The organism is Paenibacillus silvae (genome assembly GCF_014639235.1).
Taxonomy (GTDB): domain Bacteria; phylum Bacillota; class Bacilli; order Paenibacillales; family Paenibacillaceae; genus Paenibacillus; species Paenibacillus silvae.
On sequence record NZ_BMFU01000002.1, the window covers coordinates 1,037,732 to 1,095,402 of the forward strand.

Here is a 57,671-nt window from a genome sequence, read left to right on the forward strand (position 1 = left end):
AACCGAGGAGGGGGAATGAAATGCTCAAGATTGGAACCCTTCCAGTCATGGCCGCCAGAGAGTATAGCATCTGTAGTGCAAGCGTTATCGTTACAGAGACTGCAATAATTGCTCCAAATGTATCTTTTATACGCGGCAGCATTTTTGTCATTGTACGAATTAACCATACAACACCTACAATGAGCAGCACACATGCCGACCATCCAAACATATCAACCAGCATAACCCCGGGGAAACTGAGGTAAAAATATTTAAAAAGCGAATCCATTGGGGTACCTAACCCATTCCCCCACCACCCTGCTGTTTTGACGATATCGATGATAGAATTATAGGTAAAACCATTGCCTTGAGGGTCCTTATCCAAATGAAACACAATCGATAATCTTTCCCATCGACTATACTTATCTGTTACCAGCAATAACAGGACTACCGCAACGCCACATGAGAAGCCGGTAATCACTGTATACCACCATTTTTTTGTCATCCATCCGAATAGCAGCACGGCTACACATGCAAATAATGATAATCTAACCCAATCCGAAATCTGATATAACAGCACCATGGGTAAAACGACTAATGCAGCATAAATACATATGGATTGTAGACTCAAGCCCACACGAAGTCTGTCAGACATGATGCCGCCGATGGCAAGTGGAAGTATCGATATTGCCAATGTAGTTACATCGAGGGCAATTCCAAAGGGTAAATGCAGAAATCTATTCATGCTGCCATATGACTCTGATAACATCGGGTTAATATATAAAAGGACATTGATCGATATATATATCCACCATGCAAACCTGATCCATTTACGATAGTCAAAAAAAGTACAGAACAACATTGCCATTACACCAAGTCCTGTATAGATTAAATGGGAAGCTGAATATTGTTTTGAGGCGTCTGGCGAGGTAATGGTGTAAATGAACGTTAATATTACTCCCACCATAGCCAGTCCAATGATTCCAACCAGCAATCCCCAGTGCATACGATGACGGTGAAGTTTGTGCATGCTTTTGCCTAACTCGGTTGGATCACCCATCTGTTCGATGGCATACGCAGCCGCTTGTTCCGGACTATAACCTTCCTGTTCCTTATCACATATGATCTCATGTAAATGATTTCCCAGCTCTTCACGCAGATCGTTATGTACTTCACGCGCTTTGACTTGTCCACAGATTTGATCCAGATAGATGTCAACCTTCTCATGCGTCACTTTCTGTTCTTGAGCTTCTTTGTGTTCCTTCTGTTCTCGATGTTCTTTCTGTCTCTTCAATTCAATCTCTTCTTTCTCAGCTTTCCGTTTCATCAGGTCAAACCTCCCTCCCCAAGTACACGATCTACAGCACCACGAAATAAAGACCATTCTGCTTTTTTGTGCTGCAATGCGTGTATTCCTTGCTCCCGAATAGAGTAATATTTCCGCTTTCGACCATCTACTTCAGCCCAATAAGCCTCCACCCATCCTTCTATCTCCATCGCATGGAGTATCGGATACAATGTACCTTCCTTAAGACTGAACACGCCCTCTGACTGGCGATGCAGTTCTTTAATCAATTCATAACCATACATGGGCTGGGTATGAAGCAGCGTTAATATTAACGTTTCTGTGCTTCCTTTAATCATCTGTTTATTGATCTGCAAACGTAGGCCTCCTTCATATGTTCATACATCGGAAATCTATGCATTGTTAAACTAGGTGTTATTTTACCTTTTTATTCCTTTTATGTCCAGTCCTTGTTTGAGCTATTTATGATAGAATACTACTCATATCTTGTTTTCATTTGATTAGCAACATTGGCAACAGAATTGATTGATTGATTGATTCATATCAGTAATGAAGGAGACACGCGCTCATGAGCAAAAGTAAACTGATTTTCTTCCTCGGCGGTGCGGGAAGCGGCAAAACTACTCTTGCCAAAGCGCTTTCCCGCAAATATAAAGCCGCCTTTCTGGATATGGATATTCTGCTTCGCCCTGCCGCTGAAGCCATTATGACATTACAGGGGCTTGACCCGTCAGACCGCGACTCACCTGAGTACAAACAGTTATGCCGCGACCTCGGATATCGAATTACGATGGACGCAGCTTTGGATAACGTGCAGCTTGGCGTGGATACACTTGTCATTGGCCCCTTCACCAAAGAGATTGAAAATCCCGATTGGATCGGGCAGGAACTGGCACTTATCGGGCGCTCTCTGGATGATACCGACGTTCGGGTTGCTTACATCTATTTACGGGACGAATCGCTCTATCATCAGCGTATTGCCGGAAGACAATCTCCACTAGATGCATGGAAGCTGGCAAATTGGGAAGCGTTCCGCGCATCTCTTGCTCGGAAAAACGTAGACTGGCCGCTTCCCGCCGAAGCTGTGGCGTATATCGACAATTCCAGCGACGATGCTGCCATCGCCTTTGCTGAACTGGAACAGCGGATGTATAAGTAAAGTACAGGGTTACTTTTTAAGACAGAGATGCATATTAGAAGGGGTACGCTGGTATAAATCGGATGTTGGAGGAAGCTCCATGTGTTGTTTTACGAGTATGCAGGGGGAAGTAAGTATACAGCGGTTAGTACGTTGGTTTGTACGTTGGTGGGTTAGTAGCGAAGTTAGATGGGAGATTTGTCCTTGTAACGTCGTTTTGCGAGGTAGCAGTGAATCTGTGACGGTGAGTCGTGTGAGATACGCCCCACTACGGGAAATGCTGGCGAGATGCGTGGGTCGTATTTGGGGATGCGGGCGCTGTCTCAAGCTCTAACGATTCGTAGAAACCTTATTCAAGCCTTTTGGGCACATTTAAAATTCTAACGAATTCAAATGACGCTATTCCTCAAAAACAGGCCAAAATACGCTCAAAAAGTTACTGTGACAATGAAATAAGGTCTCTGAGAATCGTTAGGTTTTCATTTTCGTGAATATGCTGTAAATAAGCCTTCTGGGGATCGTTAGAATTTTGAGGCGAGTTCTGTGGCTTGCAAATTATTCGAGCGGCTCTAATTCAAGTCGTTGTTGGCGAAATTGCCTTCGAAGCGCCAATAAAGTCAGTGGAAAGCTGCGAAAGAAAGGGACCCGTTACATCCAACCTGCAAGGTTCGACGATACCGATCCCGTTCTACCCAGCTTATCACTCACACGGGCGTATAGCTATGCTATCACTCTCTATCTCTTGCTCTCTACCTCTTACTCTTTATCTGTTACTCTCTATCTTTTGCTCTCCATTTACTTTTCTTTCACCTGTTTACTTTTCTTTTCTTACTCTCATTTACTTTCCTTTTTCTACCCCTTATCCAGCCTTTCATCCTCATTCCGCTTTCTGCCTCTCCCTCTGACGTTCAGAAATGCGAGTTACAATGAGGTTGTGACTTTCATCAATCTCCTCAGGTGTGCAGGCAGCTTTCAGCTCATACACCTTCACAGGAGATCGGTCGATAATATCCAGAAATGAATCAAAGAAGTTCATATCTTTGCTATGAATATACGGACACCAGTGATCGGACAAACCAACTGTTTCATGAATGTGCACACCTACAACGTGATCGATCAGCGCATTGGCCTCGCGTACGTTGTCATAGAGCCCCATTCGGTCCATCATCATGCCATGGCCGATATCGTACCACAGTCCAAGGGGAGCCCCCTTCAACTGACCAATAATCGTACCTGCTTCCTGCAGCGTAGGCATCTGATAACAGCGCGAACGGGTTTCGATGCCAAAGCTCACACCGTATCCGCGCTGCTCCGACACATTACAGACCTCTTCCAGACTCTCTTGAATCCGCTTGAGATAGTGTTGACTTCCCGCCTCACGCTTCTCCAGCATCTCCTGCCACAATGCCTGATAGGCCGGTGAATCTTTGCCCTCGTCGTGATAGATTTTCTTCAAGGATTCATCAATGTTGTACGTGAAGGGCACCTCGCCCGGATGAACAACAACCGCCTTCGCACCATAGCGATGAGCATATTCGGCAGAACGCAGCAGCAGTTCAATCGCCCGCTTGCGCCGCGTCTCATCGTCGAATCCAAGCAGTACCGAGTCTGTGCCATAATCCGGGTCAGCTACATGCGGAAATGTATTATGCACACTCGATATGCCGACTTGCCCGCGTTCAATCATCGGTTCAATCGTCTGTAATAGCTCTTCAGTTACATTGTAGTTTAACTCCACATGTTTGAATCCGATGGACAAAATTTCTTCGATCATGCCCTGTCCAGTCGTATGCCGCTTGATATTCCAGCAAGTCGAGAATGAGTATTCCTTTTTATCTGTATAATGCACTCTTCCTGCCTCCTTCCGTTCCGCTTCCCTGTCATAGTCTCTCAATCTCTGTAGCTTTCTTGCAGAAAGCTTTTAGCTCCGCTTTTTCAGTTTTTTCTGTTCTCTCCGTTAATGTGTAAAACATAGTTCAGCTTATATATCTCATGCCATACAATCTCTTTATTCACCAATTCCGAGTTCAAATCTCATCCGATTCTCGCTCACACCTGGAACATAACGATATATAATCTCCGCATAATCGGTATACATCAGAACTGTAGGCTCAGGTGCTTCGGCCTTTACCGAGCAGGTTAGTCCGGGAAGATTCCAGCGCTCTGGCTGGAACTGCTGAAGGCGAAGGGCCGGCCCCTTGATCTCAAAATAAACCTCAATCTCATCCGCAGTATCCAGCTGCACATCAATAGACAACGATTCCGGGGTCACCTCAGCTTCAAAGGTAATGCCCCGCAGATGGCTGTTCCAGTCCCCGCCTGTCTCGCGGCGCACCAGACGCAGATAATACCGTTCTCCCGCATCTGTCTGCCAATGAATGGTTGCGGGGTGCATCTGGCCGTTGGTATTGCGGCTGCCCGACATTGCACCCATCATTCGTTTCTCACCGATCCAGGCTGAAGCCGTGCACAGATTACGATTCGCTTTGGGATCATTACGCTCGCACAGCTCCAGGAACTGTTTCTGCACCAAACGATCACCCTGATGTGCTTTGAAATAAGGTACAGCCTCAGCTGGCACATCAATGCCGAGCAGTGCAATCATCGGGTCATGTCCGGACTCACAGTTTATACCCGTTAAATACTCGTAGCCCTCTCCAAGCAAAAGATAAAGAAACACCCCGATGGAGCTGTGCTCCCGCATCTCCATATCGTATGCCCGCGCGAACGGGCCTGACAGATTCTCCAGATTTGCATTGTAATACAGGGCAATATTGTTCCAAAGTCCATGCTCAATCCGATGAGCAAATTGTTTCATCTGTCCCGTGAGCGCATACCGTCTGAACATTCCCAGTACCGCGAGATCAACACCGTAATAGGTGGTTGTATTAAACTCCGCAAACGTACCGTCATATTGATCAAATTCCTTTAGCAGCCCTTCGGCCTGCTCCTCCGCATGCCGAATCCAGTCGGCCCGCTTGAACCGATGACCATAATAATGCGTAATAAAAATATGCATCAGCTCAATGTTGGTGTTCATCGGAATCACATCGGACAGCCGACGTTCCACGGAGCCCAGAACAGCTCGTTCCATGGCCTCATCCATTCGCCGGACAAGAAGATCTGGCAGCAGCTCCTGAAACTCCGCTGTGGCAATGGCACAGACACATGCGATAAACTCCCGCCAGTTTGGATCATAACTGATCCAGACGGGTGGCAATATAGCGTTAACCGCTTCGTGGAACAGCTGCTTTAACCGCTTCGCATCCGCACCTTCCTTTAATACATCATGCTCTTGCTGCAGATTATGAATAAACTGCGCAGACACCTTCTCAAAAGTGCGTTCCAGGAAATATGCCGTGCCTGGCGCAAATGATTTCCATGCATAATGACCCGCGGGTGGATGCACATCATTCGACTGGGTCATGAAGGTTCCATGATAGATTTCTTCCGGCGCATCATATTGATAATTCAGCACCTTATCCAGCACCCGAGCCGCCCGCTCCACGTCACCAGGCTCCTGCCGAATAAGCAAGCCGAGTGCATAATGTGCACTGCCTCGTGTCTCGTGCTCCGCTGCATTCTCTTCAGCGCTGCGGAGCAAGCCAAGCTCTTCATCATACAAACGATCCATCATCACCATAGATTGGTGTACAAGATACTGCTGTTCATTTGACATTTGTTTTACCATGGGTTGTGTCATGCCACAAGACCTCCTGAGACGTTAACCTTTAACAGCACCTACCATTACACCGCTGATGAAGTACCGCTGCAGCCAAGGGTATACAAGCAGGATCGGCAACGTCGAGAATATAACACTAGCTGCTTTCAAGCTTTCAGGCAACACATGTACTGCACCAATGCCTTCATTTTGCATCAGCTCTGTGATCTGATTCTGCTGTATCATCTGATATAACTTCAATTGTAACGGATACAACTCCGGTTTGGTAATATACATTAACGCATCCTGGAAGCCATTCCAGCGGCCGACAGCGTAGAACAGGCTGAGCGTTGCCATCACCGGAAGTGACAGCGGCAAAATAATGCGAATTAACGTGCCAATCTGTGTACTGCCGTCAATATCCGCAGCTTCCTCCAGACTTTCGGGAATTCCGCGGAAAAAGGTGATCAGAATAATCATATAAAACGGGCTGATCAGTCCGGGCAAAATCAATCCCCATGTGCTGTCAAGCAGATGCAAGTTTTTGATCAAAATATACTCCGGGATAATACCTCCGCTGAAAAACATCGTAACCACGATCACCATCATAAACCATTTGCGCCCTCTGAGACTGCTTTTGGCAAGAGGATATGCTGCCGCAATGGTCATGACCATACTCAGCACTGTGCTAAGAACGGTCAGCCAGATGGTATAGAACAGGGATCGAATCATGGAACCATCACCAAATACTTTGCCGTACGCCTCCCAGGTAATCTCTTTCGGGAAAAAGGAGACCTCTCCCGAACCGATCGCCCGGTTCGAGCTTAGCGAGATGGAAATGATATGGATAAACGGTGCAAGGCACAGCACCATTGCAACTACAATCAGAATGACATTTACCGTGTTGAATATTCGATTCGCCGTGTTTTCCGACATCTTACTCACTCCTTACAGATCATAGATGAACTCCGTGTTGATCAAGCATTCCGTCCGTTACATTCCGTTACATAATGCTCTCGTCTGTTAATTTTTTCGATGCATAGTTCGCACCAAGGATGAAGATCAGTCCAACAACAGCCTGGAATAACCCAACTGCGGTTGCCAGCGTCACTTGACCGGATTGCAAACCCATACGGTATACAAAGGTACTGAGAACATCCGAATATTCACGTACGGCTACGTTGCCGATAATGAACGGACGGTCGAAGCTAATGGAGATCATATTGCCGACATTGATGATCAGCAGAGTAACAATCGTTGTTTTGATGCCTGGCAGAGAGATGTGCCAGATTCTGCGCAAGCGGCTTGCTCCATCCACCTCGGCAGCTTCATACAGCTCGCGGTTGATACCCGTTAGAGACGCCAGATAGAGAATGGTGCCCCAGCCTGCACTTTGCCACACACCTACAGCAAGATATGTGAAGAGCCAATAGTTTTTATCCGTGAGGAATGGAAGCGGATCAAGCCCGATGCTCATTAACATGTTGTTAATGAAGCCAGACTGTGTGCCGAACACCTGTAATACGATCCCGCCAATGATGACCCATGAGATAAAATGCGGAATGTACAGCAGCGTCTGTGCCATCTTTTTAAACCAGGCCACTCGTAATTCAAAAAGCAGGATTGCCAGAATCAGTGGTGCCGGAAACGATACAAGCAAATCCAGGAAATTCAGAACGATGGTATTGCGCAGTGCCGTGTAGAACCCTTGATTTTCGAACACTTCTTTGAAGGCATCGAACCCGATCCACTTGCTGCCGGAGATACCCTGGAAGAAGTTAAAATCCTTAAACGCAATCTGTACACCATACATCGGACCATACTTGAAAATGATAAAATAGATCATTGGCAGCACGAGCAAAGCATACATTTGCCAGTTTCTGCGGAAATAGGTGCTCGTCTTCATAAATGTTCCCCCCAAGTCATGCAGGATGTACCATGGAGGACGATCCAACCATCGCCCCCATGAAATCCTGTTCTATGCTGTACCCATGCAGCGGCTTTCAGTTCGGCTTACTTCATTGCTTTGTAAGCTTCTGTACGCTCATCGAGGATGGCTTGACCTCCGCTGGCCATATAATCCTTCATCATGCTGTCATAGACTGCTTCAAAATCAGACGGCTTGGAGATCGTTGTTTTCACAATGAACTCCATGAATTTGTCCTGCAAACCATTGCCATAACGTGCCTCAGCTTCAATAGGTTTGGAGAAACGCACAGGCTGAATTGTATCTGTATTTGAGATCGCAACCGATTTACGCATATCGTCACGATATTTCGATTCAACCTGAACGACATATGCCTCTTCATTTTTCTTGTCATCACCAACGTATTTACCGTTCACGATAATAGCGATGTCACCAGAGTTGTAGATCCGTCCGGCAATTTCAGGAGAAGCATCCTCTTTGATCTGAGGCACACCGTCCACCAATTCATAGTTTTCGTCTTTTACGCCGAATTGCAGGTCAAACAGATTGTTTCCAGATGCCATCCAGTCCAGATATTTCATCGCTGCTTCCGCGTTTTTGCTGGTCTTCGGAATCATGACATACATGGCATTTGGAGCATAAGCCGGTTTGGCGAATTTGCCTTCGGAGTTTTTGAACGCATCCATCGGTGTCATGACAGCGCCCGGCTTGTTCGTTTGCAAGTTTTTATACGTACCGGAAATATAAATCTCACCTGCATCTTCCGTATAGAAACCGACTTTGCCGTTAGATACATCTTCCCACAGCTTTTTCTTGTCTTTATCCAGTCCAAAGTCCTTACTCATTAATCCCTCGTTATACAACGTGTTCATGTATTTCAGAGCATCCTTGAACCCAGGCAAGAGTGTCGGATAGTCATTGGAACCAAGCTGCTGTGTCAGTGTGTATTTTTGTTCTTCCGTCAGCGGCTGAATGAAGGACCAGATCAACGGCTCATATTGTGCAGGAGCAATGGACATGCCCATTGGAATGAGCGCCGACCCCACCTTGCCAGGGTCTTTTTCTTTGAAGGCTTTCAAAGTCGTGTGCAACTCTTCAGCTGTTTGTGGTACCGGCAAGCCAAGAGCATCAAGCCAGTCCTGCCGTACATATGAAGCATATTTCCCCAGCACCAGACGTTTTCCCGGAATGGCGAGCTGCTGTCCGTCATACTGACCGTATGCCAGCGTTTGATCACCCAGCAGCTTTTTCAGGTTAGTGCCGTCTTTATTAATGAGGTCAGTCAGTTCGGTCAGACCTCCTTGTTCAGCGTAGCGGTTGAATGTACCGGAATCGTAGGTAAAGACGATATCAGGCACCTCTGAGCCACTTGCCATCAGTACATTAAGCTTCTGCACTTCTTCCGAGCGTGGCACCGGTACAAATTGAACATCAATGTTGTTGGGATCACCAAACTTCTTCTGAATGAAGCGAGTCAGATAGCTGTCCGAGATGGTATAGCCTGCCGGTGTATTACCCCGGTCAAAAATTTCTACTTTCAAAGTTGTTCTGTTCCCCGAACCCGCTCCACCGGATGATGAAGCTGCTGAATCACTCCCGGATGAACACGCGGATAATAATAGAGTGAACGCTGTTACCACTGCGAGAACCGAACTTGCCTTGCCTGTCTTGCGTCTTTGAAATAATCTCATTTGACCTTTCCCCTTTCGTACACCTTCTGAATGATTCACATGATCGCCACTCCGTTATGGTTGCCCATGTTGCCGCACCTGTGAATGTCACTAATTATTACATTGTTTTCTGAAAACCGACAATAAACTATTTTCAAAACAAATAAAATGCTGTTTTTATGTCAAAAAAACGAACTTATAAACCATTTTCCCGTTGGTAAACTGTTTTCAACCGACTCATGTCATATAAACTAACATATATTTTGGTTGTTTTCACTGTTTTTCAATGGTAATCCGTCCTCAGATCGACAAACAACGACAGTGCTAATCCATTTTCCCGATGATCCTCTCCCCATAAAAATAAAAAAAGACCACGCTATTGGTGGTCGATTCCGTTTGTAATGATCATTATTACGGATTGGTCACAGCAGTTTAGTCCCTCGGTAAAATATTAAAGCGCACTTCGCCAAATAGCAGATCTGACAAGGCTCCAACGAACCCCAGATTTGTTGCCCAACGATATTCCTAAATACATTTCGCTCTCTTCATGACAAAAAACCTCCTATGTTAAGCATCAGGAATACACCTAATGCTTTCATAGGAGACTTCAGTTCCAGTTTCAACTCACAAATGTTCATGCTCAACGTTTATTTCTCTTCCGGTCTGCCAAATTGCTTCCGATAATCTCCCGGTGTCACATTCATGACACGTTTAAACACTCTGCCAAAAGAGATTGCATTCGCATACCCGACCTGCTGGGCAATATCCTGAATTGCTGTATCGGATGTGGCCAGCATTCGGCAGGCCTTTTCTACTCTCAGCTTCACCAGAAAGTCAACAAACTTCATATCAAACTCTTCCTTGAACAGATAACTTGCGTATTTTCCCGATATCTGGAATCGATCACTCAGATGTTTCAGCGAAAGATCCGGATCATCGAAGTGTTCTTCGATATATACGCGAAGTTCATTGATCATCGCACGATGACTCTTGGTTTCGTTCACCGCTACGTAATTGCGATAAACCTCCTTCAGCCACTCCAGCAAAATCTCACGGATGCGCTCGAGTGTGTCAGCTTCCTGAATTTGTGCACGAAGCCTTGCCAGAGTGTATTCATCGAACTGATGCTGCAATCGTTCAGAGAGCTCGCCAAATTCACGTGCTAACATCTGAATAAGCGACTGAACAAGCATACGAATATCCTTGTCATTCATCTGATCCTCGCTGAACGCAATAAACATCTGATCCAGCTGCGTTCGCCATTCATCTCCGGTCAATCTGAATTCACGAACGATGTCTGCAAGCATCTGAAGATATTTGTAGGAATGCAGCTCGGTCTGATCAGGCAATTGCTCACTAAGTACAATCGCATCCTGACCCAGTGTCAGCCGGTGCTGCAATCCCGCATCAGCACTCGCATAAGATCGGGTAATATCTTCCCATCCACTGACCGTTTGTCCAATGCCAAACGTAAACCGAATGCGGAAATGCTCAGCGATCCACATATGCATCTGTTTGGCCAAATCGATCAGCAGTTCGCGGCTGAGTCCTTCCTTTTCATCCGAAGCCACCACAATGATGAGACGTCGATGACCAAACCATTCTGCCCATGCTCCAAGTCCGTTCTCCCTCTGCACCAGCTCCTTGAATACATTCATCAACGCCATTTTCAAAATATTCTGATTGCCAGGCAGGTCTGTCCCATTCATCTCCGCCACCAGCACCGCTGCGCTTTTCGGCTCCAGAAACCGCTCCTCCAGCGGAAGCAAATGACGAAGGCGCTGACGGAATGAATCCATTCGCTCCCCTTCCATCAGATCCACCAGCAGCTGCCTGCGATGAATGAGCAGATTCTCATGATGCTGCTTCTCATAGTCCACCGTTTGAGCAATGAGATGTTCAAGTGCCCGGTCAATCAAGGCCAGCTCATCTTTGACAGACGGTGCCGCCTCCTCCTCTTGTACGCGAGGCTGTAGCTCCTGAATGCGATTCATCATGAGCTGAATTGGCCGCACATTTCGTCGTGTAATATAGATCAGACCCGCGACGGCCCCAGCAATCGTCAGAATACCAATACCAATCCATACATACGAAACAAGCGACACCCATGAATATAAATGTCCCGTCTGAATGCCGCTTTCGAAGGTAAGTCCCAGCTTCTCGGACTGTACACGATTCAGCATATTTCCATCGCCTGAGGCAATCTGATGAGCCGAATAGACAAGCTGGTTATGACTGTCCTTCACCTGTAAAAAGGAAAGATTGGCATCCGTCATATTGTCGATCTGTCTCTCCAACGCATACACCCGGATGGAGATGACAAGCAGGCCCTCCCCGCCCCAAGGGAGGGGCAGCCATTTGTTCATGCTGATGACCTGTGAAGGCACATCAAAGGAACGCTCTTTATAGGATCTGGGCTGATTCCAGCCCAGATTTTGTCTGTTTTTCAAAGCCTGCTCAATATAAGCCCGGTCTTCAAATTCATCCAGATTCACCATACCTCTGGGCGTTAGAATACGGGAGTCTGCGAGCCGATACAGATAAATGGACTGCACCGTGCCCTGCTGATCCAGCATTCGTCCCAAACCACTCGCTGCATCATAGAGAAACGCACTGGATAGCTGTCCTTCCTGGGCTTCCAGAAATCGACTGTACATTTTGTTGGTGCCGATATCATCGAGCAGTCTCATCTCAATATCACCCAATGAACGCTCCAGTGTACTTACAATATAACGTGTGGAGATCATATCCGCTTTCTTGGTTTCATTCCGTGACAGTTCGTTCACAATCAGGAAGGAGAGAAAAATGAGAATGGAGATCGTAAGCAGAAAGAGGGGAAAATACGAATAAATCAACTTGGTGTGCCAGCTCCGCTTCAGATTCACCTTCATAGGCCTCAGCTCCTTCCTATCAAATTTACATATTTTGACCTAAAGATTTTTTTTACAAATTCCACTCCGATGACAGATTAACTCCTTCAATAAGGCTATTCCAATGAGTAAGCCCTTCTCTGCTCCCTGGCTTGTCTGCTGACGATATATAAAATAACCGCGCCCAATGCGGCGCTGATTGTACAGGACAAATACATCACGGAGGGGCCGCCCGTATCCAGCAGGTACCCGTTCAGCAAGTTGCCCACAATGCCGCCAAGTCCGGCAAACACCATGTTAAACAAGCTCTGGCCTGTCGCCTGCATCTCACGCCCAGTAACGGAAGCTACGTATTCCACGGCAGCAATATAGAAAAATCCAAAGGATAATCCATGTAACACCTGAACACCGAGCATTACTTCCGGGGTAGGCCACAGCCACTGAATTCCCCAGCGCAGCATGTACGCCCCTGCCGCAAGCAGCATGGTACGCTCGTGCCCCCACTTGCGAAGCACATAAGCAGCTGCCAGCATGGATGGAACGTTTGTGATCGATGCAAGCAAAAGCGCTGTACCTGTCAGAGCGACAGAGCCGCCAGCCATCTGAAACGAAATAACGAAAAAGGAGTTAAACGCCGTCAGCGTTTGATTCACCAGAAAACAACCGGTGAGAAAGAGAAGGAACGTACGATTTCGAAGCAATCTTGCCAAACCTACGGAGAAGGTTACCGAGGACGAGGAGATGCTCGTCTGCTTGGGGAGTGTGCCCGCCAGTATTGCGCTCAACATGTTAAAGAAGAGGAAAGGCAGCCATAACATATGAATGGAAAACTGGGAAAGATACATCCCTGCAGCGAATCCGCCAAGTCCTGTTCCCAGGCTTCCGAAGAGCCGAATCATGCCATAAGAGGTGTTCGCCGCTCTTGCTGCTGTTACCGCATAGGAATCAGCTACAGGTATCTGTGTCACTTGAAATATAGTGCATAAAGTATAAATCAAAATTAATATAATGTACACCTGAATATTATAAAAGTACGCCAGCAGCGCCGGAACCATCAGGCTAATCACAAGCACCAGGCGTGTTTTCCTGAATTTATCCACCAGAATCCCCCATACCGGCTGGAGAATGATGGATATTAATGTACCGAAAGCCATTATAAATCCAGTGTCTTTACTTGAGAAACCCTGTGCAACCAATATGGGATTAATGTAAGGGTTAAAAATACCTCCGGCAAGTCCCATAAACAGGTATAAGCCCTGCAGTTTAATTAACACACGTCTTGCTTCTGAAGAAGAATCGGCTGTTCTATTTTTTGTATCAGCCATCATATGTCTATCTCTCATCCGGATCTCCATCCTTTTTTACTTTAGTCTCTGTGTATTGGTTCTATCGATCCGTACGTTGAAGGTTACGTCTGATGGATGCCAGCGCTCCGATAGCTCCTGCTTTATTGCCAAGCTCGGCAATAACAATTTGTACCGGAAGTACGACATAACGCTTCAATCGGGTCTGAACCTCGTTCAGATAATAGATTGGATTGGATGCGGCAACGCCCCCGCCCAGCACGATGATCGATGGGTTAAGCAGTGCCGTAATATTAGCGAGCCCTCTGGCCATATAACGCAGTGGCAGATCCAGAATTTCAAGTGCAGCCACATCACCTGATTCCGCGGCTTTGAATACATGCCTTGCTTCAATCTGTTCTGCTTGCCCTCCGGCAAGGCTCCAGATCAAGGAAAGCTCACTTCCTTTTCCAGCTGTAAAATAGTTCCTTGCCCGCTCGGTAATGCCCGTGCCTGACGTGACCTGCTCAAACACCCCGAACGCATCTGCATCTGCTGCATATCCAGGGTCAAGCCCTTCATCACCTGCAACAAAATGTCCTATCTCACCCGCGGCTCCGTGCTGTCCACTGTATAATTCTCCATTAAGTACCAGAGCAGCGCCGATACCCGTGCCCACGGTGACCATGACACTATGGCGATGTCCACGAGCCGCACCCTGATCCACTTCTCCCATCGCTGCCATATTGACATCATTGTCCAGAACGATATTTCCGCTGTAAAACTGGGCAATGATCGGCCGGATATCTTCTTCAGGCCACTGGAAGGCAGGCGCATTTCGCAACACCCCCTCATCCTGCAGGATAACACCAGGGAATCCCAGTCCTACACCAGCCAGCTGTTGCCACTGACACCCTGATTCCTCGCAAAATGATTTTAATTCGGCAAACAGCCAGCGAAAAAAGGATTCGGGCTGCTCAGCGGCTTGTGTCGGTAATCTGCATTCGTAAACTTGCCCATCCCCATTTCGGGTGCATAATAACATCAATATTTTGGTACCGCCAATGTCAATGCCAGCGACCCAGGAAGCCTTCTCCCGCATCTCACCTTGAACCGTTTCACTCATAAAATGTCCTCCTTATTTGATGTAACACCATGAAATGCATGTCTTGACCTTTATACGCTCATCTTGAGCTTCACAAAAGCTGTCTCTGTTTTTGTCTGTTGCAGTATTGTCGATACTGTTAATCTACTCTTCTGATTCTCCTTGCTGGAGATTCAGCAAGGTTCGCTGCAATGCAACCTGTACAGCACCTGTAACGACGGCCCGTTCCCCAAGAGCGGAACAGATCAACTGCGGCTTCACCGGAAATTGCTCGGCAGCGATCTGCTTTAATAGGGGCAATAACACATCACCGTTCCCGCCAATACCGCCGCCCAGCACGATTAGTTCAGGAGCAAGCACCACACTGATCTGTCGCAGCGCCAGAGCAATCATTCGGCTGTAGTGCTTGATAACGCTTATGGCCAGAGCCTCTCCGCTGCGTGCAGCTTCGAAAATCATCTCGGGAGTCAGAGCCTGCAGCCCATCTGCAGCCCCATCTATGTTGTCATCTGTATTGTCACCTGTAACTTCTTCTGCACTGAAAGGAAGGGCATCTGAATGTTTCGGATTTTTCACTTCATTCGATTTTTTTATTTCATTCGATTCTTTCAATTCATTCGAATTCTTCAATTCATTCGAATTCTTCAATTCATTTGAAGTCTTCAAACCAAGCGCCAACCCTTGTTGCTTTGCCAGATGTAGAAGTCCGTCAGCAGACAGCACATCTTCGAGCCGGCTTCCATTCTCCAGCAGCATCTCGGCCACTTCACCAGTCATTCCACCCAATCCGTGCAGTAATTGACCCTGAACCATAATGCCGGCTCCTGTACCTGCGCCAATGGAGAAAAAAACAAACAATGGGGAATCCACCGCAGCACCGCTTCTGTACTCGCCAAGTGCAGCCAGATTCACATCATTGTCGAGAATGACATCACACGGAAAAGCACGAGCTAGCGCATCCCGAGAGAACGCACTCTCCATTCCTGTGAGTGGTTCAACAATACGCTTGATCTTGCCTGACCCGGGTAAGACAACCCCCGGAATCCCGAATCCGATGCAACGAATATTGCTCCACACCAGACCGTTCTTCTGCAGCATCTGGTTTACATAGCCATGTAACAGCAGCAGCACAGACCGTTCAGATGATTCATTCGATTGCTGTGAATCATTCGATTGCTGTGATTGCTGTGATTCCTGTTGCTGATGCATAGCTTGTATAATTGGCGGGTAGGCAGCATAGGCTACGATCTGCCCGTTCAGGTCTGCCAAAGCAACCCGGATTCGCGTGGCCCCGATATCAACACCGCAGACATAATACGCCGTCTCGTTAAATTGAATCAACGTTGCCTTGCGACCTTGGGCGTTATCCGCACGACCAGTTTCCTTGACCAGGTTGCGTTCAATCAGATGCTCTACTGCGGACGATACTGTTGGTTTGCTAAGTCCTGTCTGACGGCTGATATCCGCTCTTGACATGGCACCTTGATTAATCAAGGCATCCATAATCAGATTTTCATTCAGATTGCGGAGATATTGCGGTGTGCCAGCCATCATATCACCTCCCTTTTATCGTTTTCTATAGTTAGTTAAGTTTCTTAACGAATTGATATCAATATATCATTCAGCTTGCAGCGTGTACAGCATATTTTAGGTGAGCTTCTATATGTTGAACGAATATATGAAAGCAAGGGTTGACACAGGTTAATCCGATGACAGAATAATATTATTAATCTGAAGATCAACGTTCTTCAGATTTTTTTGGTTTTATTTTGATAAGGGGAGAAATTCCCTTGATACAGGTGAAGTTTATGGAGTTATGCTTCTTATGCAGCTTTCTTTCCGAAAGCTTTTACCTCCGTTTCTTCCCGCCTGCAAGGCTAACGATTCCCAGAAGCCTTATTCGCCCTCAAATCAGGTTATCCGAATTCTAACGATTCACAGGAACCTTATTATAGGAAAAAACCGAAAAAATGACCTCCATCAGTGCAAAATAAGCCATATAACGTCTCTGTGATTCGTTAGAATTGCTGAGCGCTCAAAAACACCTAAATAAGCTCTCTACGATTCGTTAGCGAACAAACACACATCCCACCACAGTCCACAGCCAAATGGGCCCGCCCCCCCTCGGCAAGCCTTTCCTTGACGCTCGCTCTCCATAACCTCATTTTCTGCAAAATTTCTCCACGCAAAAAAGGACGAAACAGAATCGTTCTCTGTCCCGCCCTGCATCTCTTTTATTCACAGCATTTTAATAGCATTTTAAAACTTTTCTATAATACTGGCATCAGCTTCCCAAGTCGTTCACCTAGGACTTCGAAAGTTCAATAAAGCCTTCTCCGAATACGTCACGTACATCATGAATGGTAATGAAGGCAATCTCGTCTTCGGCCCGCACAATTTTTTTGAGCATCGGAACCTCTTGTTTACTGATGACAATATACAGAATCTCCTTCGGATTCTTCGTATAATAACCGTGACCGGACAGAACCGTAACCCCGCGATCCATTTTTTCAATGACCTGCTTCGCAATCTCATCCTGCTTGGAGGAGATGATCATCACTGCTTTTTTCGGATTAAGTCCTTCAATTATAAACTCCATCGTTTTGGTTCCGACAAACAATAGCACGATCGTACACATCAAACCTTGCGGCCCAATAATGAAGTATGAGGAGAAAGCCACAATCAGATCAAAGAACAGCAAGCCGTAGCTGATGCTCCAGTCCAGATATTTGTTTGCCAGCCGTGCCAGAATGACCGTTCCCGCTGTTGTGCCGCCCACTTTGACGATCAAACCGATCCCGAGACCCGCAAAGACACCCGCAAAAATGGTATTCACCCACAGCTCATTCGAAGCAATGCTCCAGTCTTCTGTCAAATGAAGGAACAAGGAGTTAAAAACAACCGCGATAATGGTGTAAACCGTCGTTGTTTTGTCCAGAAACTTATAACCTATAAGTAATAAAATACCGTTAAGAATCAGGTTCATCAGCCCTGGTGACCAATGAAACAGATAATACAGAATGATCGTAATGCCTGTTACGCCGCCCTCTGCGAGATCGTTAGGGATGACAAACAGATTGACCGCCAGCGCAAATAAAAATGCACCCGCCATAAGAAATAAAACATCCGTAATTCTTCTTTTCATTTAAGCGCTCCATCCAATCCATGTCATATACACTCAAGGATTGATTTTACCATGCTCTCCACAAAATTTGTATACAAAATACAAATTGTTGCGTAAATTGTGCAAAGGAATTATGAAAACGTCATCTTTTCACCATGCTGTATCCCTGCTTTTGTACCGTGGACCATGACATTTGTCATGGTCCATTCTTGATATTTATCATTACAACAGGCTGACACTTATGACTTACTGTTATGAACGCATTCTTTTACAATGATAAAAACGCTTCCCTACAGGATACACAAAGGGAATCGCCTGATACAGCGAACTACGGTTGTATCCAATAAGGAGGAACATGCATGAGCAGAAGCAAAGAAATGGCACTGAAAAAAGAAGTGACCCCTTTTGAAAAAAATGACCTCAAACTTAGTATCCGACAATTAATCAATACATTGCTTCCCCTCTTTTTACTGTGGGCCGCTGCTTATTACAGCTTATCCATCTCATACTGGCTTACCTTTCCCATCGCACTGGTGGCATCGGGGTTTGTCCTGCGCACGTTTATTATTTTCCATGACTGCTGTCATGGTTCATTCTTCAAAAGCAAACGGGCCAACGATATCCTGGGTACGATCACTGGAGTATTAACACTGACTCCCTACCAGCAATGGAAAAACGAGCATGCTATTCACCATGCCACCAGCGGCAATCTCGACAAACGTGGCGTAGGTGATATCTGGGTAATGACAGTGGACGAATACAAGGCGGCTACACCATGGATGCGTCTCTTCTACCGGGTATATCGCAATCCCGTTATCATGTTTGGCATCGGACCTATCTATGTGTTTCTGCTTGCCTACCGTTTCAATCGCAAAGCAGCCAGACGCAAGGAACGAATCAATACCCATGTAACGACCGTTTTGATTGTTGCATTGTACAGCTTCATGTGCTGGCTGATTGGTTGGCAGGCCTTTGTTATGGTGCAGGCACCCGTATTTTTCTTTTCCGGTTTCTTCGGCATCTGGCTGTTCTATGTACAGCATCAATTCGAAGAGACGTATTTCGAACATGAGGACGAATGGAGTTACGTCAAGGCTGCTGTAGAGGGTAGCTCTTATTACAAGCTGCCTAAGCTGCTGCAATGGATCAGTGGTAACATCGGATTCCATCATGTGCATCACTTGAGCCCGCGAGTTCCGAATTATTATCTGGAGGAAGCTCATAACGCAACCCCTCCTTTGCAAAAGGCAACCACAATTACACTTCGCTCCAGCCTGGCGGCTCTCCGCTTCCGTCTGTGGGATGAGCAAACCAAACAATTTATCAGCTTCCGTGAGCTGAATCGAAAGTCACGCAAAAACTACGTAGGCAGAGCCTTATCCGAGTAAATAGACAAACGGGTCTGACAGAGAAGTAATCACTCTGCCGGATTCGTTTTCTTGTATTCAGGCGTCAGTCATGCTACAGTCAGGCTAAAGTTGAGTAAGCTGTTGCTGCAAGGAGGAGAATCATATCCAGAAATGGTCACAGATTTTTTATAAAAATACAGGCTTGAATCCGTACGTGTGGCTCGTCTTTTTCATCCTGCCCTTCTATTACATCTCTCAATATTCCAAGGTATGGACGATGGTCACCGGCATTATTATTATCCTTGTCTTTTTTGTGTGTTATTTGCTAGCCTTTATCACCAAAGGATGGCAGGTCTACATGTGGATTGGACTGTTAATTGCGATATCCATTACGATGACAATTGCATATGACTATGCTTATTTCTCATTATTTCTTGCTTTTTTTATCGGCAATATTAAAAATAAAGCGGGATTTTTCACCCTCTACTCGGTGAATCTCGGCGCAAGCTTCCTGACGGTCAACTATGGCTTTATCAAGCAAAGCTCCCTGCTGCTTAGTCAGTTTCCCTTTGTATTCATCAGTCTGATGGCGTCCATCCTGCTCCCGATCAGCACGTATAACAAAAACAAGCGTGAGCAGCTGGAAGGAGAGCTGGAAAGTGCCAACAAACGATTGGATGATCTGGTGAAAATGGAGGAGCGGCAGCGCATTGCACGTGATTTGCATGATACGCTTGGTCAGAAGCTCTCGTTGATCGGTCTCAAAACCGATCTGGCAAAACGACTAATTCGGAAAAACCCGGATCAGGCGATCATCGAATTAAACGAGCTGAGACAAACGGCCAGTACCGCTCTCAAGGAAGTGCGTGATATGGTAACAACGATGCGTGGAACGCAGCTTGTGGATGAGCTGTTTCGGGCAGAGCAAATTTTGAAGGCTGCATCCATTCAATTTATTTTACACGGCAGCCCCAAGTTACAGGAAACCTCGCAGCTGAATGAAAATGTTCTCGGCATGTGTCTGAAGGAAGCGGTGACTAATGTGGTCAAACACAGTCAGGCATCGGTATGTACGATTACAATAGAAGAAACACCCTCACATAACGTATTAACAGTGCAGGATAACGGACTTGGTATCGAGCGTACACGCAAGCAGGATCGCCGGGGAACCGGCATCCTCGGAATGAAGGAACGACTTGAATTTGTGAATGGCTGCATAGACATTAAGACAGGCTCAGAACGACAGGGCACAGCTGTTATCATTCATGTGCCCAAGCTGGTTCGCAAACCTATGAAGGAGGATGAAGAATGATCAGAATCGTCATTGCTGAAGATCAGCGCATGATGCTTGGTGCGTTATCTTCCCTGCTTAATCTGGAGGATGATATGGAGGTTGTTGGACAAGCCAGTAATGGTCAGGAGGCGCTTGCCCTTGTGCAGCAGCATACACCGGACATCTGTTTGATGGATATTGAAATGCCCGTCAAGAGTGGGCTAGAAGCAGCAGAAGAGCTGAAAGGCATGAACTGTAAAGTCATCATCCTCACGACGTTTGCCAGAACCGGATATTTCGAGCGAGCGCTTAAAGGCGGCGTAAGAGGTTACCTGCTCAAGGATAGTCCGATTGAAGAGCTCGCAGAGGCGATCCGTCAAGTGATGAACGGCAGACGTATTTTCGCCCCCGATCTGGTGGATGAGGCTTATGTCGAGGAAAATCCGCTCACTGAACGTGAGCATGCCGTACTTGGCCTGATGGCTGATGGAAAAAATACCAAGGAAATTGCCGGTCATCTATTTATCACGACGGGAACCGTTCGGAATTACATTTCCATCATTCTCAACAAGTTAAATGCAAGCAACCGCATTGAAGCCATCACCCGCTCCAAGGAAAAGGGCTGGTTCAAGTAAGCGTAATACATCTGAACTTATAGTCAGAGAGAATAACAAAAGCTTGGTACAGGAGCCTTTCCCTATACCAAGCTTTTTGGTTATATGTCATCATCCGACGAATCACGTTTACAGACTGATTTAATCCAGAGATTTATCCTTTATTTGACGGATACCATCATATCAAGGGCATCCAGAGGCACCTGACTTGTTTTCAACTGATGAGTTTGCTTGCCATCCTGCCACGAGATCGTCACTTGAACAGTTTTACCTCCACTTGCATAGTCTACCTGGACAAATCCTTTGTCTTTGGGCGCCGGGAGCCTATGGGATTCCAGATATTGCACGATTTTCTTGGCAATCGCCGGATTGTTCATCTGATCCTCGGAGACAGAGTGAATTTGCAGTGTCCAGCGCCCCTCCTGCCAAGTCAGATACTGACTGCCAGCCGCACCTTCTGCCAATCCCTTCATGCCATGTCCCAAGTCTACGGCCATATCATCAGGAATGTTTTTCAGATCCGTTTCTGGAAAAAGTTCAGTTTGATTCATACTATCGGAGGATTTCACCTCGTAACTGGCAAGCCAGGACGCTTTACTGTCCGATGCCGTTAATGATGAGTCATTTAAAGCCACTGGTTCAGCCACCATGTAGAAGTTCACCAGTAAAGCATCGGAACGATTAGTTGCGATGTTTGCACCCAAATATTGACCTTTATTAAGTGGAAATGAAGTCGGAAGTTTCACATGTTGCAGCTTCAGCTCACTACGAAGCGCCTTCACGACATCATTAACATCTGACAATTTTGACGGAGACTTGCTGTCATTGGAGACAGCCGAGCCTTCGTTTCCTGTACCTGCATTGGCACTATTGGATGGATTAGTGTTCGTGCCCGTTGCTGCTCCAGCAGTTCCGCTATTAGAAACAGCATTCCCTCCGCTACTCGTCTGAGTCTGCTCTCCAGATGTGGATGCCTGGTTCGATTGTTCGCCAGCGCAGCCTGTGAGAGCCAGTAAAACGGCTGTTGCCACCGGAATGGTCATCCAAAGATTTTGTTTTTTCATGATGTGTACCTCCTCAGGTCAAGCTCGATCAGCTCTGACGTCGATTCTCGGTTGATTCTCGGTTGTTCACCTTAACGCTTGTCATTCCAGAAATTGACCGGCTGCACGTTCTTCGTTAATATTTCAAATTGATATCCTTCAGCCTTCAGTGTTTTCAGCACTTGAGGCAATACTTTCAGTGTTGCTTCCTGATCATGCATCAGCACAACCGGTGTGGTGCCCTGCTTGGTCACATTGTGCACCTGCTGCATCACGTTATTGTATACCTTCTGATGATCCTTCTTGTATTTCCAGTCCAGTGAATCTACATTCCAATCCCAGAGATGGAACCCTCCCTGACCCAGAAGCACATTGCGATATGCAGATTTAAGATATGGCTTGCTGCCATATGGTGTGCGCACCAGACTCGTTTTGACTCCGGCAACCTTGTTCAGGCTTTCATTCGCTTGCTGCATTTCCTTCAATCCGCTGTAAGCTGATTTGTAAAATTTCCCCGGAACATGGGTCACACCATGCAGTCCAAGTCCATGACCTTCTTTTACAATTCGCTTGGTCGCTTGCTGATATTGTTCCATATGAGGCCCAAGCATGAAAAACGTAGCTTTCACTTTGTATTCATCCAAAATGTCGAGAAGCTTACCCGTATGAGCTGTAGGGCCATCATCGAACGTCAGATAGATGATTTTGGCATTGGCTTTGCTTGCAGCCTTATCAGCAGATGCCGCTGTTGCCGTAGCAGACAACGGCAGGAACAGAAGCGGAAACAATAGTAGAATAGCAAGTGTGGTTGTTAGTATTTTACGAATATGTAGCATAATGAAACGTCTCCCTTGTGTGTGTTTTTCCCCGGGTGTGTGATCACTCGTACTCGTATCCCATGGCGATTAATGTTAATAGTATCAGAGATTCTCCATGCTCTTCTCGCTCCAAAGGCTACGGTAGAGTTACACTTTTGTCAGATAAACATAAAAATTAAAACGATTTTGATAGATTTTAATCGTTGACAAATGCCCGTAAGAGTAGATCATAAGATAGATCTATTGTGACATATTGTCTATTACCCTATTTGCAAGTTTTGATAGACTCGGCTTCCTTCTATTTTACGGACACAGCAAAAAAGCTTGCACGCATGCAAGCTTTCTTCCGTACAATGTTACCACTTGAAAGGGGGTTACATCTTTCATTTTAATTGACCAGGCTGTACAACGACCCTTTCGCAGATATGTAACATGAAGGTACGGTATGTATCAGAACAGCCTTATTCCGCAGGAGCTGTGAATGAACGTTTGGCGAACTCCGCATCTAACATGTAGAAGGCGTTGCTGTCATTTTCAATACGGCGCAGCTTCTGAATGATGTTATCAAACAAAGCTTCCTCTTCTACCTGCTCATCGATGAACCATTTGAGGAAATACATCGTAGCGTGTTCACGCTCATTCAGCGCGATATCCGCGAGCGCATAGAACTTTTTGGTGTTTTGCTGCTCATGGGCATAACCATGCTCAAATACATCCAGCATGGAGCTGTATTCGTTCTTTGGTTCCGGCATCGCTGCAAGTGTAGCACGGTGTCCGCGGTCGTTCAGGAATTTGTAGATTTTCATACCATGGAAACGTTCCTCTTCCGCTTGCACAAGGAAAAAGTTCGCAAACCCGTCAAGGCTTTTGCTGGAACAATATGCGGCCATCGCCATATATACATGAGCGGAATAAAATTCAAAGTTCATCTGCTCGTTTAACGACGCAGTCAGTTCTTGACTCATGATGAAGCACCTCTTTCTTTTCATTGGAATAGTTTTATTTTACCATAACGTGAAAGGTGCATGCATCCGAAATTCTACAATTTTCGTCAAATGCATATCAAACAAGTGTATTCCGTTTAAACGAAATAAAAAAAGCTCTACCGTGACGGTAGAGCTTCTTTCGATCATGGGGTGCGATCATTATACCAAGAACGCTTTGGAGATGATAACCAACAGGATGAACAGAACCAGAATCGCGCCTACAGAAGTAAAACCACCGTAGCCGTAACCTCTTGTTTCTCCACCTACAACTTCGCTCATTGACTGTACCTCCTCTGCAACAGGTATGGGTTATCTTATGCAGAGAAGAGCACTTTGACAGGGCGAATGCCCTATTATTCAAATGCTGTTTTCTTCTTTTTGAATTAATACCGTGGCGACTGGACCTGCATAATATCCATAAAAGGTACTTTCGCCGTGAACTCCTCTTCCGTATGCTCCACATGAACGAGCCGGGTACGGGAATCCATTTTTACAATAATGCCCTGTACCTGCTCCTCCTTGCCCCAGACCGTTAACAGCACCTCTGAACGTTCATGAAAAGCTTCTACCAGCTGATTTCCCAGCTCCTCCAATTCAAACTCATCCCGTGTGGGTCTCTTTGCAACTTTTGCTTTGGCCAATGCGGCTGCCTCCTTTACTCCGACGTCCCGATTCCACGGTTGATTGCCGAGTGCATATTCAGCTAGTATACCATTCATTTACGTTTGTGTAATGCCTACTCATCTCCTTACTCATCTCTGTCTTCTATCAGAATACTGTATTCGTTTGATCTGGACTCTCCCGAACGTTTGAGTTCGTTCAACTCATATGTGTAAAACGCAGTCAAATATCCCCGTTGTATGCCTGTATATTCGGAATCCAGCTGCACAACGTATGACAGTTCTTTGGACATATCCGGGCTCAACTCACCAATATGAAGACTTCTTGGCGTTGAATACTCCGGCACATGAAGCTGCATATGGCCACCTTCCTGTGCCACCCATTTTGCACCAGGTGGAAGCAGGTTCCCCAATTGCACGCGAGCAGACAGTGTGCCTGTATTGGTTACCTTTACTTGGAACGTAACTGTCCCCCCCTGCTCCACGCTGTCAGGGACAACGTTGACCAACACCTGAATTACAGGAGCCTGAAGACGGAGCACTGCTTCATTGGAAACCAGCCTGCGCTGAATGACGCGAGAGTCTGGCATGCGGTAGGTATACAGCAGCAAGGCCTGATTCACAAACGTAGAGTTAACCCCTGATCCCACTTGAGCTTCAAACTCAATATGGAGCCCGGAACGCGCAGTCAATGTCCCTAAATCTATTCCTGCACCTGGCTTGGCACCTGGACGCTTGACCCCGTTCCAGCTCATACTGCCCTCAACGAAGGATACTGCCGCAGGCAGAACATCCTGCAGTTTGGCATCCACTGCATATCCGCTGTTATTAGACACCGTAATATGATACCGCACCGAATCACCAGGTGCTGCTGAAGTCGGTGACACCTTTTTTACGATGGAAATCTGAGGCTCAACCACCAACAGTGTGACCTCATTTGAATAAACGGTCTCTCTTCTGCTCGCTGTGATGTATGTCAAAACAGCTATGCTCGATAATTGTTCCGAGCTGAGCTCGCCTGCAACCTGAATACGGTATTGAATGCGAACGGTATTTCCTGGTCCGATCTCTCCCAGCTCAATGCCGTTATCTGGCGTAACCTGAGGTGCAAACATGTCGTTAATCATCACACTGGCAGGAATAAAGACAGTACCTTGTGGCAAAGTCACCGTCACGTATGCATCTGTCGCCGCAGCAAAACCCGGATTGCTCACCATGACTGTATACATTAAAATATCACCTGCAAAGGTATGCGTCCGGTCTACTTGTAAACTCACTTCCAACCGTGACGTCTCTATCCCGACCTCTACCATGTTGGACTTCTCTCGTCCATTAACGGTTCTGCCTTCCGAGGTGTCAAACTCATAATACACTTCTGCCTGATTCATTAGCTGCAGTGACGGGGGCACTTGAACAACAACAACCTGAAAATGGTAATTCAGGACAGAGCCGGGTGTGATCTCTGCAGGAGGCAGACCTTGCGCCGGGGTGACTCCAGGCAGTGGAATGCCGTCCCTGAGCACACTGTTGGGCAGAAGAGAAGTTGCTTGCGTGAGCAGGTCAACCACACGGACTCTTGCCGTGCGGTTTCCTGTATTAACGATCTCAATGTGATAGGTCAGAGATTGCCCCAAGGCTGCTGTTGTTACATTACAGCTTTTGCTGACTTTGATTCTTGGACCAACCCAAGGTGTAACGACCGTATTGGAATAAGCCACCTGTTCCAGTTCAGTCGTACCCGAGCTGAATCGAACCAGGGACTGATTCTTTAACCAGTGGGACAACATACCTGGAACCTCACTCATATCACCACAACCTCAACATTAAATGTAACTGTGATCGAAGCTCCGGCTGCAATCGAACCAAGCGTAATGCCTGTGTTCGGATTTCCCGTCGGTCTTGCCACACCATCTACCACCACACTGCCCGGAACAAATACGGTTCCAGCCGGAACAGGGTCAACCATAACAACGTTGTTTACTGCCTCAATCCCGCTGTTGGTCACCACAACGGTGTAAGTAATGACATCACCAACAACAGCATCAATGGCACTAGTGCTTTTGGCCACGACTACATTAGGAGCCGAGACCGGAATGATCAGCACATTGGATGAAACGGTTCCGGTCAGCTGACGTCCGTCTGGCGGGCTAAAGGTATAGTTGGCTGTAGCCTGGTTAATCAGCTGCTGATTTTGAGGAAGGGAGTCCACTGTAACCCCTAATGTAACCGTCACGTTCACGGAACCACCTGGTAGTATAGCGCCGACAAGAATGCCTGTTTCGGGGTTCGCTCCTGGCTGCGGCACACCGTCAATCAGCACACTGTTCGGGAGAAGCACGGCACCGCTCGGAATGTTATCGGTTAATGTCAGATTCGCAACTAGGTTACCGCTGTTATTTATCGTAAAGGAATACACAATGTCATCACCAATCGTAGCATTGGATGTGCTGGCTGTTTTGGATACAGTCACAATCGGCTGATAGATTGGAGTAATCACAATATTGGAATACGCTGCGCCCGAGAATACCCCGGATGTAAAGCTGACCGCGGATTGACTGCTGACTTGTGATGGTGAAGGCAGTGTATTGACTCGTACAGCATAGGATACTGCGATCGATTCGCCAGGTGCTAATGAACCAAGCGCAATACCGAGCGCAGGGTTGGCTGAAGCACGCGGTGTACCGTTGACCAAAACACTTCCCGAAACAAAGGTGGTCGCCGGATCAATCGGATCCGTCAGGACAATGTTGTTAACCGGATCAATGCCGTTATTGGTCACGACCATCTCATAAACAATCGTGTCCCCTACAACCGCATCTGTCGATGTCGTTGTTTTTACGACCGTCACATTCGGAGCAGACACTTGAATATTCAGTGCGTTGGATGTGAGACTTCCCCCAAGTGTTCTTCCATCAGGCAGTGTGTAGCTGTAAGTAGCCGAAGCCTGATTGGTGATAGACTGGCTTGCCGGGAGTGTCGTAATAACAACCGAAAAGATAACAGTGGTTGTCGTTGATACAACCCCGAGTGAAATTCCCGAAGCCGGATCAGCCCCAGGTACGGATACTCCGTTCACAATGACACTGTTCGGAACAAACTCGGTTCCCGCAGGAATCGTATCTGTCAGCGTGACCGCCGCACCATAGTTCCCGGTATTATTAACAGCGATGCTGTAAATCACGGTATCCCCTACCGTTGCTATCGTTTGATCTCCTGTTTTGACCGCAGCCAGAATAGGCTGATATACCGGCGTTGATACGGTATTTGAAAACGTAGTCGCCGAAAGTGCTCCGGACGTAAAACTTACGGTGGATTGATTATTCAGCACAGCAGGAGCCGTAAGGCTTGTGACCCTCACACTAAATACAACGGTCACTGTAACCCCGGGTGCAATGGAACCCAATGTAATGCCTGTAGATGGACTGGCATTAGGGCGTAGCACACCATCCACAAAGATACTTCCCGCTGAAAGCACGGTACTAGCGGGTAAAGCATCAGTAAAAATCACATTGTTGACATTTGCAATCCCATTATTGGTTATCGCAACACTGTATGTGACGGTATCTCCAACCGAAACAGCTGTCGAAGTCGTTGATTTGACAACCTGCACGTCAGGCGCAGACACAGGAATGGTCAGCACATTGGACTGCACACTCCTCGTAATGTTTCTTCCGTCTGGCAGTGTAAAAGACAAGGCTACCGTGGCCTGATTTATCAGCTGCTGCGGGCTGGGAAGCGTCTCGATTACAACAGAAAACGTAATTGTCGTTGTCGCGCCAGCAGCTACACTTCCAGCAGCGATTCCTGCGGCTGGATCAGCTGCCGGGAGTGGCAGACCGTTTATGATCACACTGTTAGGCACAAGCACCGTGCCAGCTGGCAAGTTATCTGACAAATTAATCAAAGCGGCAAAATTGCCCTGATTACTAACACTGATCGTGTAACTGACGGTATCTCCTACGGTTGCATTCTGTGTACTTGCTGTCTTCTGTGCTGTCAGAATGGGCTGATAAACAGGCGTACTGACCGTATTGGAGAACGTTGTTCCAGAAAATGTGCCTGACGTGAAGCTCACCGTTGAACGATTGCTTAACTGATTGCCCGCAGGAATATCGCTAACTCTAACACTGAACGTAACAATGGCTGTGCCTCCTGGTGCAAGGGTTCCTAGCGGGATGCCTCCCGATGGACTGGCGGCTGGCTGTGATACTGAATTCACCGTTACACTGCCTGTGATGAACGTGGCGCCGGCTGGAATCGGATCTGAGAACTGCACACTGTTCACAGGCGCGATTCCACTGTTCGTGACCACGATGGAATACACGACCGTGTCTCCTACCGTTACGGAGGTGGAGGTTGTACTTTTGACCACCGTTACGTTAGGAGAGGAGACAGGAAAAGTGAGTACATTGGAGGTTGCTGTCCCGGTTAACGTACGTCCATCTGGCGGTGTAAAGGTAAAGGTTGATGAGGCAAAATTACTGAGCTGCTGCGGAGATGGAAGTGAATCTACAACGACAGCAAACGTTACAATTGCCGTTGCTCCGGCAGCTACAATCCCGACCGGAATGCCTGCGCCAGGTGTGACTCCCGGTTGGGGCAGACCCGAAACAACAACACTGTTAGGCACAAGCGTCGTTGCTGCCGGGATCGTGTCTGTAATAGTCACATTCGCTTGCAGATTGCCCGTATTGCTTACTGCAATGGTGTAAACGACGGTATCACCTACAGTGGCATTAACTGTATTGGCCGTTTTGACGAGAGCAATCTGCGGCTGTATGACAGGGGTCTGTGTTGTATTGGAAGATGAAGAACCTGAGAACGATCCGGAAGTAAAGCTGACCGTCGACTGATTGCTAATCTGGGAAGGAATCGGCATAGTTATCCTCACCTCAAAAGTTACGGTGACTTCAGCTCCAGGCGCCAAAGTCCCGATTGGGATGCCGGCGGTCGGATTGGAGAGCGGTGATGCATTTCCGTTCACCAGGACACTTCCGGGTATAAATGGGGTGTTTGAAGGCAGCGGGTTAGCAAATACCACATTGTTGACAGCTGTTGTTCCATTATTTCGAATCACGGAGGTATAGCGAATTGCATCCCCCGACACCGCATAGTCAGCATTATCACTGTTAACAACACTAACATTAGGCAAGGATACCGGAATACTGATCGTGTTGGACAACACAAAGGATGTAATGACTCTCCCGCTGGGCAGTGTGTAATTGTATGAAGTAATGGCCTGATTAATCAGCTGCCTTGCATCAGGCAGACTTGTCACGCTTGCAAGGAAAGACAACGTAACGGAAGCTCCTGCTGCCAGAGCACCGAGACTGATTCCCGAGTTTGGACTAACCCCCGGTAAAGGGTTGCCGTTGAGCAGTACGCTGTTCGTTACAAATACAGCTCCCGCAGGAACCGGGTCGGTGAGTGTAATCACAGACGGGATATTGCCTGAGTTGGTAATCTGAATATTGTAATTGAACGTATCTCCGACGGTCAGACTCGATGTACTCGCAGATTTGACCACTTGAATGACCGGCTGATAGATCGGCGTATTTACTGTAAATGAGGAGGACACACCATTAAAACTTCCTGAAGTAAAAGCAGCACTTGCACGATTACTGACTACTCCAGAAGTCGGGACAGCTGTGACCCTCGTCTGATACCTTACCGTCACCACTGCAGCACTGTTCAGCGTGCCCAAAGGGATGCCGGCAACAGGACTTGCATTTGGTTGTACAGATCCGTTAACGGTAACACTGCCCGCAACAAAGTCCGAACCCGCAGATGGTAAATCCGAAAGCACCAGATTCTGCACCGAACCTGCTCCTGTGTTCGTAAGAATAACAGTATAAGTGAGCGCATCTCCGACAGCAGCATCTGCTGTGTTCACTGTTTTTGATATGCTGATGTTGGGCGCTGATGCAGGTATGCGGACAGTATTGGAGACTGAACTGCCGGATAGATTACGTCCGCTGGGAAGCTGATACGTATAAGAAGCCGTTCCCTGGTTCTCAAGAACTGGCGGCGAGGGTAATGTCGCAAGTGATGCGCGGAATACGACGGTTGCACTGCCGGCAGGTGCAAGAGACCCCAATGTAATTCCGGTTAGTGGGCTCGCCCCTGGTCTTGCTGTACCATTTACCGTCACCGAATCAGACACAAATGTCAGACCCGCCGGAATAGTATCGGTCACGTTTACTTGTGCCGCCAGATTTCCGGTATTCGTGACCTGCAACGTGTACGTAAGCTGATCTCCAAGTGTTGCATTCGTTTCACTTGCCGATTTCACGATACTAATAACGGGTTGATATACAGGTGTTGAAATTGAATTTGAATTGGAGATGCCTGTAAACGCACCTGAGCTGTAGGAGACAGAAGCCCGGTTAAGCAGTGATCCTCCCGTCGGCAGCGACTGCACAGTGACTTGAAAAGTCACCGTTGCGGAAGCACCTGCATTTAATGTTCCCAGCGTGATGCCGCTGGCTGGATTAGAAGCTGGTATGTTGGTACCCCTGACCGTTACACTTCCAGGCACAAAACTCAGTGCTGAAGGAAGACTATCCGTCAAGATCACATTGTTGATCGGCTGGATGCCTGCATTCGTTGTGACTACGGAATACGTGAATGTCTCTCCTACGGCAACATCCGTGACTGTTGCCGTTTTAAGAACGGTTACGTTAGGCAGCGTTACCGGAATGGTAAGTGCGTTGGAAGCCACCGTGCCTGAAATCGTCCGTCCATCGGGGGAATTAAATGAATAAGCAGCGGTGGCCTGGTCAATCAGAGTAGGCGGTGTGGGCAGCCCCGTCACCAGCACTTGAAACGTAATTGTGGTGACACTACCTGCCGGAAGTGTACCTATATTCACCCCCGCAGCTGGATTAGCGCCTGTAACAACCGCTCCGTTCACACGGAAGCTTCCGGCTACAAAGCTGCTACCCGCCGGAATGTTGTCTGTGATCGTCACATTGGCCCCTATATTGCCCCCATTTGTCACCTGCAGCGTGTATGTCACCTGATCCCCTACCGTCGCATTCGCTGTGCTTGCTGATTTCACGATGGACAGATTGGGTGAATAGACGGTGAGAACAGCATTATTAGATGGAATGATACCTGTAATGATTGAACCACCGGCTACGCTTTGAAAAGTAAAGGCTGCGTTGGCTGAGTTCACGAGCTGCAGAATACTGGTATTGTTTGCTATGGCCGCTCGGTAAGTAACAACAATGTTGGTTCCCAGACCCAATGAGCCTAAAGGTATGCCGGATGTAACATCAAGTGTGGGCAGAGAAACCCCGGCTACAGTTACACTACCAGGAACAAAGGTCAGACCTGTTGGCAGCGTATCGGACAGAACGACACTCGCAGCATTGGCTGTACCGCTGTTTGTGATCGTTGCCGTATAAAGGATACTGTCCCCGGCTACGGCTCCCGTTGCCGAGAAAGATTTCGACACTGTTATCCGCGGTGCATTAATGTCCACTTGTATGGCGTTGCCGTTGACAATGTAAGCATCACCGGATGTAGTGAGGGTCAGCACCGCCGAGGATTGATTATTGATCAGTCTTGCAGACACATCCACATTGGTGATGTCCCAGCCTTGACGTCCCCCTACAATGTTCGTTCCCGGCGCTCCATTAATCTGGTTCCGATTGCCGAAGGTTCCTGTTGTGTTCAGCGCTCCTGTATCCCCGTTAATTTGCGACGCAAAAAAATTGGCCGCCAGATTATTCGGCCCGGATAACGCCACTGAGGTTGCAGAGGTAGGCCCAAATAACGCCTGATCTCCTGTTCGGTTCGCATCACCCTCCTGTGCACTGAATAGTGCTCTGCCCCCCAATGCTCCCGAGATCGGTGTTGCAAAACCTGTGAGTGTTGTCACAACCGGTGCTGAAGAAGCCTGCACCAGCACTCCCCCGGCTCTCAATGACATATTTCGAAAAGGCAGATTTCCATTTTGGTATATGACTCCCAGCGTCCACCCTGCATGATTGGCTGTAGCATCATTGGCAATGACAATCGTGCCAACGACGCCACCGGTTACATATGTACCCGCCCCGCCATTTTGCACAAGTGCAGTCACATTCGCCGAACGAACATACCCGGCCGCATTGTTTCCCAGATCAAACTGATTGTATGTAACCGGATCTGGCGTAATACTGAAGGTGCCCGCAGGTGTGGTGAAGGAAACCGGATTATTAATGGCGGAGCTGAGATTGACCGATCCGTTAATGTAACTTCCGCCCCAGATCAGTTCCGCATAGAGCACTGTACTCCCCGAAGGCAGGACCAGAATTGCAGCAGAGCTGTTGCTTTGGTACAGACTCGTGGTGCCCGCCGGATACGTGCCGTAAGTTAAGGACGTATTCGTAGTCGTAAATCCCCCGATGCTGTCTTGGGTCCCTGGCACTCCTGCCGTATCGGACCGGCTTAGTCCAAGAGTGTTGCCTGTGAACGTAATGGCTCCTGTAGCGTTAACGGTTGAACGAACGACAAGAGGAATGAATATCACCTCCCATTCTGTAATGATTTGAATCGTGCAACAAAGCCTTATTATCAGTCTATGTAGCCAAGTAAGTAAATTTGTATGTCCATTTCCCGAAAGCTGGTATTTTATCTGGGTATTTATGTAAGGTTTCTTGTCATGGTTTAAATAAATTCGCTTGCGTTTTGCCGATTGTATCTTATAATCTACTTATACGAGAGTCATCTGTCGTATCATTTCTATGCAGTCAGCGGTGATATATGAACAGTTCATCAGTACATAACAGTCAGATCCCGACAGAGTATGAGAGCAAGCATTCCAAATGGATACGCAAAATGCTTCATGCCTACTGGGTTGTTGTCATTGTTCACTTTTTAATTCAGGTTGGTTGTTATCTTTTTCTAAAATATGACCGTGCCCTCCCGGATTTTATAGTAAACGTCCTGTTTTGGCCTACCGCGATCAGCATGGTTTGTATTTTGCTCGCCAGTTATGTAGATCGAAGGTTTCCTTCCTGCTCGTTCACAACGATGTCCGTTGCCAGTACAGTAATCGCATGGACCATTATTCATGTCAATTACGATATAAGAATTATGCTAGCCATATGTCTGCTGCCCATCTTTGCTTCTGTGCTGTTCTTCAACAGCAAACGGGTCTGGTTCGTTTTCTCCTTGCAAATGGCCGGATACGCTCTTCTTCTGTTCGACCCAGCTTACCGCGCCTATTTAAACTCGTTCGACATGGTATCTATTCCGGTGTTCCTCATTTTGGCTACGTACGTTGCACAAATCATTGTGACCAGCGGCGTCGAAGTGCTGGAGGATTTACAGCAAAGTATGGAGGCTAAACAGGAGCTTATCGTGCGAAATGCCATCATTGCGAAACAGTCCAAAACGGACGGGTTAACTAACCTGTACAACCAAAGCTCGTTTAAAGACTTTTATGAAAAAGCAATTGAATATGCCAATAGCGGCATGAGCCTGCATCTGGCCCTGATTGATATCGATAATTTCAAATTAATTAATGATACCTATGGACATCGGGTGGGAGATATCATTTTGGAGAAAGTATCCCGAATCATTCAGGAAAGCATCACAGCAAGTGACATTGCAGCGCGGTATGGTGGCGAGGAGTTTGCCCTGCTAATGTTAGAGCAGTCTTTTGAACAGGCCTATAATTTGGTGGAGCAGATCAGACAGAAGATTTCACTTATGGGTCATTTTGAACTTGAAGGAGCTGCAATTACCGTCAGCATCGGACTAAAAGGATACAATCTCAATCTGAGTAAAGACAAATTGTTTGAAGAAGTGGATGCCTGTCTGTATGCTGCGAAACGTACAGGAAAAAATAAAACGGTGACGTCGCTGATTCCAGCCTGACCCACCGTCAATATGTACAAAAAAGTTGTGTTGTATACCGTGGCAAGCATGGTACACCTCACAACTTTTTTCGTTATTTCAATTCTTCCAGCTGCCCTAGGCCAAGTGAGCTGACTGCGTCAGACCGCCCACTCCCAGCGGTGTCGATACTGTTCCAGCTTGGGATGCATTTCTCCGGGCTGACCATCAACAATCAAGCGTACCTGCTTGATCCACTCTGTAAACGAGTCAAAGGATGCCCATAGATTAGCCATCTCGGCCGTCATATATAGAAATAAAGGAGCCGCGTACTCTGTTTGGACATGCCTGAGCGCTGAGTCAATAGGCGTATACTTCTTTCGTTTCCCTTCCAATCCTTCTACCCGAATGGGCAATGACGAGTGATCCCGCCGCCATTCATGAAGGCGATCCTCTCTTTGGTAAAAGGACTGCACCGCATCCCGGCTCATCCGCTTCACCGTGCTCTCATGCAGCGGATAAAGCACTAATTGTTTAAATGCGCGTGTATCCAGAATGGTTGCCGCTCGTTCGAGCTGCTCATCCGTTACATGCTGGAACGAGTCATAGAATACAAGTGTTCCTTTGCGAGTAGGAGCTGCAGGTTCGAAGCCATACGGCACATTGGTATATTTTCCAGACAAAGTTCTTTCCCTCCCCTCAATACACTTAGTATATACTACCGCTCCTGATCCAACTCTGAATAAAAAGTTACTCTGTTCTTACCCGCACGTTTGGAGAGATATAATGCTTCGTCTGCCATACGAATAATTTCACTCGGATTCGTACTATTCGTCGGATACTCGGCGCCTCCAACGCTGCAACCGATGTGCACTCGTTCGTAATCAATGATAAAAGGTTTATTCAAGCTCTGGATAATATCCTGAGCATACTGAGTCGCTTCTTCTCTAGGATGATCTCCCACAGAAGGAAGCACAATCAGAAATTCGTCACCCCCGAGCCGGACTGTAATGCCCTGCTCATGACTTAAAGCAGTTAGGCGCTGAGCTACCTTTTGGAGCAGTACATCACCAGACTGATGTCCGAGCGTATCATTGACACTTTTGAAGCCGTCCAGATCCAGATACAGGAAGGTCAGTGTATGTTCTTCACTTTCCATTTCGAGTGAATCCTCAAGGTACAACTCAAGGGCTGTTCGATTTTTTAATCCGGTCAACTGGTCAACATGAGCCAGATTTTGCATTACGACAAGTTCCGTGTCTTTATCCATGATTGAAGATACCATGTTGCGCAAAGAACGAGACAGGTCCTCAATCTCTTTAATTCCTTGATTATCGGGAATTTCAATACGTTCCCCTGCACCCAGCCGATTGGCCACTCTTGTCAGGCGGCCCAGCGGTGCAGATATCCATCTGGAGATTAACCAGCCGAATAGCACAAACAACAGCGTAGCAGCAAGACCGGTCCATATATTAAACCACATCAGGTCAATAACGGCAGCATACGCCGTGGATTTCACCTGTCTTATAATGATCGTCCAGCCCAAACCAGGGTAGTCTCGATATCCCTGACTGTACGCAAGTCCGGTGACGTATTCCTTGCCATCCGGCCACTTCTCGCTTGACCAGGTGCTTTTGTCGTATCGGGCCTGGCTAATTCCTTGTAGCACCAACGATTTACCAATCCACTCTTTCGGACCAAGAAGCACTGTATTGTCTTTTTTGCTAACGATAAAAAATTCAAGATCCTTCTCTTCGCGTTCAAGGGGAGCAAGGACGGATTCTTCAACTTCTTTGGCCCACGCCCAGCTCAAATGAGCTGCCAAGACACCTCGAGTCTTCCCCTGACTATCCTTGAGCGGAAAGCTGATATCCACAAATTGCAGCGGCTCTCCCGATGGATTCGGCAGCAGTTTCGCCAGCAGCACTGCATTATGTACGTCCCCTATAAACTTACCCTTGATTCCTTCCTGAAATACAGGCCGTTCGGACAAGTTTTTGCCTAACAGCACTCCATCCGTAGCGGCGAGCACGTTTCCTTTGGGGTCCATGTATCCAATCCAAGAGAATGTGGGAAAGCTATTTTGCATCTGATCCAGCAGAATCTGGATATCGACCGCGTTAAATTTATCTTTTAAGGACGACATATCGCCAAGAAGATTCATCTCCCCTGAGCGGGCATACATGAACCGATCCAGCTTGTCCGCTGCTTGCGCAGCCGTGCCCTCCAGTGAATGTCCGATCTCCGTTTCTACGGATACAAATGACTTTTTGCTGAAAATAGAGCCAATCGTCACGATGACCAGCAGAGATAATGTAGCAAAAACAACGGTAAGCACCGTTCTTAGTTTAAATGACATGATGGCCTCCTGCACCTACGATAAATATTTCTTGCAATTTTCCCTTTCCAGACTCTCTACTGTAAAACAGAATGATTTCGCTTTCACATATTTGAACTATATCGGCTGTCATAACCACATTTTTTATATATGTGTCCATATATTTTGACATCGAAACACCACCGAGTTTCTTCCATTCAAAGAATAGTCACGATTCTGTATATACATACTTGGGTTATGAATATAGAGAGCAAGCATATCCTTGAAGAATTGCGCCTGTTATGTCACATACAGAGAATGACAAGAAAATAAACACTGGGGGTGTAATGTTGAGCCTGCTTCATGCTGCTGTTATTTTTCCTTTTGCGGCTGGATTCATACTTGCCATGCTGCACAGATTGTTCCGTAACGTTCATCTGGGATGGGCGGTGCTATTTGTACCGTTATCCTTATTCATTTATTTTACAAGCCAGATCTCTGCTGTATCAGAACGACATGCCATTTCGGGTCAGATTCCCTGGATTCCGTCTTTAGACATCGGTTTTAATCTATATCTGGACGGGTTGAGTTTACTTTTAGCGCTGCTGATCAGCGGAATCGGTATACTCGTTGTCTTCTACTCCATTTTTTATATGAGCAGAACAGAAGCTTTACAGCGCTTCTATCTATATCTGTTAATGTTCATGGGCGCCATGCTTGGCGTTGTATGTTCAGATAATATGATCGTACTGTATGGATTCTGGGAACTCACCAGCATTACATCATTTCTGTTAATCGCATTCCATTACAAGCGTAAAGCTTCAACCTCTGGCGCACAGAAATCGTTCCTGATCACGGTCTTCGGCGGTTTCGCCATGCTGGCCGGATTCATGCTGATGTACCTCATGACAGGAACCTTCAGCATTCGGGCTACCATTACCGAGTGGGGGCATATTCAGGATAGCCCGCTTTTTCTTCCTGCCCTTGTGCTGATTCTGATTGGAGCCTTTACCAAATCGGCACAATTTCCATTCCATATCTGGCTGCCCGATGCGATGGAAGCCCCTACTCCCGTTAGTGCGTACCTGCACTCCGCTACGATGGTTAAGGCCGGACTTTATGTTGTTGCCCGTTTCACCCCGATTTTTGGCGGACAGGGACTCTGGTTCTGGCTTGTCACAGGTGTGGGACTGCTTACTTTGGGATATGGATCATTTCTCGCCGTCAAGAAGACGGACCTTAAGGCCATTCTCGCCTATTCGACCATCTCGCAACTCGGTCTGATTATGTCCCTGTTCGGAATCGGATCTGCAGCTCTCTATTTCGGATACGGCGACTCTTCGGCAGTGTACACGGTAGCGATTACAGCTGGTCTGCTTCACCTGTTCAATCATGGAACGTTCAAGGCCGCGTTATTTATGGTTGTAGGCATCGTGGATCATGAGAGGGGTACACGCGATATTCGCAAGCTCGGCGGACTAGCCGCATTTATGCCCGTTACGTTCAGTCTCGCTCTCATCGGCTCGCTTGCCATGGCAGGTATTCCGCCCTTTAACGGGTTTCTCAGTAAAGAATTGTTCTTTCAAGCGATGGTGCAAATGACCCAACTGCGGATCTTCGGTCTTGGCTCCTGGAGCATTGTATTCCCTGTTATCGCCTGGTTGGCCAGTGTATTTACACTCATCTATGCTCTGATTATCGTGTTCAAAACATTCCTCGGTCGTAGCCGAAGCGAGCTGCCTGCCGGGAAGCTGCATGAAGCCCCCGCAGGACTGCTGATTCCACCATTCGTTCTGTGCATGCTGGTTATCGGCTTTGGACTCTTTCCAGATCTGCTCTCCGGGTCACTGATCGAACCGGCCATGGCTGCCGTTCTTCCTTCCCTTCTGAATGGGGATGAACGCTTTGATGTACATTTCTCTCTATGGCATGGCTGGACTCCTGAATTGTTCATGACCATCGGGGTAGTTGTACTCGGAGTCATGTTGTATAAGCTGCTGCCACGATGGAGGAATATTTATGAGCACTATCCGCAAGGCTTAACGATTAACAACATGTATCATGTGGTGCTGGACAACGTACAGCATTATGCGCGTAAATGGACGGAAGCCTATATGAACGGCTCGGTTCGGAACTATCTGGTGTACATTTTCTCTTTCACGGTGGCACTGCTGGTCTACGCCTTCTTCCGCTCAGGGCAGAATATTACCTGGAATGTGCAGGAGCACGCACCCTTTTCTTTCTATGAGGTTGTACTGCTGCTCACTCTGATTGCAGCCGCCGTTTCGATTCCTTTTGCCAAAAACCGTTTGTCAGCGGTCATTATGACGGGAGCGGTCGGTTATGTGGTGACCTTGCTGTTTGTGCTGTTCCGAGCGCCTGACCTTGCGCTGACGCAGATGATTGTGGAGACGGTATCCGTTGCGCTCTTCCTGCTCTGCTTTTACCACCTGCCCGAATTACAGCGCGGCAGGTCAAGCCGTCGCTACCTCACCGTTAATATGATTGTGGCGATCTCTGTAGGTATCGTGATGACACTTGTCGCCCTCGCTGCAAGCGGAACGGTATCGCTGGACAGCATCTCGTCATTCTTTTTGCAGGAAGCCTACAGTTCGGCGGGAGGTAAAAATGTCGTTAACGTGCTGCTAGTCGATTTCCGCGGCTATGATACCCTGCTCGAAATTATGGTTCTTGGTGTAGCTTCTCTGTCCATCTATTCCATGATCAATCTGAATCTGGAAGCGAAGGATCTCGGTGCCAGACTCAAATTTCGCAAAAAAGAAGAGAGAACCGATGAGGAACCCGAGCTCGATGATGAAGCAGATAATACATGGAAATACGGAAATCGCGAGCGCAGCACATTGTCCTGGGATACGGTTCCTTTGCAAAGCAATGATGTGTTGCTTCAAACGACAACGAAGGTCGTTGTATTTATTATTCTGACGTTTGCGATGCACCTGTTCTTTGCCGGACATCATAATCCGGGGGGCGGCTTCATTGGTGGTCTTGTGACCGCAGCCGCTCTCGTGCTTATTGCTCTCGCTTTCAGCACAGATACGATACGCAAGGCGCTCCCCATTGATTTTCGGAGTTTAACCGCCATCGGTCTGGGCATCGCGCTGCTTACTGGCGCAGGTTCACTTCTGTTCGGTGCTCCGTTTCTAAGTCAGACGTTCGGATATTTCGAACTGCCTTTGCTTGGTGAGACGGAGCTTGCAACAGCTATGCTGTTTGACCTTGGCGTATACCTCGCTGTGCTGGGTGTCACCATGACTATCATTCTACAGATCGGGGAGGATCGTTGATATGGAGATATTGATGTGTGTAGCTGTGGGCATTCTGTTTGCGGTTGCCGTCTTTCTAATCTTGTCGCGGAGCCTGCTCCGTATCGTGCTTGGCATGTCCATACTGACACATGGCGTGCACCTGCTGCTGATTACAATGTCACGTCTCAAGACCGGAGCACCCCCACTGCTGGGAGAAATGGCTGAGAAATACGTTGATCCGCTTCCACAAGCGTTAATTCTAACGTCGATTGTTATTAATTTTGGATTGACTGCTTTCTTCTTTGTACTCTCCTATCGTTCGTATCTGAAGCTGAGAACAGACGACATGGAAGAAGTCAGGGGGCGGCCATATGAATAACCTCGTCGTTCTGCCCATTCTGCTGCCACTCATCTCAGGCGTGCTCGCACTAATGTTTTTCCGAAAAATACAGGTACAGCGTTTCGTTAGTGTGATTGGGCTCCTGGCGACGGCCACCGCCTCTACCCTGCTCATTACGCGCGTAGCACGGTCGGGTGTGATGACGCTGAACATGGGCGGCTGGGCGCCGCCATACGGTATTGTGCTTGTCGCTGATATGGTTGCCGCCCTGCTGGTTGTCGCTGCTTCCATTATTGCCCTGGCCTGTCTTTTCTACGCTTTTCGAAGCATTAACAAGGAACGGGAGCAGCATCACTTCTATCCGTTCTTTCATTTCCTGATTGCAGGTGTAAACGCATCGTTTCTGACAGGTGACTTATTTAATCTGTTTGTCAGCTTTGAATTGATGCTGATCTCCTCCTATGCACTAATTGTGCTCGGGGGCACAGAACGACAACTGCGGGAAACGATTAAATATGTATTAATTAACATCGTATCCTCTGCCCTGTTTGTCGCCTCGATCGGCTTCCTGTATTCCATTACAGGCACGCTGAATATGGCTGACTTGTCGGTTCGAATTGCCGAAGTGGGACAAAGCGGAGTTGTCACGTTGATTGCAGTTCTTTTCCTGATCGTATTCAGCATCAAAGCCGGTTTGTTTCTGTTCTTCTGGTTATCCGGCTCGTACGCGGCGCCACCAGCTGTCGTGACAGCACTGTTCGCCGGATTGCTTACCAAGGTAGGCCTGTATGCGATTGTGCGCACATTCACGTTGATCTTCTATCATGATCCCGACTTCTTCCATGCCTTGATTGGCTGGATGGCTGGAGCAACGATGGTGCTGGGTGTCATCGGGGCGATCTCGTATCGTGACGTGAACAAAATTTTGATCTACAACGTTGTTGCCGGCGTTGGATTCGTTGCATTTGGCATGGCTGCGGCGAGCCGTTCTGCTCTGGAGGGTCTGCTGTTCTATATGCTGCATGACATGCTGATCAAAACCTTGTTATTCCTGCTTGGCGGGGCCTTGATTGCGGTAGCAGGCACATCGAGGCTCGATAACATGGGCGGGCTGATCCAACGTTATCCGGTATTGGGCTGGATGTTCTTCATCAGTGCACTTGCCCTTGCCGGGCTGCCGCCATTCAGCGGATTCCCGGGCAAGCTGTTGCTTTTCGAAGGTGGCTTCGAGGCCGGATTATATGGTCTGACCGGGATAGCAGTGCTCTCCAGTCTGCTGATGCTGTATTCCGTCTTGCGTATCTTCATTCAGGCATTCTGGGGCGAACCTCCTGCAGGGATGGCCAGACGCCCTTACGCGGTGAACGGCCTGCTGATACCTGCCGGTATTCTGTTTGCATTTATCATCGTCATGGGCTTGGGCGCTGAAGGCATGTTCCAGCTTACTTCCCGCGCAGGCGATATTCTGCTGCATCCCAATATTTATATTGATGCGGTTTTGAAGGAGTAGATGTCTATGGCCTTTCAGATTGTACTCAATCTCATTATTGCTTTTGTCTGGATGTTTCTGAATAATTCGTGGAACGGCATTGGCTTTCTCATTGGATATATGCTTGGACTGCTCTTGATCGGAGGCATGCGTCGCTTCTTCCCGCAGCGCTTCTATATTGTAAGGGTGTGGGCCATTTTCAAGCTGATCATCCTGCTGTTTAAAGAGCTTGTACGGGCGAGTATTGGTGTTATTCGCGAGATCATTAAACCAAAGCTGGATATTCGTCCCGGTATCTTCAGCTATCGCACCCAGCTATCCTCCGATTGGGAGGTTACCTTGCTCTGTCTGCTGATCTCGTTAACTCCGGGTTCGCTGCCGCTTGAAATTTCGGGTAATCAACGCAAGCTTTTTATCCACGCACTGGATATCAAGGACGAAGAGCGTATGAGAAACGACATTCAGAATACGTTCGAAAAAGCAATTATGGAGGTGACGCGTTAATGTTATCCTCACTGCTGTTTATCTCTCTGCTCATTTTGTCTCTAGCGATTCTGGCTTGTTTGTACCGCGTGCTTCGCGGCCCTTCCATGGCTGACCGGATCACTGCACTTGATACGATCGGAATCAACGTTATCGCGATTGTTGCTGTACTGTCGATGATGCTGCAGACACAGGCTTATCTGGATATTATTTTGCTGATTGGCATACTCGCTTTTCTGAGTACAGTTGCATTTGCACGGTATATTGAACGAGGGGCGGTGTTTAAAAATGAAGGAGATCGTTAGCGTAACCGCTGAGACAGCGATCGGTCTGCTCGTACTGCTTGGTGCTCTGCTTAGTGCACTTAGTGCCTTCGGAATCCTTCGTCTGCCCGATGTATATTTAAGAGCACATGCAGCCACCAAAAGCATGACGCTTGGTGTATTTTGTGTCCTGAGCGGCGCGTTTTTCTTCTTTTGGTATTTTGACAATTATATCAGTGCACGCCTGCTGCTCGGTATTCTGTTTGTGTTCATTACCGCGCCCGTGGCAGGGCATCTGAACGGCCGGGCAGCGTATCGTACCGATGTCCCGCTCTGGGAACAAAGTGTGCAGGATGAGCTGGAGCCGCTGTTAAAAGGCAAAAAGATGAATCATGAAGCGAAGGATATGATGGAGTAGTCTATGTGGGCTACATTAAGAGATTTACACAGAACACTCCGATGACAGAATAACCTTCCGATCGCTGTTATCCCTTTTCTTAAAAGAATAATTGGGGATAAAGTATGAAAGTAGAGGGTGCTTAGGGGTATATGTAGGAAAAACCCAATTTCTCACAAATGAGATGTTGGGTTTTTTGTATTTTCAAGTACATGTAGAAATGTCGAGACAAAATATAATGGTAGTATGTGTTAAAATCCCCTGTGATATAGTTGACCAATGGTAAATTAAGTTATATAATGTTATTAATTGGGATTTTTTGAAGGAGGTCAAGCATGTCTAGTAAATTACACTACCACGGCGAACTAGACTCTGCTATAAAGCTACTCAGAATTGCATACGGATTCGAAAACTGGCTTGAGGTTTTAAGGTTATCTGAGGATTTATATGAAGATGCGTTACAAGCGTATAACATGCAAATGATATCATTAGATGCTATTTTACATACAAAACGATCTATAATTTACTATGTAGGGTACGCATTGCTGATGCAGGGCATTGCGTACCAGAAACTTTCGGAATTTGATAAATCAAGGGAGCGTGTTCTTAAATACGCTGATTGGGGTTGGGTAGTTAATCCAGATGAAGAAACCAAAACAGAAATTGAGTTTTATGCCAACACCTCAAAACTCAATCTAATTGTCTTGGAATTGTTACAAGGTAATGGTGACCGTATAGAGGAATACATTTCCTTTATACAAGCAAATGTTGAAGAAACCACTGCTGGATTACTAACTCTTTTAGAAGCTAATCGTATTAACGGATTACAAGTTCACGGCTATCACCATATGTTTGACGAACATGCCAGTGAGCGCACAAGACAATCTATAAAATCCGAAGATATGCCGTCATACTTAAAGTATATTTATGAGTATACTCTTTACAAGATTAGAACATCGGATCAGGAGACTGCAATTAATAATTTACTTTACTGTTTAGCAATTGCATCTAAAATTAGTTACGACAAGTCTTCGATTAAATACGTCACATTGTTCGAACAACTAAGAGACTACGCTACAGTTTCCCAAGTGGAGAAGTATAAGTCTATATTAGAGGGGATATGAATATGAAGCAGAGATTGATGAATATGTTAATTATAACTATTATTTCTTTAGACCCAATTATACAACTATTCAATCACGGTACAGGACACTAAAAAGTCGCTATTAAAAGTAAAAAATCCCCCAAGGATCAGGCCGCTTATGCCGCGGTACATCCTTGGGGGATTTTTGATACTACTTAATAGGGTCTGTAAAGTTTAGTTCGTTATATATAAAGTAAACGATGAGGATTAGCTCATTCTTCGCTGTGGTCAGAAGCCGCTTAATCCTTGACGTTTCAAGTCGGCAGCTACGATTCGTGCCAGCTGTGCTGCCCCTTGTCGGTTCGGGTGCAGACTGTCACCATTCATATACAAGGCGAGTGTTGCCGCTGGACCGATAGAAGTGAAGTAAGCTGAGCTTAGCTTGTTCAAGTCCACAAGTGTGACTCCTTCCTCCTGTGCCAGTGCACGTGTAGATGCGTTGTACCAGCGATTCTCTGCCTGATGCACATTGACTGCATTAAAGTCAGTGGCTCGGCCTTGAGGGGTGGAGAGAACAACCGTTGCCCCTTTGCTCTTCGCCTTTCGCACCATATCCCGCATAATTTCTTTAAACTGCGCTTCAGTTGTATTGTTTTTGGCGTTCGTATCATTGATGCCGAGCTGCAGAATGAAGTAATCACCCGGTTTGATATATTTCAGAATAGCCTCCATCTGACCATCATCGCGGAATCCTCTGGCAATCTGCCCGCCTGTCGCCATATTACGTACCTGGAATGTCGTGTTATTTACATATGAAGGGAACAGCTGCCCCCATCCTGCTTGTACGCTGCTGCTCAGCGGATAATAGTTGCATACTGTAGAATCCCCGCCAATGTAAATCGTGCGATTCGTGACCGGCTGGCTGGACAGCTTGCGAATCTCTAGTGCACTCAGCGTGAATGCCGTACCTTCCTTGCCTTCAGTCACGAGCAGATTCAACTGCCCGTCTGTGATTGGAATCTGGAATTGATCGGTTGCGCCATTGCCCGTCATGTTCATGATCTGGTACACACCTTCTGCTGCCACACTGGCTCTGGCGGTGTTACCCAATATCACTTTAACTTCATACAGACCATTGGGCAGATCAACGTTAAAGGTGTTATTGCTTTTGGTGCCAAACGTCAGGAATTGAACCGCATCACTTCGAACACCGCTGCCCGACGCCGATACATTTCTCATATTTGCCGGTGTATTGAAGCCGTAGCCCTTCGCGGACGTGTAAGCCTCTGTCGCTGATACCCCTGTATACCCGTTCTCTACCCCGCCTGCCCCAAAATCAAATTTGTACTGATCTGCTGCAGCTTCGGCAACCTGTCCACCATCACTACCCCATCCAACTACGATCATACTTGTTGCAAGAACAGTACACAGCATCATTTTTAAAGAGGTTGACCATCTCACCTTTTACCGCTCCCCTCAAATTATAGATACTTCCATTGGTGCACCTCAAGCTTGCTCAAGCTGAACATCACACGACTTACAATACCTGGTCAAGCCAGTCATAGGCTTTGGCACCGCTAATCTCATGTCCACCGTCAAAATAATCCGCATCCAGCGCTTGCTCAGCCCCGGCATGTTTATAGATCTTTTTCAAACGTTCATGAGCCTCACGTGCCGAATGAAGCGGAAAAACCAGATCCTCACTGCCTATCTCCAGAAATAAAGGGCGTGGAGCAATCAAACCGATGATGTCCGGCAGCTCGGCCTCCTGCAAAATCCCTGGGATGTAATTGTCAAGACAATGGTTGCGATCCAGAATGCTTCCATGGAACGTGCTTGCGTAACCACTGACAACAGCAACCTGACAACGCTCATCCAGTGCAGCTGTAAAGGCTGTAACCAATCCCCCGCCGGATATGCCCATGCTCCCGATCCGATGCGGGTCAACTTCGGGCCGAGTCGATAAATAATCCAACACACGTGTTGTTTCATACACCCGATGACCGGCAAGCGTTTGGCCTGCCATGAGCAGATGGGCGGCAATCTTCGTGCAGGAGCTTGCTCCCGGCGGCGCATCACGATCCTCCTCCAGCCTGCGATCACCAAATCCCAGCAGCTCTGGCGCTGCAACGACATATCCCCGCTTCACAAGAGCAACCGCAAAATCTTTGTGTAATCCGGGATCTCCAGCCCGCGGTGAACCATCAGGTTCCATACCGCAGATTTCGCGGCTTCCATATCCATGTCCGTGACATGCTGCAATTGCAGGCAGCCCCTTCTCGGTAGCGCTTACATTATCAGGTATCAAAAGATACATAGGCATTCGCAATCCTGCATAGGTTGTAATCTCCACCCGTTCACGGGTGTAACCGTCACATGAAACGCGCTCAAGCTGTACAGGATTTAATGCTGCTGCCACTGCTGGAAAATCCCCCAGTCGCTCCTGTACATGGTGACGCAGCTCCATGCGCCATGACTCCAAAGACAGGTCTTCCTGATAAGCAGAACGGCCGCGAAATTGGGTTTGCTGCTGCAGATAAGCTTCGATTTCGGACATTTTGCGTGTCCCTCCTATGTTTGCTGGAATAATACAGCGTTTGATTTGAAATATTTGGTAACCTCAATCTATTATAGTATCAGATGGGACAGCTTCGCTACCTCTGTTTTATTTGCTTTAAAGCAATTTTTCAACTTTAATGCTTTTTGTCTGTCAGCAATCCGGAGATAAGTACACTGATGGAATAAGGAGCTCGAGCTCTCAGATGGTGAAAAAAAGATATTCCAGACCTCTGCCAAGGCTTCAGGAATACCTTTATAATCTGATTATTGTTTTCGATGCGTTTCGATCCGACCAGGCAGCCACCAGTTCCATCTCCCCATCAATTTCATCAAAGACGGAACAAGCACCAGACGGATCAGCGTCACATCGATGAGTACGGCTGCCGTGATACCGATGCCCAGCTGCCTTACCCCTTCCACTTCTGCAAAAGCAAACGGAACCGTTACAGCCAGCAGAATGCCTGCAGCTGATGTAATTAAACGCCCTGTAGAAGCCAGCCCATGCTGAACAGCCAGATCGCTCTCCCCCGTCTGTCTATAGACCTCCTGAATACGGCTTAGCATAAAAACACCGTAATCCATAGATATACCAAATACCAGTCCTGCGATAAATACCGGAATCATAATGGCAACTGCAGAAGGCTGCATCCCGAGATGACCTTCATTAAATACCCACACCAGTATACCGAATGCAGCGGCCAGACTGAGCAGGTTCATGAGAATGGCTTTTAACGGGATGAGCAGTGAACGAAAGGCCAGAAGCAGCACCAGATAATTACTTACGATTACAAATACAAGCACTTTCGGCAGCCGCTGAAAAACCTCCTGCATAATCTCATCCTGATCTACCGCCTCACCGCCGTAACGAACCGGAATACCTTGCGACCCGGCTGTCACATCAGCCGCTCTCGCCTGCCTCAGCCAGTCTTTGACCTCGTCTGAACCTGGCTCGCCTTGTACAGCAATCGTCAATTGCATAAAGGAACCCGAAATATTCCACACAGCTTGAACAGGTGTTACCCTTGAGTCCTGCTGCAGTTCATGTAATTTGATAGCAGCCTGTCTGACATGAGAAGCTGTTAACGGTTGTCCTTTTTCACCTATTACGATATCCATGACCGACATCCGTGCCTGACCAAAATTACGTTGTATCTGCTCCGCTGCCTGGCGTGACTCCATTGTGGCAGGTAAGGAAGATGCATCAGGAACCGCGAGCTCCATTCGTGTGACTGGAAATACACACCATAATAAAAGCGTAGTGCCTGCGAGCCCCATCCATACGGGGTGTTTCATAACCATCGCTGACCAGCGGTGCCAGAAGCTGCCTTCAAGCCCTGCCTTCGCTGCTGATGCGTGTGTACTGCTGTTTTTTAATAAAAAGCTTTTGAAAATCCGATCTGCATTCAGTGAAAGAATGGCAGGCAGCAGGGTTATATTTAACAGCAAGGCCAGGATGAGTACGATGATGGCTCCAAGGGATACACTTAGAAACATAGGCAGTCTGATCCAGAGCAAACCCAGCAAACCGAGTAATACACAGGCAGCGGAGAATAATACGGCACGTCCGGCTGTGCGGAAGGTTTGCTGAAGCAGCTCGCGATGAATCGCGCTGTCGCTCCCTATATGAAAATGACCTTCTCTTGCATAAACGCGCTGCAACTCTTCCCTGTACCTGCTCAACATAATAAGTGCAAAATCAATGCTAAGCGCCATTCCGACCATTGGAATTACGTTAATAATAAAATTGGACAGCTCCAGATGATAACCAAGCAGAGCCGTAACCCCCATTGCTGTAATGACCGCACTGATGCCCATCATAACGGCAATACATGCCGCATAGAGCCCCCTGAATGCAGCACAGAGAACGATTAAAGCGATCGGCAGCCCGACCAACTCGGCCCGTTCCAAGTCTCGAAAGCTGAGCCGGTTCACATCCTGCTGCACGACATGCTTGCCGGTTAATTGAATGGTTCCCGGCTCACGCCCCGGCTCGTCCGATCTAATAAGCTCACGCAATTGCTTCAATACAGCCCCTATTCGATGCTGCTCAACATTCATATGAAGCAGTGCATAAGCCTGACCTTCATGCAGCATCCTGCCTTGGGTACGAGCATCCAGGGGAGAGATCACCGCGGATATGGCTGGCAAGGTGCGGACAGTGGCAAGAGATTCTGTAAGCCACTTCCTGAACACCTTGACCGAGGTATCCGGATGTTTATGAAACAGCAGCACAACCGGATCAGGCGGCGAATCAAACTCCTGCTCCATGATCTGCTCTACAGCTTGCGCTTGCCCCTGAACCAGCTTTAATCCATGATCCTGAACAATATAAGGCAGCTTCCAAGCCCAGACGGCTGACATCCCGATGACAAACACCCAGCCGAGAATAATCAACCGTGGATATCGGCTGATGAGGGCAGCAAGGCTCCGATATCCCATACCGCAACTCCTCTGCAACCAAAATAAAATGATTCTGCGTTATGAACAGAATGACATGTGCTTTGTGTAGTACAAGTCTATTCCATCTGAAACAGAATTATGTTTCTGACGAAGTCCCGGAACACAAACAGCCCCATATGCATTACTGCACACGGGGCATCGTCTATTTGCTATGATAAGTCACCTGTCCTGTTCTACTCAGGCCGAATGACGGTGAATCGCTCACCAAGCTTGGCATAGTCATTACCCGCCAACCGACTGACCGGCTTCAAATGATCCATCAGAATATAACCTTTGTCCGCTCGGTAGACCTGTTCGCTGAAATGATACTGCACAATCCGCACCAGAAGCAGATCGGCCACTGGCAGACCTTCATCATTCGAGATTGGAATATGCTGATAGAGCTTGCATTCCATACGAATCAAAGCCTCCTGAATTCCAGGTACAGAGACAACTGAGCTTGGAACCGTCGTTAGCCTGGTGCGTTCCAGCTCACTTTCATGGGGCTCCAGAATGGCTGCTGTCTCATTCACTTCATTAATAATATGCTCATCGCAAATATGCACCACCAGTTCATGATGTGCAAGGATGTTGCGCGCAGTATCTTTCATGATACCATTTTTGCGTCCGACCGAGATTGACAAAAGCGGAGGATCAGAGCTGACCACATTAAAAAAGCTGAATGGGGCCGCGTTAACTACCCCATTATCGTCGGATATCGTTGTAACAAAGGCGATTGGGCGCGGTACGACAGATCCACTCATCAATTTATAGTTATCTTTGGCTGTAATCTCTTCCGGGTTCAATGAATACATATGTAAATCCCCTTTCCTGCTGCTGGTACGTTGAATATGTGCTTCTTTTTCTTCCTTCTTCATCGTTATTATATATGCATATGGAGCAAAAGAACAAAAAAATCATGCCATAAGTTTATCCCTCATGATATCCTGCTTCCTGCAATCACACATGGGCCAATGCCGCCATATGCTGATGGCAGAATACGATGACAGGAAGGATGTTCTTGATATGAATTATGGGTATCTCCCTTATGCAGAATATTGTGGCTGCGGTTATACTGACGAGCGGTCATTTCAATTGCCTCCGATCTTTCCCGGTGGAGGAAGCATTCCAGGTGGTCAGACTCCGCCAGGCATTCCCGGGGGCCCGGGCTCATACCCTCCATTTATTCCAGGCGGCGGGGGCGGCACACCTCTCGGTCCTTATTTTCCGGGACCTGGACCGGGTCCGGTACCGGGCCCGTTTCCCGGTCCAGGTGGCGTACCTGCACAGCTCGCCCAAGGGAATCTGCCCTCATTGCTGAGTGCGTATCCTCGTCCCGTAGGTCAGCCGCCAGCTGAGATGTTATTTTTATACAACCTGATCAAAAGCAGCCCCGGCCTGCTCCCACTCTTTATCCAGCAGCAGCCTCAGAATCTGACTCAAGCAGTTCAATTTGCCCAAACTGGCGCAGCAGCCCCTCGTGATCAGGAGCAGCGTGTTCTGCAAAACTTCTGTTATAACCGCTGGTCTCTGGTATTTACCTATAATGATGTATATTTAATGTGGCCTGCGGTGAACCTGTTCGGCTTTGTCGTTGGTTACTTCTATCCGTTCCAGACTCCGGGCATTTTGTTGAATACGCAAATATTGTTTGCCTTATGTTAGAGTTAAACCAATTGAAGCTGCATAGAAATATGACGTTTACACGTATCACTCCGATGGCAGAATAACCTTCCAATCGCTGTTATCCCCACATTTTTCTATCCTCTCCGTTAAAGTGTAAATAAGTAGTTCACAAGCTTAACTTTACCGGCATATAAAAACCGCCCGCATGGACGCAGCTGCATCCATGCGGGCGGTTCTGATTAAGCCTTGGCATTACACTACAGCAGGAGTGTTCTGCTCAGATTTACTTTTCCCAATCATAACGAAGTACAGACCCAATGCTCCCAGATCCGCACAGGCAATCACAATGCCCATCGGCACAGCCGTATGTTCCCCTCCAAGACCGACAAGTGGAGCCACGATGCCACCAAACAAAAAGGTCATGACGCCGATCAGTGCTGATGCGCTTCCTGCCGATTTGGCCTGATTCCCCATAGCAAGCGCAAACGAAGCTGTATTAATCAACCCGACACTGGAGACAACCAGAAATAACGGAATAAGTACAGTAATCAGTCCGCCTCCAGCCAGGATGGAGAACAGCAGGGATGTTCCTCCAATAGCTGCTGTAATCAGACCCGCAATTAACAAGCGTGTTTCTGATACTTTACCCGCGAGTCGTCCTGCAATCTGACTGGCAAGAATAATGCCTAATCCATTCACAGCAAAGCATACACTGAACATTTGCGGCGACACACCATATATTTTCTGCAAAACAAACGGTGAGCCCGATATGTAAGCAAACATGCCTGCGGCTGCAAAACCTTGTGTAAGTGCGTACCCCATAAAACGGCGATCTCTGATGAGTTTGCCAAACGTCAGCAGTGTTTGCTTGAGCCCCCCGCTGGATCTTCGATGAACAGGCAGGGTCTCGCCCAGTCCAAAGATCACGGCCAGAAGGGCCATTATACCGATCAGACTGAGCAAAATAAATACGGCACGCCATGAGGCGTAAGCCAGCACTTGACCTCCAATAATCGGCGCCGCAATCGGTGCCACCCCGTTAATAAGCATGAGCAGAGAGAAAAAACGAGTCAGCTCAGGTCCTTCGTACATATCTCTGACCACGGCACGTGAGATGACAATGCCTGCAGCCCCGGCCACTCCCTGAACAAATCGCAGTACAATAAATGAGCCCATCGTCGGGCTGACTAGGCATAATACAGACGCAAGGGTGTACAGGACAAGTCCGGCAATAAGCGGTATTCTGCGTCCTCTTACATCACTTAATGGTCCCGCAAGCAGCTGCCCAAGCGCTAGCCCGATCATACAAGCCGTTAAACTGAGCTGGGCATAAGAAGCAGACGAACCAAATTCGTCCGCCAGGCCTGGCAGGGCAGGAAGGTACATATCCAGAGACAGCGGTCCGAATGCGGAAAGAGTCCCGAGAATGAGCGCCATTCTCATACGCCGCGGCGCAGCGTGGGGCTGTAGTGAAGCTGAGTTACTTTTCATCCCAAAAACAATTCCTTTTCTTTCAAGTTGAGTTATTCTGCAATTTTCGTCTTTTTAGTTCTCTGCATCTTAAGTGTTTCAGTTCTCTCCATCTTGCTTATTTCAGTTCTCTCCATCGCCTAACAATCGGAGCAAATTGTTTGGCAATGTAAATTGTTGATTATTGATAATAATACGGCGTAATTCTTCTTCATCCCGCTCATTCTCGGCGTCTTTGATCTCCTGAATCTCCCGGTGCAGTCGTTCCATCTGATGATCCAGCGCATTGGCCGAATCAGCTGCACTTTTTAACTCTCTAGTTAAATGCTCGGGCACATCCTTGTTATATTTGTAAAAGATTTTGTGCTCAAGGCTTGCCCAGAAGTCCATCGCAATGGTACGAATCTGAATCTCCACACATGCGCGTTCCTCGCCATTGGACATGTATACCGGGACTTCAACGAGCAGATGCAAGCTCTGGTAGCCGTTCGGCTTCGGATTCTGGATGTAATCCTTCACTTCAAGCACACGCAGATCACTCTGATTGCACAGCATATCCTTGATCCGGTAAATATCGGAGATAAATGAGCATGTAATCCGCACACCGGCAATATCTTTAATATTTTGCTTGATGCTTTCGAATGTCAGCTCATGGTTTTTGCGAAACATTTTATTCATGATGCTCTCGGGAGACTTCAATCTCGACTTTGTATGTTCAATCGGACTGTAATCATGCAGTGACTGGAACTCCTCTTTGAGCACTTCGATTTTGGTTTCCATCTGATCCAGTGCAAATTTATAAATCATCATAAATCTGGTAATTTCGTATTTGAATTTCTTGAACTGGTCGATCGGATGTGGTGCATTCATCATCAGTTTCTTCCTTTCTTCTCACATGTCATCCATACCATTATAAATCATCTCACCCGAATAAACGAATTTATGGTCATGCAATTACCTGCGTATTAGAATTTGCATTTTGATGAAGGCAGTAATATCACTGTATACTGAAGGTGTTACTGTTTACCTGAAAGGACGGAACACGATGAAACAGAACCTTCTTCAGAAATACGCCATCCTGCTGCTCTGTATGTCTGCCGGTATGGCAGATGTTATTGGCTATCTTGGACTGGGACACGTACTTACAGCCAATATGACAGGAAATATTGTACTGCTTGGCATTGCGATTGCCCGCGCTCAGGAGTTTGTCGTATTGCGTTCACTGCTTGCGCTCCTCGGATTCATCGCAGGTAACGCCATCGCCGCCCATATGATCGGACATGTCAAAACAAAGAATGGGTGGTCACCGCGAGTCACAGCCGTTCTAACCGTCGAAAGTATATTGCTTCTGCTGTTTGCTATTCTCATGATTACACCGCTCGCCGGGCAATTCTCAACCCTTCTCATTGTGCTTCTGGGGATAGCAATGGGCATGCAGACTACAGCAGCGAGACGGATCGGCATCGCAGGCATCTCCACCACGGTACTTACCAACAATCTGGCCGCGGTTGTTGAAGATGCTGTAAGCATTTTTCACCGAATGAAACACGTCAATGTTCGCTCATTAGCCAATTCGTTATCAGCAGACTCTTATCTGCGTGCAGGTGCGGTTGTGATCTACCTGGGCGGTGTCATTCTAGCCGCACTTCTTTTCCATCATATTCCAATGGTGGCTGTCTGGATTCCGGTACTTGTCGTTGCCGGAGTAACACTTCAAGCACGAATCGCCGCCTGGGGCAAGGGGGAGCACTTGGAGAGCGATGCAGATAAGCACTAACGGCTGTTACCTTATAAGATGACACGTGAATGAAGCAGATGGGCAGTGTACTAAACGTTCATTCCTGCTGCATCACACGTGACTCCTGTCTGATCCACTGCACAAGCTGACTTGCGGCTGGTGACAGCTTCTCTCCTGCCCGTGTACAGATGGCTATCGTATTCTGAAGCTGCACGTCATCAACGAACACCCGAGCAAGTCTGCCTTGCTGGACATCTTCCCTCACAACAAGAGACGAGATGAAATTCGCACCATAACCTGCCTTCACTGCGCTGATCGTTTCATTCAACCCATCGAATTGAAGCGCAATCCGCGGGGACGGCAGGTTATTGTTGGTGCACAGTGCAGCTAACCGTTCGCGGGTTGCACTGCCTTGCTCACGCATAATAAATGGCTCGGCCACCATCTGATGCAGCGGAATCGTTTGGCCCGCATAAGCATGGTCCGGATGCACCACAAACCACATTTCATCTTCAAACAGCTTATCCCAATGTACCCCCGGATGGCTGACCCCACTCCCTCCATAGATTGCAATCTCTGCCTCGTAGCGCAACAGCTGGTCAAATGCCATCTGTGTGTTGCTTGTGCTCACGATAATTTCCACATCTTCATGTGCCTGCTTGAAGCGGGCAATCCAGCTGGGCAGCAAAAAATTGGAGGGCAGGTACGTTGCCGACAAACGAATCAAACCTTTCCTGCCCTGGATCATATCCTCGACGAAAACCTCCACTTCCTGCTCCAGCATAAATAAACGCTCGGCATACGTTATTAATTGTGTACCTGCGTCTGTGAGCACCAGTTTTCGCCCTTCCGACACAAACAGCTGAATGCCAATCTCACGCTCAAACCGCTTTACCTGTGAAGATACAGCAGGTTGGCTAATGTTAAGCTCCTCCGCAGCCCGGGTAACTCCGCCGTAACGTACAATGGCGTGAAACAAGCGTAATCCGTGCAGATTCATTTCTTTTCACCTCGACACATAACTTAATTATATATTTACATACAAATTATATATTTTATTTATACAAAAATCTCGATTATAGTTCAATTATAAGCAAACCAATATCAGCAAGTGGAAAGGAAGAGGTTAGATGAGTACAAACCATTGGAACAGCAGCAGCCCTCAGTCAATGATATGGAGTCAAGTGGATGACTATATGAACGAGCTGCTTATCCCGGAAGACAAAGCTCTGGAGGATGCATTGCAGGCCAACGCTGAAGCAGGATTACCCTCATATGATGTCACGCCAAATCAAGGTAAATTTCTTCAATTGCTGCTGCAAATCCAGGGAGCTTCCCGGGTGCTGGAGATTGGCACATTAGGCGGATACAGCACCATCTGGATGGCCAGGGCGCTGCCGGAGCATGGACGAATTGTTACCCTGGAATCCGAAGCCAAACATGCAGCGGTTGCCGAGTCCAATCTGACCCGAGCCGGATTAATGCATAAAGTGGACCTTCGTACTGGACCAGCACTTGCAACCCTTCCCGATGTGAAAGAAGACTACCCTGAACCGTTTGATCTGATTTTTATTGATGCGGATAAACCCAGCAACCCGGATTACCTGAGATGGGCTTTACGCTTGACACGTCCGGGCAGCCTGATTATCGGAGATAACATCGTCAGGGACGGAGAAGTCATCCATGCTGCAAGCACGGACCCACGGGTTCAAGGCGTTCGAACCTTTCTTGAACATATCGGCAATCACCCTAGACTTGAAGCGGTAGCCCTGCAAACGGTAGGCTCGAAAGGCTACGACGGTTTTGTGATGGCACGTGTCACCGATGCTCCTCTGACAAAATAAACAGTGGTCAATTCTTCCGCAAATCTGCCTTTCCTGTTAAACTTGAATGACTGCAAAGGCAGACTGGAGGGAATCACTTGAGAGCTTTACGACAGATACAGGTTGAGATTAGCGGATGGACCCGCAATATTCAGCTTTTCTTTCTGGCAAGTCTGCTGTATCAGATCGGAAACGGCATGTTCTCGGTCCTGTACAATCTGTACATTCAGGGACTGGGCTACGACGACACGATGAATGGTCAGATTGTCAGCATCCAATCCCTGGCTACAGCAATGATGTTTATTCCTATCGGCTTCAGCGGTGACAAGTTCAGCCGCAAAAAGCTGTTGATCATCGGAGCGCTGTTCAGCGGTGTATTCCTGATCGGGCGATCTTTCGATTATGCTTCGAGTGGACTGCTCTGGTTCGCTGTGTTATCCGGCTTGTTTGCCAGCGTTTTTCAGGTGCTGGCCATCCCTTATCTCGCGGAGAACATCAAAAAAAGCCAGCGCCTCAAGATGTTCAGCTATTACTCATCTCTGGTGCTGGCATCACAGGTGCTCGGCAGCCTGGGCGGCGGGGTTCTTGCAGATTTGCTTCATTCGGCCGGAATGGCGAAGGTGACCAGCCTGCAAACGGTACTGTTTCTTGGCGGAGCGGCAACACTTGCCGCCTTTATTCCACTGCTTTTTGTAAGTGAAAAACAGATGCCGTCAGCAGAGACAGACTCTGCGCGATTGCGACACAAGATACAGCCCTCCGATACCGGGATTCAGGCAGAAGAAAATGCAAAGCATTCCGTAGTGTCAGCAAGTGATGAACGAGCCTTAAAAAGTCGGGATTCCAAGCTCATCGCTCAGTTTGTTATAACACAGCTGCTGATCGGTCTTGGCTCAGGACTGGTTGTACCGTATCTTAATCTATATTTTACGAATCGTTTCGCGGTATCGTTAAGTGGCATGAGCATTCTCATTGCACTGGGTCAGATTATGACCATTGTTTCCATGCTGATTGGACCCACCTTGGCTGCCAAGGTAGGCAGTGTACGGGCTGTCGTTATTTTTCAGGTGTTATCACTGCCCTTCCTGCTGTTAACCGGGTTTACAAACCTGCTTCTCGTTGCCTCTGTCAGCTTTTTGTTCCGGCAGGCACTGATGAACGCAGCCAATCCGATTCAATCCGCGATTCTGGTCGATCGGGTCTCGGACAAACGCCGCGGAATAGCCAACTCTATGATGCAGACTTCATTTATGATCGGTTGGGCCACGATGGGTCCTGTACAGTCTTATCTGGTTACCACATACGGAACATATTGGGGATATGCAGTCACCTTCAGCATTACCGGGAGTCTTTACGTCATCTCATCCCTGATGTATTTCTTCATGTTTAAGGAACCTCGACCATCCGCAGCTGCGCTTGACAGCCGGGCTTCATAGCAGGGCAAACGAAAAAGAGTATCCTCACTGTTCTGGCATAGCGGGATACTCTTTGCTATTGCTCAAATGTGTATTTGTGATCCGAATTACGTCGATAAGAGCCCCGACACAGATCACTTAACATGCTGCCAACAGCTTTAATCAGGCGTTTAAGCCAGTCCACATTCACGTCCCCTCTCATAAATATTAACATTCCATATTAAGTATAATTATCCTTTTACCCCAAAACAAGTTAATGAACTTTTCCTGGTGCAGTTTGACGTTCCAGTTGTGCCAAAATAGTAAAGGCCTCCTGATTTGTGCTGCCGCACATCTCTTCCTCGGCTTGCAATCCGCTGCATACAGCAGGG

The 57,671-nt window shown here is 47.5% G+C and carries 45 protein-coding genes (2 of these 45 running past the window's edge); 16 read left to right on the forward strand and 29 right to left on the reverse strand.

The genetic code is table 11. The features are described from left to right. Both IEW26_RS10420 and IEW26_RS10425 read right to left on the reverse strand, forming a co-directional pair. Window positions 1-1,306 carry the 5' portion of an FtsW/RodA/SpoVE family cell cycle protein gene (locus IEW26_RS10420; protein WP_188592322.1) on the reverse strand. The gene continues 122 nt to the left of window position 1, outside the view, so the window shows 1,306 of its 1,428 coding nt (coding positions 1-1,306); its start codon is at window positions 1,304-1,306; the stop codon falls past the left edge of the window. Beyond that, window positions 1,306-1,641, reverse strand: a complete 336-nt coding sequence (locus IEW26_RS10425; protein WP_188592323.1) for a PadR family transcriptional regulator — start codon at window positions 1,639-1,641, stop codon at window positions 1,306-1,308. The genes IEW26_RS10420 and IEW26_RS10425 overlap by 1 nt, the downstream gene beginning before the upstream one ends. Before the next feature lie 212 nt (window positions 1,642-1,853). Here IEW26_RS10425 and IEW26_RS10430 point away from each other — a divergent pair, with 212 nt between their 5' ends. Then, window positions 1,854-2,444 carry a P-loop nucleotide/nucleoside kinase family protein gene (locus IEW26_RS10430; RefSeq protein ID WP_188592324.1) on the forward strand — a complete coding sequence of 197 codons (591 nt, stop codon included), beginning with the start codon at window positions 1,854-1,856 and terminating at the stop codon, window positions 2,442-2,444. 856 nt (window positions 2,445-3,300) lie between these two features. On the opposite strand, the gene IEW26_RS10435 is transcribed toward IEW26_RS10430, so the two are convergent. The 10 genes from IEW26_RS10435 to IEW26_RS10480 form a co-directional block, all read right to left on the reverse strand. Continuing rightward, entirely contained in the window at window positions 3,301-4,272 is a 972-nt protein-coding gene (locus IEW26_RS10435; protein ID WP_188592325.1) for a sugar phosphate isomerase/epimerase family protein, read from the reverse strand. Window positions 4,273-4,431: 159 nt separating this feature from the next. Then, a complete protein-coding gene (locus IEW26_RS10440) occupies window positions 4,432-6,126 on the reverse strand; it encodes a DUF8769 domain-containing protein (RefSeq protein WP_188592326.1) in 1,695 nt (564 codons plus the stop codon). Between the two features lie 21 nt (window positions 6,127-6,147). After that, entirely contained in the window at window positions 6,148-7,020 is an 873-nt protein-coding gene (locus tag IEW26_RS10445; RefSeq protein ID WP_111272473.1) for a carbohydrate ABC transporter permease, read from the reverse strand. A gap of 67 nt (window positions 7,021-7,087) precedes the next feature. Further along, window positions 7,088-7,990, reverse strand: a complete 903-nt coding sequence (locus IEW26_RS10450) for an ABC transporter permease (RefSeq protein WP_111272472.1) — start codon at window positions 7,988-7,990, stop codon at window positions 7,088-7,090. A 107-nt stretch (window positions 7,991-8,097) separates the two neighbouring features. After that, window positions 8,098-9,702 carry an extracellular solute-binding protein gene (locus IEW26_RS10455; protein ID WP_188592327.1) on the reverse strand — a complete coding sequence of 535 codons (1,605 nt, stop codon included), beginning with the start codon at window positions 9,700-9,702 and terminating at the stop codon, window positions 8,098-8,100. 626 nt (window positions 9,703-10,328) lie between these two features. Then, window positions 10,329-12,572 (reverse strand): helix-turn-helix domain-containing protein, encoded by a 2,244-nt coding sequence (locus IEW26_RS10460; RefSeq protein ID WP_188592328.1) that lies wholly within the window; start codon window positions 12,570-12,572, stop codon window positions 10,329-10,331. A gap of 95 nt (window positions 12,573-12,667) precedes the next feature. Next, complete coding sequence (locus IEW26_RS10465) at window positions 12,668-13,894, reverse strand: MFS transporter (protein WP_229729773.1); 1,227 nt, start codon at window positions 13,892-13,894, stop codon at window positions 12,668-12,670. 43 nt (window positions 13,895-13,937) lie between these two features. Beyond that, window positions 13,938-14,960: an ROK family protein gene (locus IEW26_RS10470; RefSeq protein WP_188592329.1), complete on the reverse strand. Its 1,023-nt coding sequence runs from the start codon at window positions 14,958-14,960 to the stop codon at window positions 13,938-13,940. Between the two features lie 123 nt (window positions 14,961-15,083). Then, a complete protein-coding gene (locus IEW26_RS10475; RefSeq protein ID WP_188592330.1) occupies window positions 15,084-16,490 on the reverse strand; it encodes an ROK family transcriptional regulator in 1,407 nt (468 codons plus the stop codon). A gap of 754 nt (window positions 16,491-17,244) precedes the next feature. Beyond that, complete coding sequence (locus IEW26_RS10480) at window positions 17,245-18,084, reverse strand: YitT family protein (RefSeq protein ID WP_188592331.1); 840 nt, start codon at window positions 18,082-18,084, stop codon at window positions 17,245-17,247. Window positions 18,085-18,422: 338 nt separating this feature from the next. Between IEW26_RS10480 and desA the strand changes: the two genes are divergently transcribed. From desA to IEW26_RS10495, 3 genes are all read left to right on the forward strand, one after another. Then, complete coding sequence (gene desA / locus IEW26_RS10485; protein ID WP_188592332.1) at window positions 18,423-19,451, forward strand: Delta(5) desaturase DesA; 1,029 nt, start codon at window positions 18,423-18,425, stop codon at window positions 19,449-19,451. Window positions 19,452-19,575: 124 nt separating this feature from the next. Next, window positions 19,576-20,724, forward strand: a complete 1,149-nt coding sequence (locus IEW26_RS10490; protein ID WP_145402565.1) for a sensor histidine kinase — start codon at window positions 19,576-19,578, stop codon at window positions 20,722-20,724. Further along, window positions 20,721-21,320 (forward strand): response regulator transcription factor, encoded by a 600-nt coding sequence (locus tag IEW26_RS10495; protein ID WP_145402566.1) that lies wholly within the window; start codon window positions 20,721-20,723, stop codon window positions 21,318-21,320. The genes IEW26_RS10490 and IEW26_RS10495 overlap by 4 nt, the downstream gene beginning before the upstream one ends. Before the next feature lie 140 nt (window positions 21,321-21,460). Here the strand turns inward: IEW26_RS10495 and IEW26_RS10500 are convergent, their stop codons facing one another. The 7 genes from IEW26_RS10500 to IEW26_RS10530 form a co-directional block, all read right to left on the reverse strand. Beyond that, window positions 21,461-22,363 carry a hypothetical protein gene (locus tag IEW26_RS10500; protein WP_188592333.1) on the reverse strand — a complete coding sequence of 301 codons (903 nt, stop codon included), beginning with the start codon at window positions 22,361-22,363 and terminating at the stop codon, window positions 21,461-21,463. Window positions 22,364-22,434: 71 nt separating this feature from the next. Next, window positions 22,435-23,178, reverse strand: coding sequence for a polysaccharide deacetylase family protein (locus tag IEW26_RS10505; RefSeq protein WP_188592334.1), 744 nt, complete (start codon window positions 23,176-23,178; stop codon window positions 22,435-22,437). A 443-nt stretch (window positions 23,179-23,621) separates the two neighbouring features. Continuing rightward, entirely contained in the window at window positions 23,622-24,125 is a 504-nt protein-coding gene (locus IEW26_RS10510; RefSeq protein WP_110896046.1) for a ferritin, read from the reverse strand. Window positions 24,126-24,305: 180 nt separating this feature from the next. Then, the gene (locus IEW26_RS10515; RefSeq protein WP_111272660.1) at window positions 24,306-24,425 is read right to left on the reverse strand and encodes a dihydroorotate dehydrogenase; all 120 of its coding nucleotides are present in this window, start codon (window positions 24,423-24,425) and stop codon (window positions 24,306-24,308) included. Between the two features lie 104 nt (window positions 24,426-24,529). Continuing rightward, the gene (locus IEW26_RS10520) at window positions 24,530-24,787 is read right to left on the reverse strand and encodes a YolD-like family protein (RefSeq protein ID WP_090920584.1); all 258 of its coding nucleotides are present in this window, start codon (window positions 24,785-24,787) and stop codon (window positions 24,530-24,532) included. 107 nt (window positions 24,788-24,894) lie between these two features. Then, entirely contained in the window at window positions 24,895-26,571 is a 1,677-nt protein-coding gene (locus IEW26_RS10525; protein WP_188592335.1) for a DUF11 domain-containing protein, read from the reverse strand. Further along, the gene (locus tag IEW26_RS10530; RefSeq protein ID WP_188592336.1) at window positions 26,568-33,281 is read right to left on the reverse strand and encodes a CLIPPER-2 domain-containing protein; all 6,714 of its coding nucleotides are present in this window, start codon (window positions 33,279-33,281) and stop codon (window positions 26,568-26,570) included. The genes IEW26_RS10525 and IEW26_RS10530 overlap by 4 nt, the downstream gene beginning before the upstream one ends. 233 nt (window positions 33,282-33,514) lie before the next feature. Between IEW26_RS10530 and IEW26_RS10535 the strand changes: the two genes are divergently transcribed. Next, window positions 33,515-34,633, forward strand: coding sequence for a GGDEF domain-containing protein (locus IEW26_RS10535; protein ID WP_111272658.1), 1,119 nt, complete (start codon window positions 33,515-33,517; stop codon window positions 34,631-34,633). 119 nt (window positions 34,634-34,752) lie between these two features. On the opposite strand, the gene IEW26_RS10540 is transcribed toward IEW26_RS10535, so the two are convergent. Both IEW26_RS10540 and IEW26_RS10545 read right to left on the reverse strand, forming a co-directional pair. Beyond that, window positions 34,753-35,274 (reverse strand): hypothetical protein, encoded by a 522-nt coding sequence (locus IEW26_RS10540; RefSeq protein ID WP_188592337.1) that lies wholly within the window; start codon window positions 35,272-35,274, stop codon window positions 34,753-34,755. 35 nt (window positions 35,275-35,309) lie between these two features. Beyond that, window positions 35,310-36,950, reverse strand: coding sequence for a sensor domain-containing diguanylate cyclase (locus tag IEW26_RS10545; protein WP_188592338.1), 1,641 nt, complete (start codon window positions 36,948-36,950; stop codon window positions 35,310-35,312). Window positions 36,951-37,258: 308 nt separating this feature from the next. On the opposite strand from IEW26_RS10545, the gene IEW26_RS10550 reads away from it, so the two are divergent. The 7 genes from IEW26_RS10550 (at window position 37,259) to IEW26_RS10580 (ending at window position 44,270) form a co-directional block, all read left to right on the forward strand. Then, entirely contained in the window at window positions 37,259-40,213 is a 2,955-nt protein-coding gene (locus IEW26_RS10550) for a Na+/H+ antiporter subunit A (protein WP_188592438.1), read from the forward strand. A 1-nt stretch (window position 40,214) separates the two neighbouring features. Next, window positions 40,215-40,553: a Na(+)/H(+) antiporter subunit C gene (locus tag IEW26_RS10555; protein WP_090920602.1), complete on the forward strand. Its 339-nt coding sequence runs from the start codon at window positions 40,215-40,217 to the stop codon at window positions 40,551-40,553. Further along, the gene (locus IEW26_RS10560) at window positions 40,546-42,024 is read left to right on the forward strand and encodes a Na+/H+ antiporter subunit D (protein WP_188592339.1); all 1,479 of its coding nucleotides are present in this window, start codon (window positions 40,546-40,548) and stop codon (window positions 42,022-42,024) included. Before IEW26_RS10555 ends, IEW26_RS10560 begins: the two co-directional genes overlap by 8 nt. A gap of 6 nt (window positions 42,025-42,030) precedes the next feature. Beyond that, window positions 42,031-42,507 (forward strand): Na+/H+ antiporter subunit E, encoded by a 477-nt coding sequence (locus IEW26_RS10565; protein WP_111272654.1) that lies wholly within the window; start codon window positions 42,031-42,033, stop codon window positions 42,505-42,507. Then, window positions 42,507-42,791, forward strand: coding sequence for a Na(+)/H(+) antiporter subunit F1 (locus tag IEW26_RS10570; RefSeq protein ID WP_110896037.1), 285 nt, complete (start codon window positions 42,507-42,509; stop codon window positions 42,789-42,791). Before IEW26_RS10565 ends, IEW26_RS10570 begins: the two co-directional genes overlap by 1 nt. Further along, complete coding sequence (gene mnhG, locus IEW26_RS10575; RefSeq protein WP_145402572.1) at window positions 42,775-43,167, forward strand: monovalent cation/H(+) antiporter subunit G; 393 nt, start codon at window positions 42,775-42,777, stop codon at window positions 43,165-43,167. The genes IEW26_RS10570 and mnhG overlap by 17 nt, the downstream gene beginning before the upstream one ends. A 314-nt stretch (window positions 43,168-43,481) precedes the next feature. Next, window positions 43,482-44,270, forward strand: coding sequence for a hypothetical protein (locus tag IEW26_RS10580; RefSeq protein WP_188592340.1), 789 nt, complete (start codon window positions 43,482-43,484; stop codon window positions 44,268-44,270). 248 nt (window positions 44,271-44,518) lie between these two features. Here the strand turns inward: IEW26_RS10580 and IEW26_RS10585 are convergent, their stop codons facing one another. From IEW26_RS10585 to IEW26_RS10600, 4 genes are all read right to left on the reverse strand, one after another. After that, the gene (locus IEW26_RS10585; RefSeq protein ID WP_229729802.1) at window positions 44,519-45,637 is read right to left on the reverse strand and encodes a rhamnogalacturonan acetylesterase; all 1,119 of its coding nucleotides are present in this window, start codon (window positions 45,635-45,637) and stop codon (window positions 44,519-44,521) included. A gap of 130 nt (window positions 45,638-45,767) precedes the next feature. After that, complete coding sequence (locus IEW26_RS10590; protein ID WP_188592342.1) at window positions 45,768-46,787, reverse strand: alpha/beta hydrolase family protein; 1,020 nt, start codon at window positions 46,785-46,787, stop codon at window positions 45,768-45,770. Between the two features lie 266 nt (window positions 46,788-47,053). After that, the gene (locus tag IEW26_RS10595) at window positions 47,054-49,228 is read right to left on the reverse strand and encodes an MMPL family transporter (protein WP_188592343.1); all 2,175 of its coding nucleotides are present in this window, start codon (window positions 49,226-49,228) and stop codon (window positions 47,054-47,056) included. Window positions 49,229-49,422: 194 nt separating this feature from the next. Beyond that, complete coding sequence (locus IEW26_RS10600) at window positions 49,423-50,043, reverse strand: flavin reductase family protein (protein WP_188592344.1); 621 nt, start codon at window positions 50,041-50,043, stop codon at window positions 49,423-49,425. A 211-nt stretch (window positions 50,044-50,254) separates the two neighbouring features. On the opposite strand from IEW26_RS10600, the gene IEW26_RS10605 reads away from it, so the two are divergent. After that, complete coding sequence (locus tag IEW26_RS10605) at window positions 50,255-50,893, forward strand: hypothetical protein (protein ID WP_188592345.1); 639 nt, start codon at window positions 50,255-50,257, stop codon at window positions 50,891-50,893. Window positions 50,894-51,106: 213 nt separating this feature from the next. Here the strand turns inward: IEW26_RS10605 and IEW26_RS10610 are convergent, their stop codons facing one another. Continuing rightward, entirely contained in the window at window positions 51,107-52,345 is a 1,239-nt protein-coding gene (locus tag IEW26_RS10610) for a multidrug effflux MFS transporter (RefSeq protein ID WP_188592346.1), read from the reverse strand. Between the two features lie 102 nt (window positions 52,346-52,447). Next, window positions 52,448-53,194 carry a GTP pyrophosphokinase gene (locus IEW26_RS10615; protein WP_090921112.1) on the reverse strand — a complete coding sequence of 249 codons (747 nt, stop codon included), beginning with the start codon at window positions 53,192-53,194 and terminating at the stop codon, window positions 52,448-52,450. A gap of 175 nt (window positions 53,195-53,369) precedes the next feature. Between IEW26_RS10615 and IEW26_RS10620 the strand changes: the two genes are divergently transcribed. Continuing rightward, window positions 53,370-54,101, forward strand: a complete 732-nt coding sequence (locus tag IEW26_RS10620) for a YoaK family protein (protein ID WP_188592347.1) — start codon at window positions 53,370-53,372, stop codon at window positions 54,099-54,101. 58 nt (window positions 54,102-54,159) lie between these two features. On the opposite strand, the gene IEW26_RS10625 is transcribed toward IEW26_RS10620, so the two are convergent. Beyond that, complete coding sequence (locus IEW26_RS10625; protein ID WP_188592348.1) at window positions 54,160-55,062, reverse strand: LysR family transcriptional regulator; 903 nt, start codon at window positions 55,060-55,062, stop codon at window positions 54,160-54,162. Window positions 55,063-55,192: 130 nt separating this feature from the next. Here IEW26_RS10625 and IEW26_RS10630 point away from each other — a divergent pair, with 130 nt between their 5' ends. Together IEW26_RS10630 and IEW26_RS10635 are read left to right on the forward strand one after the other, a co-directional pair. Then, a complete protein-coding gene (locus IEW26_RS10630; protein WP_145402580.1) occupies window positions 55,193-55,906 on the forward strand; it encodes an O-methyltransferase in 714 nt (237 codons plus the stop codon). A gap of 77 nt (window positions 55,907-55,983) precedes the next feature. Then, entirely contained in the window at window positions 55,984-57,321 is a 1,338-nt protein-coding gene (locus IEW26_RS10635; protein ID WP_188592349.1) for an MFS transporter, read from the forward strand. Window positions 57,322-57,553: 232 nt separating this feature from the next. On the opposite strand, the gene IEW26_RS10640 is transcribed toward IEW26_RS10635, so the two are convergent. Further along, window positions 57,554-57,671: the 3' end of a YkgJ family cysteine cluster protein gene (locus tag IEW26_RS10640; protein ID WP_188592350.1), read on the reverse strand. It continues 149 nt past the right edge of the window; the window shows 118 of its 267 coding nt (coding positions 150-267); the start codon falls outside the window, past its right edge — the gene reads right to left on this strand; its stop codon occupies window positions 57,554-57,556.

Excerpts from the sequence above, each read along its gene's own strand:
- IEW26_RS10430 (WP_188592324.1), top strand. The coding sequence starts at position 1,854 with ATGAGCAAAAGTAAACTGATTTTCTTCCTCGGCGGTGCGGGAAGCGGC.
- IEW26_RS10440 (WP_188592326.1), bottom strand. The coding sequence starts at position 6,126 with ATGACACAACCCATGGTAAAACAAATGTCAAATGAACAGCAGTATCTT.
- IEW26_RS10445 (WP_111272473.1), bottom strand. The coding sequence starts at position 7,020 with ATGTCGGAAAACACGGCGAATCGAATATTCAACACGGTAAATGTCATT.
- IEW26_RS10450 (WP_111272472.1), bottom strand. The coding sequence starts at position 7,990 with ATGAAGACGAGCACCTATTTCCGCAGAAACTGGCAAATGTATGCTTTG.
- IEW26_RS10455 (WP_188592327.1), bottom strand. The coding sequence starts at position 9,702 with ATGAGATTATTTCAAAGACGCAAGACAGGCAAGGCAAGTTCGGTTCTC.
- IEW26_RS10460 (WP_188592328.1), bottom strand. The coding sequence starts at position 12,572 with ATGAAGGTGAATCTGAAGCGGAGCTGGCACACCAAGTTGATTTATTCG.
- IEW26_RS10465 (WP_229729773.1), bottom strand. The coding sequence starts at position 13,894 with ATGAGAGATAGACATATGATGGCTGATACAAAAAATAGAACAGCCGAT.
- IEW26_RS10470 (WP_188592329.1), bottom strand. The coding sequence starts at position 14,960 with ATGAGTGAAACGGTTCAAGGTGAGATGCGGGAGAAGGCTTCCTGGGTC.
- IEW26_RS10475 (WP_188592330.1), bottom strand. The coding sequence starts at position 16,490 with ATGGCTGGCACACCGCAATATCTCCGCAATCTGAATGAAAATCTGATT.
- IEW26_RS10480 (WP_188592331.1), bottom strand. The coding sequence starts at position 18,084 with ATGAAAAGAAGAATTACGGATGTTTTATTTCTTATGGCGGGTGCATTT.
- desA (WP_188592332.1), top strand. The coding sequence starts at position 18,423 with ATGAGCAGAAGCAAAGAAATGGCACTGAAAAAAGAAGTGACCCCTTTT.
- IEW26_RS10495 (WP_145402566.1), top strand. The coding sequence starts at position 20,721 with ATGATCAGAATCGTCATTGCTGAAGATCAGCGCATGATGCTTGGTGCG.
- IEW26_RS10500 (WP_188592333.1), bottom strand. The coding sequence starts at position 22,363 with ATGAAAAAACAAAATCTTTGGATGACCATTCCGGTGGCAACAGCCGTT.
- IEW26_RS10505 (WP_188592334.1), bottom strand. The coding sequence starts at position 23,178 with ATGCTACATATTCGTAAAATACTAACAACCACACTTGCTATTCTACTA.
- IEW26_RS10510 (WP_110896046.1), bottom strand. The coding sequence starts at position 24,125 with ATGAGTCAAGAACTGACTGCGTCGTTAAACGAGCAGATGAACTTTGAA.
- IEW26_RS10515 (WP_111272660.1), bottom strand. The coding sequence starts at position 24,425 with ATGAGCGAAGTTGTAGGTGGAGAAACAAGAGGTTACGGCTACGGTGGT.
- IEW26_RS10525 (WP_188592335.1), bottom strand. The coding sequence starts at position 26,571 with ATGAGTGAGGTTCCAGGTATGTTGTCCCACTGGTTAAAGAATCAGTCC.
- IEW26_RS10535 (WP_111272658.1), top strand. The coding sequence starts at position 33,515 with ATGAACAGTTCATCAGTACATAACAGTCAGATCCCGACAGAGTATGAG.
- IEW26_RS10545 (WP_188592338.1), bottom strand. The coding sequence starts at position 36,950 with ATGTCATTTAAACTAAGAACGGTGCTTACCGTTGTTTTTGCTACATTA.
- IEW26_RS10555 (WP_090920602.1), top strand. The coding sequence starts at position 40,215 with ATGGAGATATTGATGTGTGTAGCTGTGGGCATTCTGTTTGCGGTTGCC.
- IEW26_RS10560 (WP_188592339.1), top strand. The coding sequence starts at position 40,546 with ATGAATAACCTCGTCGTTCTGCCCATTCTGCTGCCACTCATCTCAGGC.
- IEW26_RS10565 (WP_111272654.1), top strand. The coding sequence starts at position 42,031 with ATGGCCTTTCAGATTGTACTCAATCTCATTATTGCTTTTGTCTGGATG.
- IEW26_RS10570 (WP_110896037.1), top strand. The coding sequence starts at position 42,507 with ATGTTATCCTCACTGCTGTTTATCTCTCTGCTCATTTTGTCTCTAGCG.
- mnhG (WP_145402572.1), top strand. The coding sequence starts at position 42,775 with ATGAAGGAGATCGTTAGCGTAACCGCTGAGACAGCGATCGGTCTGCTC.
- IEW26_RS10580 (WP_188592340.1), top strand. The coding sequence starts at position 43,482 with ATGTCTAGTAAATTACACTACCACGGCGAACTAGACTCTGCTATAAAG.
- IEW26_RS10585 (WP_229729802.1), bottom strand. The coding sequence starts at position 45,637 with ATGATCGTAGTTGGATGGGGTAGTGATGGTGGACAGGTTGCCGAAGCT.
- IEW26_RS10590 (WP_188592342.1), bottom strand. The coding sequence starts at position 46,787 with ATGTCCGAAATCGAAGCTTATCTGCAGCAGCAAACCCAATTTCGCGGC.
- IEW26_RS10595 (WP_188592343.1), bottom strand. The coding sequence starts at position 49,228 with ATGGGATATCGGAGCCTTGCTGCCCTCATCAGCCGATATCCACGGTTG.
- IEW26_RS10600 (WP_188592344.1), bottom strand. The coding sequence starts at position 50,043 with ATGTATTCATTGAACCCGGAAGAGATTACAGCCAAAGATAACTATAAA.
- IEW26_RS10605 (WP_188592345.1), top strand. The coding sequence starts at position 50,255 with ATGAATTATGGGTATCTCCCTTATGCAGAATATTGTGGCTGCGGTTAT.
- IEW26_RS10610 (WP_188592346.1), bottom strand. The coding sequence starts at position 52,345 with ATGAAAAGTAACTCAGCTTCACTACAGCCCCACGCTGCGCCGCGGCGT.
- IEW26_RS10615 (WP_090921112.1), bottom strand. The coding sequence starts at position 53,194 with ATGAATGCACCACATCCGATCGACCAGTTCAAGAAATTCAAATACGAA.
- IEW26_RS10620 (WP_188592347.1), top strand. The coding sequence starts at position 53,370 with ATGAAACAGAACCTTCTTCAGAAATACGCCATCCTGCTGCTCTGTATG.
- IEW26_RS10625 (WP_188592348.1), bottom strand. The coding sequence starts at position 55,062 with ATGAATCTGCACGGATTACGCTTGTTTCACGCCATTGTACGTTACGGC.
- IEW26_RS10630 (WP_145402580.1), top strand. The coding sequence starts at position 55,193 with ATGAGTACAAACCATTGGAACAGCAGCAGCCCTCAGTCAATGATATGG.